The sequence below is a fragment of the Nitrospina gracilis 3/211 genome (assembly GCF_000341545.2).
Classification (GTDB): Bacteria; Nitrospinota; Nitrospinia; order Nitrospinales; family Nitrospinaceae; genus Nitrospina; species Nitrospina gracilis.
Genome location: NZ_HG422173.1, coordinates 323,838 through 381,508 on the forward strand (window position 1 = coordinate 323,838; position 57,671 = coordinate 381,508).

The following is a 57,671-nucleotide window of genomic DNA, read 5'->3' on the forward strand; positions in this document are numbered from 1 at the left end:
AAACCTCTTATTCAGGAGAATGCTTCGGAACCTGGGCCGGGAAAGACCGGGCCAACCCCATAATGCGGGTACACCCCGATTCCGGACGGGTGTTCTTCATGGATTTCCGGCCCTAACCCGGCGGTAATGGAATGGCCCTGCAGGAATGAAGAAGGAGGAAGGAAAGAATCTTAAGCTGCTTCGACGTGGGCGACTTCCACTTTTGGCAGGCGGATGAGAAAACGCGTACCGCGCCCGACTTCGCTTTCGACTTTCAGTTCGCCCTTGTGGCGGTCCACCACCTGGCGGCAGATGGCCAGACCGATGCCCGACCCCTCCACCTTGTCCCTCGAATGCAGACGTTCGAACGGCAGAAAAATCATGTCGATGTTTTCTTTGGGAATACCAATGCCATTGTCCTCGACATAGAACTGGTATTCGTCCTCGTTTTCGTACAAAACACCGATGGAAATTTTCGGCGGCAGGTTCATCCGGCGATACTTGAGTGAGTTCGAAATGAGATTGCGGAACAGCAACTGCATCTGAAACGGGTCGGCATGAAGCACCGGCAGACGGTTGACCTGAATTTCCGCCTGCGTCTCCACGACGCGAACTTCCAGATCCTGCACCACTTCCCGAAGGACGCGGTTGAGGTCGGTTTCCTCCAGCATCTGGCTGCTCTGGGACACCCGGCAAAGCTTCATGAGACCGTCGATCAGGTCCTCCATGCGGGCGACCGCCTTGCGCATGCGCTGCAGGAACGAGTCGATTTCCTGCGCGATCTCCGGTTCCTGTTGCTCGATCATTTCGCTGTAAGCCAAGATCTTGCGCAGGGGTTCTTTCAGGTCATGGGACGCGATCGCGGCGAAGTTTTGCAGGTCCTTGTTGTTCTGTTCCAGTTCGCGGGTGCGATCGGCCACCTTGTCTTCAAGGTGTTGCGTGTATTCGTTCAGGCGCGCGTTGGTGATGTTGAGGAGAATGCGGTCCCTCTGCATGTCTTCACGCAGACGATTGCTTTCCTTCAATTCCTTGCGCAGGTTTTCCGTGAGGGTGCCGATCAGCCACGCCGCCAGGATGAGGAACGACGCCCAGACCGTCATGTTCATGTTGAAGTCGAAACGGCTTTCGATGGTGATGGGCTGGTCCTGGTTGGCGAGAAGGAAATACCAGACCAGCAGGATGGCGAGAAACGCGCCCAGCACCGCAAAGCGCCGGCCGATGTAATACCCGGCCAGCACCGCAAGCAGGTAGAACATGTCGAGGAAAGCGATCTTCGAGTAGATGAAATAATTGATCACCACCACCCCGAGCAGGATGGCCAGGATGATCACCTCGCTGATGTTTTCCTTGATGTAGGCTTTAAGTTTTTGCACCGGAACTCCTCAATCCTGTTTTCCTTTGTTCAGGAAGATCTGGATGAAATGTGCGGTTCCCGAAACCCATTCTGAATTATGGAAGCGTTCCCTTTCCGGTGTGTGCCGGTTGCACCAGCCAACCCGTAAGCCATTCTAATACTTGATTTTGTTTTCTAATAATGCAACCGGTTTCAATTCAAAAAATTTTCCCACGTTTGATGTCAAAACAAAAGCCTTTTCCAGCCCCGTCCACCGCCCCGTGGTTTGCAAGGTTGGGGCGCCACCTTCCGGGCAAGACCCGGCTCCGTTTACATCTTTTTCAATTTTAAGGCGAAATACCACTTTGTCAAAACAAACAGGCGGACAAAATCGGCGCGGGAAACGGTTGCGGAAAATTCAGCTTGAATTACCGCAGTTTTCAGTCAGCAGGAAGGAAATGCGTGATGAAGACAATGGCCACGGCCACGGGACTGACGTACTTCAGAACGAACTCCCAGTAGCGCGCCCAGTGGAAGGTGGTTTCATGCCGTTCGATCTCCCTGTGTGCTTCCTTCGTGCCCCACACCCAACCGACAAAGGCGGCGGTCAGCATGCCCCCCAGCGGCAGCAGGTAATTGGAAGACAGGTTGTCCACCACGTCAAAAAAGGTCATGCCGAAAAAAGTCACGTCCTGCATCACGCCGAAGGACAAGCCGGAGGGGATGCCGAACAGGTAAATGACCACGCCGGTCACGATCACCGCCTTCTGCCGCGGCCAGCCGCGCTGGTCAATAAAGTAGGCGGACACCGATTCCAACAACGAGATGGCGGAGGTGATGGCGGCGATGGTCAACAGCGCAAAGAAAACGATCGACACCAGCGTGCCGAACGGCATGCTCGAAAACACGGCGGGAAGGACGTTGAAAACCAGGCTCGGTCCGCTTTCGGGCTCCAGTCCCATGGCGAACACGGCGGGAAAGATCACCATCCCCACCAGCAGTGCGATCATGGTGTCGAACAGAACGACGTAAAACGTGCAGGAAGTCAGGTTTTCTTTCGGCGACAGGTAACTGCCGTAGGTGATGAGGCAGCCCATGCCGAGGCTGAGCGAAAAGAACGCCTGGCCCATCGCCAGTAAAACCGTCTGCCCTGTAATTTTACTGAAGTCGGGATAAAGATAAAACTTCACCCCCTCTTCCGCGCCGGGCAGGGTGAGAGCGCGGATCATCAGGAGGAACAGCATGATGACGAGCGTCGGCATCAGGATGTCGCAGGCACGCTCGATGCCGCCGTGCACGCCCCGGTACACGATGGCCATGCACAGTGCCATGAACAGTGTGTGGTACACCATGATCTCGCCCGTATTGGCGATGAACTGGCCGAAGAACGCACCCGCCTCCGCCGACGACGCAAAGTGATCCACGACGTGCGTCACGGATTTCACCACGTAGGCCAGCGTCCAGCCGCCGACCACGCCGTAAAAGGAAAGGATCAGGAATCCGGCGAGCACGCCCATGTACCCGACCAGCACCCACGGCGTGCCGGGTTTCAGCATGTTGAAGGCCCCGACCGGATTCAGGTTGGTGCGCCTGCCGATGGTGAACTCGCACAGCATGATGGGAAGGCCGACGATCAGGATGCAGACGAGGTAAATCATCACGAACGCGCCGCCGCCGTTTTCGCCGGTGATGTAGGGAAACTTCCAGATGTTGCCCAGCCCGACGGCCGAACCGGAGGCGGCGAGGATGAATCCCAGACGCGACCCCCAGAATCCGCGCTGTTTGCCTTGTGTCTGCATGGCGTTCAATTATAAAGGTTTAACCGGGTTCCGCAACAAGCCCCCAAGTATATCAGCGTTCCAGAAGCCTTTTTAAAAAAATTCGGGCGCGGTCCGTTGCCGGGGCGGAGAAGAATTGCGCCGGTTCGCCCGCTTCCACCACCTCGCCGCGGTCGAGCATCACCACCCGGTCGGCCACACTGCGTGCGAAATCCATTTCGTGCGTGACGATGAGCATTGTCATCCCCTCGTCGGCGAGTTCGCGCAGAACACGCAACACTTCCCCCACCATTTCCGGATCGAGCGCCGAGGTCGGTTCGTCGATCAACACACAGTTGGGATTCATCGCCAGCGTGCGGGCGATGGCGACGCGCTGCTGTTCGCCGCCGGAGAGGTCGCCGGGATAGCGGTGCGACAGGTTGTGCAGGTGCACCTTGCCGAGCAGAGCACGGGCTTTTTCCTCAGCGGCCGCACGCGGAAGGCCCAGCACCTGCACCGGCGCTTCGATGAGGTTCTGCAGCACCGTCATGTGCGGAAACAGGTTGAACTGCTGGAACACCATGCCGACGCGGATGCGCAGGGCGCGAACGCGTTTCGGATCCGGCGCACGGTGTCCGTCGGTTTCGGTTCCCGCGATTTCCAGATCATCGACGCGAACGCGGCCTTCCTCAAACGGCTCCAGTGCGGCGATGCAACGCAGTAGGCAACTCTTGCCCGCGCCGGAAGGACCGATCACCACGTGCACGCCGCCGGTCGGAACGTCCAGATCGATGCCGCGCAAAATCGTGTGGTCGCCAATGCACTTGGTCAGGCCCTCGACGTGGATCATGCCGTCTGCAACCTCCGCTCAAGACGCGTGGACAGCAACGACAGCGGGTAAGCCATCATCAGATACAGCAGGCCGGTGAGTAAGCCCAGTTCCAGAAAGCGCATGGAGGAAACGGCGAGCATGTTGTAGCTTTTCGTCAGCTCGACGATGGCGATGATGGACACCAGCGACGTGTCCTTGAACAGCGAGATGAAATCGTTGGTGACCGGCGGCAGAACCACGCGCACCGCCTGCGGCAGAAGGATGCGCCGGTAGATCAGGAACGGCGTCATGCCGAGCGACAACGCCGCCTCCCACTGCCCCTTCGCCACGGCCTTCAATCCGCCGCGGTACACCTCGGCTTCATACGCGGCGTAGTTCATGCCCAGCCCGACGACAGCGGCGGTGAACGCGTCGAGGCGGATGCCGATGTTGGGCAGGCCGTAATAGATGATGTAAAGCTGAAGTAACAGCGGCGTGCCGCGCACGATCTCGATATACGCCGCGGCAAAGCCGCGCAACAAGGGGCCGCCCAGTTGCCGCATGCCGGTCAGCACCAGCCCCAGCACCACCGCCAGTGCCATGGCGAGCACGGAAATGACCACCGTCATGCCCGCGCCTTTCATCAGTATCAACAAATATTCCTGCATGGCTTGATCCTCGTCAAAGTCGAACACCCGCCTGGCCGTGTGATCTTCCTCCACCAGCGCGCGCTGGGTGTCGTTCCACAGATTCCATTTCTGGTAAATCGATTGCAGGGTGCCGTCGTCGTACAGTTTGCCGATGGCGGCGTTGACCGCGTTCAAGAACGCGTCGTCTCCCTTTTGCACGGCGATGACGTACAGCCCCTCCCTCACCGGCGGTCCGGCGAAACGGAGTGCCGGGTCCGGCGCGGCGTAATGCAACGCGATCGGCAGGTCCAATAGCACCGCGTCACTGCGGCCCAGTTTCAGATCGCGGTACGGTTCCACCTGCCCTTCGTACACGCGCACGGTGACGCCTTCCATTTTTTTGAGGATGGAGTGGGCGACCGAGTTCACCAGCGTGCCGACGGTCATGCCGTCAAGATCGCTCAGCTTGTCGATGCGCGTGTCGTCCGCGCGCACCACGAGTTGCTGTTCGTAGATGTAGTACGGGCGCGAGAGGTTCACGGCGCGCACGCGCTCTTCGGTCCATTCAAGGCCGTTCATCGCCATGTGGAAGTCGCCACGCTGGAGAGCCGGGATCAGCGAGCTCCAGTCGTTCTGCACCATGCGCGCGGTGACGCCGAGCTCGTGCGCGATGGCCTGGGCGAGATCGACTTCAAACCCGATGAGGCGGGAGGGGTTTTCGGGATCGGGAAAAACGTACGGCGCACCGCCTTCGGCATCGGCGCCCCACAACAGGACGCCCTGTTCGCGCACCGTATCGAGCGTGCCGGTGGCGTGGACCGGGACGCCCCACAGCAGGGCCCAGAGAAGAACAATCCCCCACGTCTTTGAAGGGTTCATGGCGCATCCGCAGGCGGGGGACTGGCGGCAGGTGAAACGCGTGCTATATAATTGAAGAGAGAACGGGACGCACACAACAGCGCGGTCCGAAGCGTTTTTAAAGGAAGGTCGCCTTGCCCCCGAGTGATTCCATAAAAGACATTCTGAAAACCATCCCGAAAGTTCCCGGCATATATATCATGAAAGACAAGGCCGGAGAAATCCTTTATATCGGGAAGGCCAAGTCGCTCTACCCCCGCGTGCGGTCGTACTTCACCGAGTCGCGCGACCACGCGCCGCGCACGCGCATCTTCGTGCGCAAGGTGGCGGACATCAAGTTCCTCACCACCAAGACCGAGCAGGAAGCGCTGATCCTCGAAAGCAACTTCGTCAAAAAGCATCAGCCGCGCTACAACGTGATGCTGAAGGACGACAAGCATTACCCCTACCTGCGGCTGACCACACAGGAGACGTATCCGCGCCTGGAAGTGGTGCGGCGGGTGAAGAAAGACGGCGCAACGTACTTCGGTCCCTACACCATGGTGCGCGAGGTGCGGGAGACCATCCGCCTCATCTACAAGATTTTTCCGCTGAGGCAGAGCAGTGACGAACTCGACGGTACGCCCAAGCGGCGGCCCTGCCTCAACTACCACATGAAACGCTGTCTCGCGCCGTGCGCGTCGCTCGTTTCACCGGAAGACTACGCCAAGGTGGTCAACGACGTCATCCTGTTCCTCAAGGGCAGAAACACGGAACTCATCGACAGCCTGAAAGAAAAAATGAACGCCGCGTCGGAAGGACAACGCTACGAGGAAGCGGCGGTGTTCCGCGACAAGATCGAGGCCGTCAACACGGTGCTCGACAAGCAGCGCATCATCTCCACCGGCATGGAGAACCAGGACGTCCTCGCCTGCTACACGGAATCGAAAGCCACCATGGTGCAGGTGCTGATCGTACGGAACGGCAAGCTCCTCGCAGAAAAACTGTTCAAGATGAACAACCCGAACGAGGAAGACGACGCGGAAACCCTTGCATCCTTCATCAAGCAGTACTACGCCGACGAAACCATCCTGCCCTCGGAGATCCTGGTGTCGCAGGAGATCGAGGACCGCGAACTCTTGGAGGACTGGCTGAGCGAAAAGCGGCAGGCGCGGGTGAAGATCGAAATCCCGCAGCGCGGCAAGAAGCGGTCGCTGGTGCAGATGGCGGAAGAGAACGCGCGTTTCGCCATGCGCGCCGAGATGGATAAGGGCGACGTCGCCACGCGCAGTCTGGAGGAGTTGCGCGAGACGCTCGGCCTCAAAAACTTTCCGAAGACGATCGAGGGTTTCGACATCTCCAACATCGGCGGCACGCACGCGGTGGGATCGATGGTCTATTTCCACAACGCGAAAGCAGAGAAAAGCAAGTACCGGCGGTTCAAGATCAAGACGGTGGAGGGCATCGACGACTACGCCATGCTGACCGAAGTGATGACAAGACGGTACGCGAGGTTGCTCGACGAAGACAAACCGCTCCCCGACCTCATCCTGGTCGACGGCGGCAAGGGTCACCTCAACACCGGTTATAAAGTGCTGGAGAGCCTGGAGCTGGAGGGGCGCATCGATCTCGCCTGCATCGCCAAGGGCAAGTTCCGCACCAACCTCGACACGGACGAAGTGTTCCTGGTGGGGAAAAAGGAGCCGGTGTGGTTCAAGGAAAATTCGCCGTCCAGGTTTTTACTGCAACGCGTGCGCGACGAGGCGCACCGCTTCGCCATCGACTACCACCGCAGTCTGCGCGGCAAGAACGCGCTCAAGTCGCCATTGCAGAACATTCCCGGCATCGGCAAGAAGCGGCATCTCCTCCTGCTCAAAACCTTCGGCAGTCTGGAGAACATCAAGCACGCCTCGCTGGAAGACCTGCAAAAACTCCCCGGCGTCACCGAACCGTTAGCGAAAAAGATCAAGGAAGCGGTGAACGCGTGACCTTGTCACAAATTTCGAAATTCTTCAGAGGTAATATTTGCCTGGCGAAGCAGTTTCTTCAGGAGGCCGATTCCGATTTCTTTGTGCTGGGGAATGGAGAGTGTGTATTCATAATCCGGCTTGACCATCATGACATGCGAGCCTTTTTGACGTTCCACCTTCCAACCCGCCCGTTCTAATTTTTTGACGACATCAGCACCGGAAAAACGCGGCAAGGAAGGACTCACTAAATAAGAACCTCGATCATTTGGGTGGGATCGATCTTGCGCTTGGACTCCATCACTTCCATCCAGCCTTCGATGGCTTCCTTGATGTTGGCGACGGCTTCTTCCTGCGTCGCGCCCTGGGACAGGCATCCCGGCAATGCAGGCACCTCCGCCACATACATGCCGTCTTCATCCTGTTCAATCAGTACATGGAGTTTCATGATCCGCGTCTCCTTAATTGAGGATAGGATTATCTTAACCCGTCCTTGTAGGTTTGCCAATGGAAGGAATCACGCCTCCTCGTTCGCCCACCGGGCATTACCCAGCTTCCTCCGGGTGTGACCCGGTCACTTCTTCTTCGCGATGACGAGGTAGCGGGTGGACCAGCAGGTTTCGTCGGAGGGGTCGAGGGGATGGAGCGTCGCGGCGTCGTACACTTCCACCTGCCCTTGAAAGGCTTCTTCAAACCAGCGGCGCACGCGCGTCACCGACGGCAGGCAACGCAAGTGGCGTCCTTCATCGGTGATCTGCAACGTGCCGTGCAAACGGCTCACGTTCAAGATCGCACTCCGTTGGAAGATGTGGCCTTCCTGCTCGATCAATTCCGGCTGGCGGAGCGAGATGACGTTGCCGCAGTTCGAGCGGATGACGTGCGGATAGACGCGAATGTGGTCCGGAGTGATGAAGTCGCCGACGAAATACCCGCCGGGCCGGGTGATGCGCGCGGCCACGCGAATGGCCTGTTCCATTTCTTTCGGCCGGAGGTACTGGAACACGTTGAGGCCGTTGTAGGTGACGTCCCACGCGTTTTCTTCGTCGATCTCCAGCAGGTCGCCTTCCCACGCATTGATGCGTTCCTTCGCCACCTTCACCATCGCCGGCGACTTGTCGATGCCGTGCATGCGGTCTTTCGGCACGCGACCGCGCCGCACCAGGTGGTTCTCCACCATGCCCGTGCCGCATCCCAGTGACAAAAACCGCCCGCCCTTGTTGAGAAGACGGTACTTGCGGAAAGCAAACTCCAGGTAGCTTTCCATGAAGCTGTCGAGGCACGGCTCGCCCACCACCGCGTCGTACAACTCCGCGTAGGTGTCGAAGGGATCGCCGTTGTCGGCTTCCTCACGCAGTTTTTCCTGAAGTTCGGCGACGGTCTGCACCTCCTGCCGCAGTCTCTGCCAGTAGCCAAGGTCGGTCATGCACCCGGTGCCGGTGTCCACATGAAGAAACAGGTCGTGCTCGAACGCGTCCCAGTGCCTCGCGTCAAACAGGTCGTCCGTAACGCGCTGGTCGCGCGTGTCCAGGAGAGGCGGCAGGGATTGCGTGTCCGACGCGGCGCGCATGCGATCGAGGCGGTGCTTCAATTCAACCTGGTGGCGGAAGTGCGTCATGAAATCCGGCATGGGTCCGGCAATGCGCGCGCTGATGGCGGACTCGGGAAGCGCGAAGAACACGCCGTTGTTGGTGAGGTGTACCTGGTTGGCGTCGAGATCGAACACGCGCGCGTTGGCGGTGATGCCGCCGCGCCGCCCGACGCATCCGTACAGATGAAACGTGAGGAACTGGATTCCCGACGTGTTGCCCATCTGATGCACCCACTCGTGGCCGACGTGCAGAACGTCGCCGGGCTTCAGGCGCGTGCGCGACTGCGTGTGGAGCTCGCCGTTGATCAGCCAGAACGAGGCGTGCTCCGCCGGACCGAACACCTTCACCGCGCCCCACTGCGCGTAACCGTGGTCGTGCAGGGCGGAGACGTCGCCGGGGTTCCACGACATCACCATCATCTCGTAATGCCCGCCGTCGTGCACCAGCTTGCGTCCGTAGCTGTCCTTCGCCGGGTGATCGAAAAACGCCCAGGGCATGAGTTCCTGCTGGGTGATGTCCGCTTCGCGCAAAATCTGGGCGGCGCGCTGGGGGCTCCAGTGCGTTTCCTTTTCGACGGCTCCAATCAGGGCTTTTAAGGATTCAGGAAAGGGCGGGGATTTCGCGTCCATCGGCGCGTCCTTATGCAATAGGATCTTTCAGGGTTCGCAGGAGTTCTTTCAGCGCTTCCGCGTCGCAGGCACCAAACAGCTTTTCCACCTGGCGGGTAAGCTCTTCTTCAGTAGAAAACTTCAATTCGATTTTTACAAGATCCTGCTCGAAATTTTCCGGCAGTTTCAGTTTCGTTTTCGGGTCCAACTGCAACCGCTCTGCGGCTTTCCGCACCCGGCTTTGGAGATCCGACAGGTGTGGATACCGTCTCGCGTGCAGGCGGGAAAAAATCGCGTCGTACTTCTCGTTGGAGGGAAGCGAGGCGTCCTCAAGCGTTTTCAAGATTGCCGCGTGTACCAACACATCAGCGGGCGCAATGGCATCGCGCGTGGCGATCTCATCCACCATTTCCAGCACGGAGCGCCACTTATTGTGTCCCGGCCGCAGTTGGGAGAACAGGTGTTCGGCGGCGGCGCGGTCGGCGTCCCCCCACTTCGTCATCACCACAAACACGCGCAGAGGGATGTTCAGTTCGTGCATGAGGCGTTGGAAGGATTCCGCAAACACATGCACGCTCAAAAGATCGACCGCCCGCCTTCTGGTTTTCGGCTCACCCAAGATCGGCAGGACCTCGGTCACCAGCGCCGTCTCCTCGATACCCGCGGAGCGCAGGCGGTGCAGGATGCGGCCTTTTTCGATGTCGGTGTAACGGCGGTGGGCGCGGTTCTCCTGCAGGTTGCACATCAGGCGGTCGGCTTCGGGCATCGGTTCCACCAGGTGGGCCGGCACCGTGTCCAGTCCCAATAACTCCGCCGCTTCGAGGCGGCGGTGGCCGCACACCACGCAAAATCCGTCCTCATACGGAATCAGCACCAGCGGGTGAGTGATGCCGAGGGCGCGGATCGATTCCACCAACTCGCCGGGAACCGGGCCCATGCCGAATGCCGTGAGCGCGTCTTTCTGGATCGCTTCCCGCGGCACCCGGTCGCTTTGCGTGGTCTGTGATTCTGTCATGGCAGGCTGTCCCCTCCCGCGTTCCTTCATGCGTTCCCTTAAAGGATATAGTAAACTGGTAAGAGATGCCACCTTCCCGCCAAACACGCGAGGCAACCATGAACCTCTGCCGCCAGCACAAACCGGAACCGGTCGGAAAACTCTGGCTGTGCATACTGGTGTTGTGGTCATTCGCCGCCTGCACGCCGCCCGCGCCGGAAGGCATGGTGCTGATCCCCGAGGGCTACTTCAGCATGGGGACGGACGAAGTCGATGAGAAAGGCCATGCGCTTTCGCTTGGACTCAACAAACCGTGGTACGCAGACGAGTCGCCGCAACATCGCGTACACCTGCCCGCATACTACATCGACAAATACGAAGTCACCAACCTTCAGTACTACATCTTCACGCAGGCCACCGACCACCGCACGCCGCCCGACTGGGACGGCCCGAAGTACCCTGAAGGCCGCGACCATTATCCCGTGACGCAGGTGAATTTTTACGACGCCGCGGCTTATGCCAAGTGGGCCGGCAAACGCCTGCCGACGGAGATGGAATGGGAAAAGGCAGCGCGCGGACCGAACGTCATCGACTACCCCTGGGGGAACCAGTTCGATTTCTCCAAGGCCAATGTCAGCAAGTCCGCTCGGAGGAAACGCGGACACGGGCTGGAACCCATCGGCCAGCACCCGGACGGCGCAAGCCCCTACGGGGTTGAGGACATGATAGGCAACGTGTGGGAATGGATCTGGGATTACTACCTGCCCTATTCCGGCAACACCGCCACCAACCTGAAATTCCCGAAGGATGTCGTGGTGGTGCGCGGATTGTCCTACATGGGCGTCGGGCATTTCCCGGAGAAGGAATACAAAAAGGTGGTGGCGCTCAAGTCGCGCGTGTCCTACCGCGAAAACCTGCACCCCATCCTGCGCAAGCCGGACGTCGGCTTCCGTTGCGTGAAGGAAGTGCCCTCCACGATTGAAATGCTGTTCGGCGACTGGTCCGGCGAGCCCGTTTCCGCCAACACGAAAAACAAACCGTGATTTCCTTCGGGTTCATTTCCCGGTGATGCGGTACACCACACCCAGGTAATCGTCGGAGACCAGCAGTTCGCCTTTGGGTGAAACGATCGAGTCCACCGGCCGTCCGGCCTTGGAGCCGTCCTTCTGCAACCAGCCTTCGATGAACACCTCGTCGGACTGAATGTTGCCCTCGGCGTCCAGCTGCAGTCGCCGAACCTGGTAGCCGGCGGGCACCGACCGGTTCCACGATCCGTGAAACGAGACGAACAGGCTGTGGTTGTACCGCGCAGGCAGGGCTCCTTCTTTATAGAACTCGAGGCCCAGCGGGGCCATGTGGGCGGTGAAGGTGTGCGCCGGGGGTTCGGTCAACCTGCAGTCGTACCGGTCGCCGAAATCCGGATCGGACACGCGGTCCTCATAACAGTACGGCCAGCCGTAATGTTTCCCCAGGCGGATGATATTGAGCTCCTCCCGCGGGTGGTCGTCGCCCAGCCAGTCACGGCCGTTGTTGACGCCCCACAACTCGCCGGTGTAGGGCGAAAACTCGATACCGACGGAATTCCTCAGGCCGCGCGCGAACACTTCTCCGTTTTTGCCATCCACGTCGAAACGGATGATGGCCGAACGCCAGGGGTGCTCCTCGATGCACACGTTGCAGGACGAGCCGACCGACAGGTACAGCTTGCCATCCTGGAACTTGATGGTGCGGGTGGAGTGCCCGCCGGTGGGGATTCCGGTGACAATCACCTCCGGCTCGCCGAAGGTGAAGGGTTTGGCGGTGCGTTTCAACCGCACCACCCGGTTCTCTTCCGCAATATAGAGGTAATAACCCGAATCCAATTGCAGAAAGGCCAGGCCGTGGGGTCCGTTCCCGCCCTTCATGATGGGGACCGCCCGGTCCGCCTTGCCGTTCCCATCCGCATCCGGCAGGGCCACCACCTTGCCGGCCTTGGTCTGCGACAGAAACAGCACTCCCTGGTCATCGTAGGCCATGTGGCGCGCCTTCGGAACCTCGGCGAAGATGGTGATTTGCAGGTCCTTCGGGTATTTCAGTTGATTTTCAAGGAGATTGCTGTAGTCCCGGTCCTTGGCCCAGCCACATCCCTCAAGCAAAAGCCAGAGCAGGCCCAGACAGACAATCCCGAAAGTTTTGGGTCGCGTAACGGGTTTTGACATAAGCAGTTAGCCCCTTCTGAAAAAGAGTTGGACCATGTCCGCACCTTGTTCCCTTCCAGCGTATCATATATAGTATGGACTTCACCGATTACATCGACACACCACGCAAAATATTGCAAACTCATTGATTACGGGAGCTTATGAAGTTTGAAGACGCTTTGAAAGACCACGTTCTGGTTCTCGACGGCGCCATGGGCACCATGGTGCAGAACCTGGACGTCACCGACGAGACCTTTGGCGGGTCGCTGTTCCGCATGCTGACCGACCTGTTGACCTTTTCCCGGCCGGAGTGGCTGGAAGACATACACTTCAAATACCTCGATGCAGGCGCGAACCTGATCGAGACCAACACCTTCGGCGCGTCGCCCCTGCGTCTGAAAGAGTTCGACTGGGCGAAGATCAAGCAGGACGTCATGCAGGCCGCCCCCGCCGGGCTGGATTTGAAGCAGGGCGACCTGGAAGCCATCGCCTACCACCTGAACGTGGAGGGATGCAAAATCGCCCGGCAGGCCATCGAGCGCTACAAAGCCTCGGAAGGCTACGACGGGCGGCCGCTGTTCGTGGCCGGGTCCATCGGCCCGTCCAACTACGTCGTCTCCAGCACCGACGCCAACCTGGCCAAGGCCACCTTCGACATGATCGTGGACAACAACCGCATCCAGGTGGAAGGCATGATCGATGGCGGCGCCGACGTCATCCTGTTCGAGACCCAGCAGGACATCCTGGAGACCAAGGCGTCGGTCATCGGCGCGCAACGCGCCTTCCAGAACAAGGGCAAGACCCTGCCCATCATCGCCCAGGTCACGGTGGACGGGTTTTCCAAGATGCAGATCTTCAACACCGACATCCACGCCGCCTACACCGCACTGGCGGGCATGGGCGTCACCGTGTTCGGCATGAACTGCAACGTCGGACCGGAAGACCTGGTGGACACGGTCAAGCGCATCACGCATCTGAGCGCCCTGCCGGTGTCCGTCGTTCCCAACGCGGGCCAGCCGTTCTCCGAGGACGGCGTCACCGTGTACAAGCTGGAGCCGGAGGCCATGGCCGAGATCATGAAACCCTTCGTCTATGAATACGGCGTGAACATCATCGGCGGCTGTTGCGGCACCAACCCGGAACACATCCGCGCCCTGCGCAAAATGGTGGACAACGCCAAACCAGTGGAACGCGAGATCGACCGCCGGACCTACATCTCCGGCCCGCAGGAAGCGGTTCTGCTGGACGGCACCGAAAGCCTGGTGCGCTTCGGCGAACGCCTCAACGCGCGCGGCAGTAAAAAAGTGCGCGAAGCCGTGGAGAACGACGAGGGCGTGCGCATGGAAGAGCTGGAAGACGTGGTGCGCGAGCAATTGGACGACCTCGGCATCGACATCATCGACGTGTGCATGGACTCCAACATCGTCGAGACCGAAACCGTTCTGCCCGAGGTCATTCACAAACTCACCACCGACTTCAAAGGCGCGATGGTGATCGACTCGTTCTCCGTCGAGGCGCTGGAAGCGGGACTGAAGACCTATCCCGGCAGGCCCATCATCAACTCCATTTCGCTGGAAGAATACGCGCCGGGCGTGTCAAAGCTCGACGCGGTGCTGAAAGTGACGGCGGAGCATCATCCGATCTACATCGCGCTGGTGAACGGCGAGTCGGGCCCGGCCATCACCGCCGACGAAAAGTACGATCTGGCGGCGGAGATCGTCAAGCAGTGCGGCGAGAAATACGGCGTCACGCCGGACCAGATCCTGATCGACATCAACGCCTACCCCATCGGCAGTGAATCGCAGGAAGGCATGAACTTTTCGCTGGAAGCGCTGGACAGCCTGCCGCGCATCAAGGCCATCCATCCCGATCTCCGCACCTCCATCGGTGTCGGCAACCTGACGGCAGGTTTGGCGAAGAAACCGTACATGCGCAAGGTGCTGACCAGCGTGTTCCTCGATGAGGGACGGAAACGCGGACTCGACTGCGCCATCCTCAATCCCAACCACTACGTGCCGGTGGAAAGCCTGCCGCCGGAAGACGCGGAACTGGGACGCAAAGTGGTATTGGAACGCGACATGGAAGCGTTCGAGAAACTCGAGGAGATCGCCGAGCAGAAAAAATCGGGCAAAGTCAAAAAGAAATCCAACTACGAAGACCTGTCGCTTGAGGAAAGCATCTGCCAGAAAATCTTCGACGGCTACAAGGACAAGGAAAAAGGCACGGTCGAGGTGCAGGGATTCAAGCACGAGTACACCGACCGCATCGTGCTGGAAGCGGTGCAGACCATTGGCAAGCACGAACCGCTGGTTTTCATCAGCGACTACCTGATGAAGACCATGCGCGAGCTCGGTGACGGATTCGGCCGGGGCGAGATCAGCCTGCCGCACCTGCTCAAAAGCGCCGACGTCATGCGCAGTGTCATGGGGTTTCTCGAAGCCTGGATGCGCCACACGAGCGGCGTCGAGCCGGGGGACGCCATTAACTACAAGGGCACCGTCGTTCTGGGCACCGTCTATCAGGACGTACACAGCATCGGCAAGGACCTAGCCAAGACCCTGCTCGAAAACTACGGCTACCGCGCCATCGACCTGGGCGTGCAGGTGCCGCTGGAGAACTTTGTCGAGACGGCGCGCAAGGAGAAAGCCGACGCCATCGGCATGAGCGCGCTGTTGGTGCAGACGTCGAACCACATGATCACCGTCGCCAAAATGCTGAAGGAGCAGAATTACGAGATACCCATCCTCATCGGCGGCGCACCGGTCAACGACCGGCACGCGGGGTACGTCGCCATGCACGGGCAGGAGGAGCTGGATGACATCCTGTCCTCGGTGTTCTATTGCGAAAGCGGCATGGACGGCGTCAACACCATGAACAAGCTGGTGGAGAAGGAAAAGGATCTGCTGAAAACCTTCATGGAAGAGAACCGCGAAAAACTCATCCGCCAGTACAAGAAGGCCAAGGGCATGGAAGAAGACCGGGCGAACCTGCTGAAGTCACTCGACCGCAGGAAGGTCGATTTCAAAAAGTACCAGCCGGTGAAAGACGGCTACGGCATCCAGAAGGTCGAGTTCAAACTCAAGAAGCTGTCGGACGTCATCGATTCCAAGAGCCTGTTCTCACTCAACTGGAAATACGGCAAGCAGTCGTCGTGGTCAAAGAAGGGCGTGACGATGGAAGACCTCAAGCGCCTGCAGCAGGAATGGATCGACAAGGCCGACGCCAACCAGTGGATCATCCCACGCGCGCGGTTCGCGTTGTTGCCCGCGCAGGGCGACGGCGACGAGCTGATCATCTACGATCCGGAAGACCTCAAAAGCGAACTGGGGCGCATCACCTGGACCGTCAACATCGGCAAGGCCAGAAACGGCAAGCGCGACAAATTTTCTGTCGCGCAGTACTTTCATTCCAAAGATTCCGGTGTTATGGACGTAGTGGGCCTGCAGATCACCACCGCCGGTTCGACCCTGGAGAAGGCGATCAATACCTTCAAGGCCGAAAACGACTCCGAGTCGGCGTTGTATCTGCAGGGCCTGGGCGACCGCATCGCCGAGGACTTCGCCGAGTACGTGCACGGATTGCTCCGCCAGCGCACCGGCACCAAGGACAAGGCGGGCGAGCGTTACAGCCCCGGCTACCCGGCACTGGAGGATTTGATCAATAACAAGCGCATTTACGAGATTCTCGGTTGCGAGGACCTCGGCATCAAGCTGACCGATGCCAACGAGTTCGATCCGCCCAGCACCACCGCCGCTGTGGTGTGCTTTCACCCCGATGCGGGTTACTTTTAACCCACCCCGGAGGTCTCCGCAGGGCGGCGTGCGGGACGGCGCATCCATAAAATTTAGCCCTTTCCGGCATCTTTAAATAGGGCCGGAATGGATCGCGCCCAAATCGCCACATTTACGGAAAAATCTTATAATTGCCCGTAATAAAAGAAGTTGGCGGAACATGCGCGGGGAAAATAATCCTTGTATTATGGCGTTGGTTTGCTAAAATGCTTAATAGAATTACCAGCAGAACCTCACAACTCCTTTTGGATCGAAGGTTTCTGGGTGATTTCACCGCAGACCCGTTTTTCATTCTCTTTTGGAAAGAACCATCATGTTTAAGCGATTCACAGAAAGAGCCAGACGAGTCATCATCTTAGCGCGCGAAGAAGCTGAGTTGTACCGACATGAATATTTGGGTACGGAGCACATTCTTCAGGGCGTGATCAAGGACGGAGGCGGCATTGCTGTGGCGCTTCTTCAGAAATCCGGCGTCGATCTCAGCCAGATCAAGCAGGAGTTGGAGAAGAACCTTCCTCGCAGTTCCAATTCCCTTGTCATCGGCGACATCCCGTTCACATCGCGGGCCAAGAAAGTCCTGGAGTTCGCCGTCGAGGAAGCCCGTTCCCTGAACCACAATTACATTGGTACCGAGCACCTGTTGCTGGGTTTGTTGAAAGAAAAAGAAGGCGTGGCCTGCCGCGTGCTGAACAGTTTCGGCATGTACTTCGACGACGTGAAGGAAAAACTGGTGGAGATGTTCAAAGAACCCGCCGAATCCTCGCGCGAAGCCGGCAAGACGCCGACATTGGATGAATTCAGCCGCGATCTCACGCAGATGGCGCTGGCTGGCAAGCTGGATCCCATTATCGGCCGCTCCAAGGAAATCGAGCGGGTGATCCAGATTCTCAGCCGCCGCACCAAGAACAACCCCGTTCTCATCGGCGAGCCGGGCGTCGGCAAGACGGCCATCGTCGAAGGGCTGGCGCAGTTGATCGTGGAACGCGAAGTTCCCGATTCGTTGTTCGACAAGCGCGTGGTGTCTCTCGACCTGGGTTCGCTGATCGCCGGCACCAAGTACCGCGGTCAGTTCGAAGCCCGGCTGAAGGGCATCATGAAAGAGATCACGCAGAACGACAACATCATCCTGTTCATCGACGAGTTGCACACCCTGGTGGGTGCCGGCGCCGCGGAAGGTTCCGTGGACGCGTCCAACATGCTGAAACCGGCGCTTTCCCGCGGCGAGATTCAGTGCGTGGGTGCCACCACTCTCGAGGAATACAGGAAGTACATCGAAAAGAACGGTGCGTTGGAGCGCCGCTTCCAGCCGATCATCGTCAACCCGCCGTCGGTGGAGGAAACCATCGAGATCATCCGCGGCCTCAAGGTGCCTTACGAAGTGCACCACAAGGCCAAGATCACCGACGACGCCATCGTCACCGCCGTTCGGTTCTCGGACCGGTACATCAACGACCGGTTCCTGCCCGACAAGGCGATCGACGTGATCGACGAGGCCGGTTCGCGCGTGCGCCTGCGCAAGGCCACGCAGTCTCCGGAAATGCGGCAGATCCAGCGCGAGATCGACACCCTGGTGCGCGAGAAGAAAGTGCGCATCGAAAACCAGGAGTTCGAGAAAGCCGTGGACCTGCGCGACAAGGAAGAAGAACTGCGCACCAAGCTGGAACAGGCCCGCAACAGCTGGGAACAGGAAAACCAGCTTCAGGAGCCGAGCATCACGGAGGAAGACATCGCCGCGGTGGTTTCCAGCATGACGGGCATTCCGCTCAACCGCATCGAGGAAAAAGAGTCCACCCGCCTGCTCAACATGGCGGAGGAACTGGGCAACAAGATCGTCGGCCAGAAGGAAGCCGTCGAGGCCATCACCAAGGCCATCCGCCGTTCGCGGTCCGGCCTCAAGGACATGCGCCGCCCGATCGGCACCTTCCTGTTCCTCGGTCCGACGGGTGTCGGCAAGACGGAACTGGCGGGCGCTCTGGCTGAGTTCCTGTTCGGCCAGCGCGACGCACTCATCCGCCTCGACATGTCCGAGTACATGGAGAAGTTCAACGTCTCCCGCCTCACCGGGGCGCCTCCCGGCTACGTGGGTTACGAAGAAGGCGGCCAGCTGACCGAAAAGGTCCGCCGCAAGCCTTACTCCGTGGTGTTGTTCGACGAAATCGAAAAGGCCAATCCGGATGTCTTCCACCTGCTGTTGCAGATCATGGACGACGGCCGGCTGACCGACAGCTATGGACGCAACGTCGATTTCAAGAACACCGTGATCATCCTCACCTCCAATATCAGCTCCAAGATGCTGGACAAGGGATCTCTCGGGTTCCACAAGGATGACGTGGACATGAGCTTCGACAAGATGGAGAAGGACCTGAAACAGGACCTGCGCAAAACGTTCAACCCGGAATTCATCAACCGCCTGAACGACGTCATCGTGTTCCGGCCGTTGACCCTGGAGGACGTCACGCAGATCCTCGACATTCAGATTGGACAGTTGAACGAACAATTGATCCAGCAGGGACTCACCATCGACATGACCGAGGACGCCAAGAAATGGCTGGCCGAAAAAGGCTACGACCGCAACTTCGGCGCCCGGCCGTTGAAGCGCGCCATCCAGAAATACCTGGAAGACGTGCTGTCCGACGAAATGCTTAAAGGCCGCTTCAAATCGGGCGGCGTGGTGGAAATCACTCTCGGAGACGACGAACTCGTCTTCACCGAAAAAACCGGGGCGCTCAACACCGTTTAACGGTGTTGGGTGCCGTTACCCGGCACCCGGATTTCCCAACCCTTGTTTTTGATAGACAAAGTATTAAGCTTTATGGTTATTTATGCCGTAAAGCTTAATACTTTTTTTTGCCCGAAAAACCCACTTCCTGCAAGACATTGGACGGATGCCGAATTGAACACACCCGGTCAGGTCCACCGGCACGGATTTGCCGGATTGCGCTCGTTTATCTCTGCTTGCTGCTGACCACCCTTTTTGCCGCCCCCCTTCACGCCCAGTTCGAGGACTCACCTACCGTCAGCGGCCTGGAAATCCGGGGCAACCAACGCGTGGATTCCTCCACCATTCTTTACTACATTAAAACCGAAGTCGGCAAACCGCTGTCCCGGCCCCTCGTCGGACGCGACATCGAACAGATCTACAGCCTCGGCCAGTTTTCCGATATCCGCGTGGAAACCGAACCGATGGGGGACGGTGTGAAGGTCATCTACATCGTCGAGGAGATTCCCTCCATCGGCGACGTCACGTTCCGTGGCAACTCCAACATCAAAACCGAGGACCTGCGACCGCTCATCGCTCTCAAGCGCGGAGCCACCTTCCGCGACCACCTCATCCAGGACAGCATCACCAAACTCACTCAGCACTATAAGGAGAAAGCTTATTTCCTTGCCAAAATCGACATCCAGCACAAGGTGAACGAGTTCGGTCTCGTTGATGTGGTCATACAAATCCAGGAAGGCGAGAAGGTAAAAATCGAGGAGATCCGTTTCCACGGCAACAAGGCGTTCGACGGCGACGACCTGGAAGACCATATGGAAACCAAATCCGAAACCTGGCTGTCCTGGTTCGACGAATCCGGAATTTATAAAAAAGACACCCTGCGTATCGACGTATTGCGGCTGGAATCGTTTTACCATGACCACGGTTATCTGAAAGTCCGCATCGAAGACCCCACCATCGAGATCAACCGGGAAGAAAAAGAAATCTACGTGGACATCCGCATCCAGGAGGGAGAGCAGTACCGGCTGGGAGGCATCTCCGTGGAAGGGGACGAAACGTACACCCGTGAGGAGTTGCTGAAAGTCGTGGAGTCGAAAAAGGGTGAAATCTACAACGCCACGAAAATGAGGGAGGACGCGCTGCGCGTTTCGGAACTGTATTCGGAAAAAGGCTACGCCTACGCCGACGCCCTGCCCCGAACCAGGCTGGACGACGAAAACAAAACCGTCGATGTCGAAATCGGAGTCACGCCCGGCCGCAAGGTCTATGTGGGTAAAGTGGAAGTTTACGGCAACACACGGACGCAAGACAACGTCATCCGCCGCGAGTTCCGCCTGAAAGAGGGCGAGCTGTTCAACAGCAAGAAACTCAAACGCAGCAAGCAGCGCATCAACAACCTCGGCTTTTTTGAAAACGTGAAGATCGACACCCACCGTGGCGACAGCCCGGAACTGGTGGACCTCACCACCACCGTCACTGAACGCCCCACGGGAGCCGTGACCTTCGGCGCCGGGTTCAGTTCGGTCGAAAAGGTCGTGTTCAACGCCTCCATCTCCCAGAACAACCTGTTCGGCACCGGTCGCAGCCTGAACCTGTCAACCGATCTTTCGGCACGCCGCACCAATTTCAATTTCAACTTCACGGATCCGCGGGTGTTCGACAGCGACATCTCTTTCGGGGTCGACCTGTTCAACCGCCGGTCCAATTTCTTCAGCTTCGATTCCCGTTCCACGGGTGGCGGCCTGCGCCTGGGTAAAAACCTTTCGGAAACCGACTGGCTGGGCATTGGCTACCGTTTTGAGAAAGTGAAGGTTTCGGACGTGGAACCCGCGAACCAGACTGTGTTCCTGAGAAACGGAACACGCACCACCAGCCGCATCGGTCCCACCTTCATCCGCGACACCCGGGATGACTTTTTAAACCCTACACAGGGCACGAGGCATGTGGTACGATTTGAATTCGCCGGCAGCTTTCTGGGCGGCGCGGACTTCTACAAGACCAGCTACGAAGGATCCTACTACACCCCGCTGATCGGCCAACTGGTATTAGCCCTGCACGGTGAAGTCCAGTTCGCCGAGGATTACGGCGGTGAGGGCCTGCCGATTTTCGAACACTATTTCATGGGTGGGTCCAATTCCCTGCGCGGGTTCACAATCCGGCAGGTCGGTCCCAAGGACCGCAACGGCGATCCGCTGGGGGGCGATCAGTCTCTGCTGATCAACGTCGAGTTGCAGTACCCGATCACCAGGGAGTTTCGAATATTCGGTTTTTACGACAGGGGCAACGTGTACGGAACCGGCTTCGATGTCTCGACCACATCGCGAACCATGGATCCGTTCGACATGCGGCAAAGTGTCGGTGGTGGCGTTCGGTTTCTCAGTCCCTTCGGTCCCATATCCCTGGCTTACGGCATAAAACTCGATGCCGTGCCGGGCGACAGCAACGCCGAATTCCACTTCTCCGCGGGAAATGCATTTTAACGTTAACGACGTTTCACAAGAGAGGTTTTCATGAACAGGTCTGGAGACAGATTGGCAATCGTATGGAAATGCGTCCTGGTGCTGGGACTCGCCTGGGCATCACTCCCCCTGTCCGGCACCCATGCCCTTGCGGCGGACGTCAAAATCGGTTTCATCAACATGCAGGAAGCCGTTTCCCGAACGAAGGAATTCAAAAACGCGCTTAACAAATTCAAAGCCGACTTTGAGGAAGAAAAAAAGCGCATTGCCCTCAAGGAAAAACGGGTACAGAAACTGCTTGAAGAAATCAACAAGCAGAGCTTTGTCCTCGACCCCAACCTGAAAAAGAAAAAAGAGGAACGCTTCATCCAGGAGAAAAAGGATCTGGAGCGATACGTTCAGGACAGGAATGACGAGTTCGCCCGCAAGGAACAGGAAATCACCAACCGTATCCTGAAAAAAATGCTGGACGTCATCAAAAAGATCGGGAAGCAGAAGAAACTGACCATGATCCTGGAACAGAAAACGGTGTTTTACAGCGATGACTCGGCAGACCTGACCCAACTCGCCACCGACACCTACAACCGCATGAATAAATAAGGTGCGAGGGCACGCGGACGTCTGTCGCGACCCCGCCCCACCCGTTTCAAACTGAGGAGACCATGCTCGACATCAATGACATCAAGAAAATCATTCCCCACCGTTACCCCTTTCTGCTGGTGGACAAGGTGATTGAATGTGATGACGACAGCCACATTGTCGGCATCAAGAACGTCACGCACAACGAACCGTTTTTCCCCGGCCATTTCCCGGAGTTCCCGGTGATGCCCGGTGTGTTGATCGTCGAAGCCATGGCACAGGTCGCGTGTATCCTGGCACTTCGCGTCCTGAACAAGGAAGGGCACGCATCCGTTCTGTTTACGGGGATCGATGGTGTCAAGTTTCGCAAACCCGTGGTTCCCGGCGACACCCTGCGCATGGAACTGACCAAGATCAAGCAGCGCGGCGAATTATTCCGCTTCCAGGGCAGGGCCACGGTGGGTGACGCCCTCGCCTGTGAGGGACAGTTGCAGGCGGTTCTGGGAAAAGATTGAAAACGTTTTCCACCCGGGTTTAAAATTTATCGGTACCTTGTCTTGTTCCCGGTCAGCCCGAACCCAATCCCGCCGGCCGGTCGACCTCGTTCATAATCCTTCTTTATGGAACCGCTACAGTGAGCATCGCGAATACCGCCATCATCGACCCCAAAGCCCAACTCGGCCCCGGCGTATCGATCGGACACTACAGCATCATCGGGCCCAACGTGGTCATCGGCGAGGGCACCGAGATCGGTCCGCATGTGCTGATCGAGGCCGGCAGCACCATCGGTAAGCACAGCCGCATTTTTCAGGGAGCGCAGATCGGCGGGGAGCCGCAGATCACCGGTTTCAAGAGCGACATGGTGTCGTTCGCCCGCATCGGCGATCACACCACCATTCGCGAATACGTTACCGTTCACCGTTCCGGGTACGAAAACGGCACCACCAGTGTCGGCAACAATTGCATGTTGATGGGTTACGCTCATCTGGCGCACGACTGCCAGGTCGGCAACAACGTGGTTGTAGTCAACTACGCTGGATTGGCGGGGCATATCGTGGTGGAAGATTTCGCCTTCATTTCCGGGCAGGTTGGGATCCACCAGCACGTGCGTGTCGGCACCGGCTCCATGGTGGGCGGCATGTCCGGCGTCAACCAGGACGTCCTGCCCTACACCACGGTGGCGGGAAACCCCGCGAGGCTCGTCGGCCTGAACGCGGTGGGTCTGCGCCGCAGGGAGGTGAAACCGGATGTGCGTTCCGCCATCAAAACCGCCATCAAACTGATCCGCAGTCCGGAGTGGAACACGACACAGGTCATTGAAAAGATTGAGGCGGAAATTGAAATGCACCTCGAAATCCGATATCTTATTGATTTTATGAAGAACTCCAAACGAGGATTTATCGATTGATGGAAGCACTGCGAGCCGGCGTGGCCGGCATTGGAAAAATGGGGCAGTACCATGTCGGCGTCCTGTCTGAAATGCGCGATATCAAACTGACACATATCGCCGACGTCAACGAGGACCGGTGCCGGGAGATCAGCAACCGTTACGGCCTGACTGCCGTCTCCGATTACAAGGAAATGTTCGGCAAGGTGGATGTCGCCGTGGTGGCCGTGCCCACCGCCCTGCACTATCCCGTCACCAAGGACTTCCTGCAGGCGGGCGTCCACGTCCTTCTGGAAAAACCCTGCGCCACCAACCTCGAACATGCCCGCGAGTTGTTTGACCTCGCAGAGAAAAACAAACTCATCCTGCACATCGGCCACGTCGAGCGCTTCAACGGCGCCGTGCAGGAACTGCACAAACTGGTGCACGAACCCATCTTTGTGGAATGCAAACGCATGGGCCCGTTCAACCAGCGTATCAAGGACGACGGCGTGGTTCTGGACATCATGATCCATGATATCGACATCCTTCTCAACCTCATGCAATCCAAAGTGGTCGGCATCAACGTCATGGGCACTTCCGTGTTCACCAACCGGGATGACCTGGTGAACGTACAGATGGAATTTGAAAACGGGTGCATGGCCAACATCATCGCCAGCCGCGCCTCGCAGAATAAGATCCGCACCCTTTCCGTGACACAAAAAGAGTCTTACATCCTGCTCGATTACACCGACCAGGAAATCTATGTCCATCGCCAGACTTCTTCCGAACACCAGTTGACCAAGGACGCTCTGCGTTACAAGCAGGAATCGCTGATCGAACGCATTTTCGTGCACAAGGACAACCCACTCAAGCTGGAGCTCCAGCACTTCCTGGACTGTGTGCAGAACGGCACACCGCGCAACGTGGCCGTGGACAACGAATTGTACTCGCTGGAAATTGCACTCGACATTGTGGGCGCGTTCAAAAAGCAGAGAAACGGGAAGTGAACGGTCTTGCCCGCAACGCTTCCCCCGCGAAATCAACCTTTCAAGAGTCGCGGTCCGGTGAAGGAAACCAACCCTCATGAACCACGACAGGGAACATCCCATCGGCTTGATCGCCGGAGCCGGAGACATCCCGGTGTACTTCGCCCGCAAGGCAAAGGAACGCGGCATTCCACTGATCTCCGTGTCGTTCACCGAAGCCATCGGTGAAACCCTTCAACCCTACGTCGAACAGAATTTCTGCATCAGCCCCGTCAAGGCTGGAAAGATATTCAGCACCCTGGAAGCCACCCATGTCCGCGAGGTGCTCATCCTGGGCAAGGTGGAAAAGGAAATGATTTTCCGCCCGCAGATGTTTGACATGTTTTCCCTGAAGTTCATGATGTCGCTCACCACAAGTCAGGACAAGGACATCCTGACCCGCATCATTGAAGAAGTTGAAAAACGCGGTTACACGGTTCTCGATCAAATGGATTTCATGATGGAACTTTACCCTCCCGCCGGAGTCCTGACTCGCGCCAAACCGTCGAAGAAATCCCTGGCTGACATTGAAGCGGGATTCGCCATCGCCAAGTACATGGCCGACCAGGAAATCGGCCAGACCCTTGTGATGAAAGACGGTACCGTCATCGCTGTCGAGGCGGTGGAAGGCACCGACCGCACACTGGCCCGCGGGTGTGAATTGTCCCAGGGAGAATGCACCGCCATCAAGGTCAGCCGCACCGACCAGGACTACCGGTTCGACAGCCCCGGCATCGGACCCAAAACCGTCGAAACCCTGATCGCAGGCAACGCCGCCGCGCTGGCCATCGAAGCCGGCCGCGTCATGGTGATTGAACGCGAAAAGGTGGTCGACATGGCGGACGCAGCAGGACTCGCCATCGTCTCGGTACAGCCCCCCGTGCCGCCTTCCCATTCCACACCCACTCTGGATGCGGCATGAACGGATCGAGCCAACGCATCCTGATCGTGGCCGGGGAAGCCTCGGGCGACCTACACGGCGGAAACCTGGTGCGCGCCATGCAGGAACGCCATCCCAAAATAGAATTTGAAGGTGTCGGCGGCCACCACATGCAGAACGCCGGTGTGCGCACCCTGTTCGACATCCAGCGCATGGGCGGCATGGGTCTTTTTGAGTTTTTCAGCAACCTGTGGCATCACATCTCCGTCTTCCGCAAACTTTCACGTGAAATCGCCAAAGGACAGTACGCCGGCGCCATCCTCATCAACTACCCGTTCTTCAACCTGCGCCTTGCCCGCGTGTGCAAAAAATACCATTGCCCCGTTTACTATTACATAAGCCCACAGGTCTGGGCCTCGCGCAAGGGACGCATCCACACCATCGCGCAGACCGGCAAGAAGATGTACGTCATTCTCCCCTTCGAAAAGGACATCTACCGCGAAGTGGATGTGGATGTGGAATACCTCGGGCATCCGTTCGTGGACATCGCCAAACCGCATCTGTCGAAGGAAGACGCGTTCCGCGAATTCGGACTCGATCCCAGCAAAACCACCGTCGGCCTCATGCCCGGAAGCCGGATGAGCGAGATCAATTACCTGCTCGACGACATCCTCGGCGCGGCGCGCATTCTGAAAGACAAGCTCGGTGACGTGCAGTTTCTTCTGCCGGTGGCGGACTCCATCGACACCGACCTCCTGCGGGAACGCCTCGGCAACAATCCGCTCGATATCCGTCTGGTCACCGGGCGCAATTACGAAGTCATGGCGGGGAGCGATTTCCTCATCATGGCATCGGGTTCCGCGACCCTGGAGGCGGGACTGCTCGAATGCCCCATGGTCATCATTTACAAAGTGCATCCCCTGACGTATTTCATCGCGCGCTTTTTCACTGACATCCGCCTGTTCGGGCTGGTCAATATCGTTGCCGAAGAACAGGTGGCCACTGAACTTTTGAACGAACAGGTGACCCCGGAAGCCATCGCCGACGAAGCGCTCAAAGTGTTGAACGATCCCAAACGCGCCGCCGAGTTCCGTCAGCGCCTCAAAGACGTGCGCCGCTCGCTGGGCGAACCGGGCGTGGTGGACCGCATCGCGAAGAACATTCTCGACTCGTTGAACCTGCCCTCCAGCACAGCCGATGAAAAAGTTTCTCTTTAACCAAATCCTGCCTCCCCTCATTTTCTTCCTAGTGCACCTGTGGTTCAAAACCCTGCGCATCGAAATTATGAATCCGGAGATCGAGCGGGAAGTATTCCGGCAGGGCCGCCCGCACGTTTTGACCTGCTGGCACCAGCACCTGGGTATGTTCTTTTATCATTTCCGCGGTTGGAAGGAACTGACCATCCTCATCAGCCCCAGTACCGACGGCGACCTGGCGGCGCGCATGTGCAAATGGATGGGCTATCACGTGGTGCGCGGCTCGTCGTACAAGCAACCCACCGCCAGCACCCGCACCCTGATCCGGGCCCTCAAAAAAAATTTGACCGTCGGCATCATGGCCGACGGATCGCGCGGCCCCCGGCACGTTGCGCAGATGGGCACCCTATATCTGAGTCGTCTGACCGGTACACCCTATTCCGCCTGTTCATGGGATGCCCGCTGGAAAATCCAGTTCAAAAGCTGGGACCGGTTCATGTTGCCCCTGCCCTTCAGCCGGTGCCGCATCGCCTACAGCCCGTTCCGGGACCTCCCCCGGAAAGCGGACAACGCCCTCCTGGAAACCCACCGGGGTGAACTGGAAGCCGAACTGAAGCGGCTGGCGCAGGAAGTGAGCTTCCGCTGATTGCCCGAATTTCCATCACCATTTTTGAGTTTGACGCATTAAAAGGCAACCTTGTGGCGAATCACAGGACCCGCCACCGGATGCTTCCGGCTTTGGCACCACAACTCTTTGTTCTGTAACGAGTAACAGACTTTAAGTTTTACACCCAAAATTGGGAAGTTGGCACGAAAATTGGATGTTAAGGGAACCATCTATGGTCCGGGAGGACGGCGGTTTACCAAAATTTGCTAGCTCGGTTGGTGATTTTGGTTTAAGGTTCGAATCCATCGACCCATCCAAACCAGCTTGACCCCAACAGATCCGAACGATCCTCTGGTTTTGGCCTTCGGGCGAAAAACCGCGGAGCGTTCCTTTCGACGCGAGGATATGTTTATGAAAAAAGTGGAGGCAGTGATCAAGCCGTTCAAACTCGACGAGGTCAAGGAAAAGCTCAACGAGATCGGCATCAAAGGCATTACCGTCAGCGAGGTGAAAGGGTTCGGCCGGCAGAAGGGGCATACTGAGCTCTATCGCGGCGCGGAATACGTCGTGGATTTCCTTCCCAAGATCAAACTGGAAATCATCATTCCCGACAACCAGTTGGACGACGTTGTCGACGCTATCATGAAAAGCGCCCAGACGGGCCGGATCGGCGACGGTAAAATTTTCGTCACCGACCTGGTAGACACCATTCGAATTCGCACAGGGGAACGAGGCGAAGAAGCTATCTGACCCATTGCCGGTCCTCCCCGCGATGTCGCCGGGTTTCCACGAGCGTGCACCTGTTCTGAATTGTTTTATCCATACCCAAGCTTGAGGAGAGCATAATGACCCCCAAAGAGGTAATTGATTTTGCAAAAAACAAAAACGCCGAGATGGTGGACCTGAAGTTCATGGACCTTCTTGGCACGTGGCAGCACTTCAGTGTTCCCATGAGCGAATTGGAAGAGCATTTGTTTGAAGAGGGGCTGGGTTTCGACGGATCCAGCATCCGCGGCTGGCAGGCCATCAACGCCAGTGACATGCTGGTCATGCCGGACAGCTCTTCGGCGGTGATGGATCCCTTCATGCAGGTCCCGACCATCAGCATGATCTGCAACATCGTCGATCCCATCACCAAGGAAAAATACACGCGCGACCCGCGCAACATCGCGCAGAAAGCGGAAGCGTACCTGAAATCGACGGGCATCGGCGACACAGCGTTCTTCGGACCGGAGCCGGAGTTTTTCATCTTCGACGACGTGCGGTACGAAGTGGACATCAACCGCTCCGCCTATTACGTGGACTCGCGCGAGGGCAACTGGAACACCGGCCGCGATGAAGGTCCCAACCTGGGTTACAAACCGCGCCACAAGGAAGGATATTTCCCCGTCGGGCCGAGCGACAGCCTGCAGGACATCCGCACCGAGATGCTCCTCATCATGGAGAAGGTCGGCATCGCCATGGAGTGTCACCACCACGAAGTGGCCTCCGGCGGCCAGTGTGAAATCGACATGCGCTTCGCCGATATGGTGAAATGCGCGGACAACCTGATGTGGTTCAAATACATCGTGAAGAACGTCGCCCGCCGCCACAACAAAACCGCGACGTTCATGCCGAAACCGATTTATGGAGACAATGGCTCCGGCATGCACGTGCACCAGAGCATCTGGAAGGACGGCAAACCTCTGTTCGCGGGCAACAGCTACGCGGGCATGAGCGAGATGGGCATGCACTACATCGGCGGCGTGCTGAAGCATGCACGCGCCTTGGCCGCATTCGTTGCACCGACCAACAATTCCTACAAACGGCTGGTACCGGGCTTCGAAGCACCGGTCAACCTGGCGTATTCCAGCCGGAACCGCAGCGCATCCATCCGCATCCCGATGTATTCGCCGAGCCCGAAGGCCAAGCGCATGGAGTGCCGCTTCCCGGACCCGACCGCCAACGGCTATCTGGCGTTCTCGGCGATGCTGATGGCCGGCCTCGACGGCATCGAAAACAAAATCGATCCGGGCGAACCGCTGGACAAGGACATCTACGCCCTCGGCCCGGAAGACCTGGCGAACATCCCCAGCCTGCCGACGTCTCTCGAAGAAGCGTTGGAATGTCTGGAGGAAGATCATGAATTCCTGCTCAAAGGCGACGTCTTCACGCAGGACATCATCGACCGGTGGATCTCCTACAAGCGGGAAAACGAGGTCGCTCCCATCCGCCTGCGCCCGCACCCGTACGAGTTCTACCTTTACTACGACGCGTAATCCGGTCGGAAAAGAGGCAAAGCTTCTACCATTGCAGGTTGCCATTGCAAAACCCCTCCGGATAATTCCGGAGGGGTTTTTATATATGGTAGAGTAATGAACATATTCTTTCTTTCCCAAATGCCGTCATGAATGTTGTCACCCATTTGAGCTCGCTTGTACTGGAAGGCGAAACCTGGTCGGACTCGTGGACCCAACCGCTTTCGGGGGTCGGTTTCGACGACCCCAAAAAAGCCTGGCATAATTTGATGATGCTCAAGGAGCAGGCCAATTTTCACGAGCTTTATCCCGCATTTTTCCCAAGCCTGCTCGAATGCCTGGAACAATGCTACGATCCGGATCTCGCACTCAACAACTTCGAGAGGCTTTCCTCGAAGTTGCCTGACAAGGAGCACTTGTATTCGTTCCTCACGCGCACGCCGGATTTTCTCAATGCGCTCATGATCCTTTTTTCCGGAAGTCAGGTCCTCACGGATTCGTTGCTGCGCCATCCGGAATTTTTCGACTGGCTGGTGGACCCGGAAACGCTGAATACTTCCCGCACCAAAGACCAGTTGTACCGGGATTATTACACGATGATGGACCGGGCTGCGTCCGGCGTCACCACGACCTCCCTGCTCCGCAAATTCAAAAAGCGGGAATACATACGCATTGGCTTGCGGGACCTCATGGGTCGAGCCGACACGCTGGAGACTTTGGAAGACCTGTCGAACCTGGCCGACGTCTGCCTGCAGGTCGCCTATGAATATGCCCAAAGGGAACTGGTAAACAAACACGGTTCGCCCATGTTCCGCGACCACGACGGCAGGGAAAAGGAATCGGAGTTCACCATTCTTGCCATGGGCAAGCTGGGTGGACGCGAATTGAACTACAGCTCAGACATCGACCTCATCTACATTTACACCAGCGCTGAAGGCGAAACAAAGGCGCACAGCCTGGTCAGCCCCACTTCCGGAACAATCACCTGTTATGAATTCCATACCAAGCTGGGACAACGCATCACCCGTCTCATCAACGAAATCACAAGCGACGGAAACGTGTTCCGGGTGGACCTCAACCTGAGGCCGGAAGGACAGAATGGAGAGATCGCACACTCTCTGTCTTTCTGTGAAACGTATTACGAATCGGTGGGGCGCACCTGGGAACGGCAGGCGCTCATCAAGGCGCGGGTTTCCGCAGGCAGTGAAAAACTCGGGCAACAGTTCTTTTCCATGATCCGCCCCTTCGTTTACCGGAAAACTCTGGACTTCAACGCCATCGAGGAAGTCAAAGCGCTGAAGCGCAAGGTCGACGCCAACCTCAAGCAGAAAAAGCAGGAAAAGGGCAACATCAAACTCGGCTTCGGAGGTATCCGGGAAATCGAATTCATCATCCAGTCTTACCAACTGCTGTTTGGAGGACGCGACTCCAGTCTGCGCGACACGAGCACCCTCTCCACGCTGTCCAAACTCAAGGAACGGGAATTTGTCAGCACCGACGAATACAACAAACTTTTCGACGCCTATATTTTTCTCCGCAATCTCGAGAACCGGGTGCAGTTGACCTTTGGCCTGCAAACCTACAGCATCCCCAGGGAAACACGAAGCCAGGCGGTGCTGGCACGCAAGATGGGGTACCAGGCCGAAAACATTTCAAGCCTTGCGGACAACCTGCAAAAGGAATTCGAACGCCATACCAGTTTTGTCGGCGCCATGTTCGACCAGTTGTTTGCGGAGGACAAGGATCAGAAGGCCGCACACGACACATCGCAGAAATGGGATGCCAGGCAGGACATCGAGAGCCGCTTTTCCGAAGAGTATCTCTCTTCGTATCCATTCAACGATTCCAAGCGGGCATTTCAGTTTCTGTGTTCCCTGCGCGACGGGCCTTCCTCCAAACCCGCAACGGAACGGGGCATTCAAATCTTCTACAAGGTACTTCCCCAAATTTTGAATTTGTGCCGCAAGGTACCCAACGCCAACTTCGCCGTGGAAAACCTGTTGAAGTTTGTCGAGGCCAGCAAGGCTCGCGAAACGTACCTGGACCTGTTCCATGACAACGAAAAGTTCCTGGAACTCCTGCTGATCCTTTTCGGCTCCAGTGAAACGCTTTCCACGTTCCTGATCAAGCAACCCAATTTCATTGACGTTCTTTCCAACGTGGAATCGCTGTACCGGTTCAAAACCCCGGAAAAAATGAAACGCGGGCTGGACGATTTCCTGTCCACCTGTGAAACGCCGGAACAGCGCAACCTTTCCCTGCGCTGGTTCAAGCAGGCGGAGGAGTTGCGTATCGGCATCCGTTACCTCATTCATGAAGCGGACTTGCCCGGCACCCTGCTGGACCTGTCCAACCTGGCGGACCTGTACCTGCGATCGGTCCTGGAGTTGGCATGGAACCGCATTCAGGAAGGGCCCTCTTCGGTCCCGCGCGAAGGATTCGCCATCATTGGTTTGGGCAAACTGGGTGGACGCGAATTGAATTTCGGCTCCGACCTCGACATTGTTTTTGTCTACGAAAATAAAGAAGAAGATCCGGAAAGCGACCTCACCGCCATGACGCTTTATTCTCAACTCGCGCAGGGGATTATTCAATTGTCGTCGGAGAGTTCCGCCGTGGGCCCGGCCTACAAGATCGATACCGACCTGCGTCCGGAAGGAAGCCGCGGAGCGCTGGTGCTGTCGCTCAAAGGCTATAAGGACTACTTCGAATCGCGAGGCCGGATATGGGAACAACAGGCGATGACGCGCGCACGTTTCATTGCGGGGGACAGGGAACTGGGGGACCGGTTTCTCGACATCACGCACAAGTTCACCTACCGGTCCAAACTGGAGTACGGGTCGTTGATCGAAATTGCGCGTCTGCGGGAACGCATGGAAAAAGAACTGGCTGAGGAAAGCAAAAAAGGCAAAAACGTGAAGCTCGGTCACGGCGGACTGGCGGACATCGAGTTCACCGTCCAGATTCTCCAACTCATGCACGGACGGCGCAACCCCAAACTGCGCGCCACCAACACGCTGGAAGTCATCAACACCCTTTCAGCCTACGGCATCCTGCAATACGAACAGGCGGAGGCCTTGCAGAAACATTATGAATTCCTGCGCAACGTTGAGTGCAGCCTCCGGCTCATCAACCCGCAGTTCAGCAACCACCTCCCGAAAGATCCGGCGGTCCTGCAAACGCTGGCGCGCATTCTTGGATACAAAGGGGAAAACGGGGGAGCGGCGGAAGAGTTGATGGCAAACTACGAGGAAACCACCCAAAGCGTCCGCACGTTTTACACCAACAACGTGGACACGTTTTACGCACGGCGCTGTGACGCCGGTCAAATTTTCAGGTGAAACCGGGAGCCCCGGCGCTCCAGCTTGGGCTGGGGTTTGGACTCGGCTTTCTCCTTGGCGTGGCGGGGGGCCACGCCCAGCTTGTAGATGATGGCATCGATCAGGGCCTGCCAGCTGGCTTCAATGATGTCTTCGGACACACCGACGGTGCCCCACTTCGCATTCTGGTCTCCGGACTCCAGAAGCACCCGGATTTTCGCGCTCGTCCCCTTGCTTTCATCGAGGATGCGCACCTTGTAGTCGTACAGGCTCATCTCCTCCAGTTCCGGGTAGAAACGCGTGAGCGCTTTTCGCAACGCCTTGTCCAGCGCGTTCACCGGACCGTCGCCTTCCGCCGCGGTGACTTCCTGCACCCCGTTGACCATCACCTTGACCGTCGCTTCGGCGATGGGCGCCTCGTCCTCTTTGCGTTTTTCGACGATCACACGGAAACCGACGAACTCAAAATGTTCCTCGCGCTGGCCCAACGCCTCGCGCATGATGAGCTCGAACGATCCTTCCGCGCCTTCATATTGAAAGCCAAGCCGCTCGGCCCGCTTGAGTTCTTCAAGAAGTTCCTGCACCTTCGGATCCGCGGAATCGATATCCAGTCCGAACTCCTGCGCCTTGTAAACGATATTGCTCTTGCCGGAAAGATCTGAAACCAGAATCCGTGTCTGGTTTCCCACCAGTTCGGGTTCGATGTGCTCGTACGTTTCCCTGTTTTTGCGGATCGCGGAGACGTGCACGCCCCCCTTGTGAGCGAAGGCGCTCTTGCCCACGTAGGGCTGATGGTTCCAGTGAGAGCGGTTGGCCAGTTCATCCACAAACGCCGACAGTTCCTTCAGCTTCTTCATCTGTTTGGCATCGAGACAATCCATCCCCATCTTCAATTTCAGATTGGGAACCACGGAGATGAGGTTGCAGTTGCCACACCGCTCGCCGATACCATTGACTGTGCCCTGCACCTGACGTGCGCCCGCCTTCACCGCGGCCAGTGCGTTGGCAACCCCCAGCTCCGAGTCGTTGTGCGTGTGGATGCCGAGCTTGACCTTCAACTCTCCCGCCACGGTTTCAAAAATCGAGTGCACTTCCCATGGCATGGAACCCCCGTTGGTGTCGCAAAGCACGATCCAGTCGGCTCCGGCGTTCTCCGCCGCTTTCAACACCTTGAGCGCATATTCGGGGTTGTGCTTGTAGCCGTCGAAAAAATGTTCCGCGTCGAACATCACTTCCTCGGTATTCTTTTTGAGGTACTGGATGCTTTCCGCAACCATGCGCAGGTTTTCATCGAGGTCGGTTTCCAACGCCTGCTGGACGTGCATGTCCCAGCTTTTGCCGAAGATGGTGATCACTTCCGTACCCGCTTTCAGCAACTGGTTCAGGTTCGGGTCCTGATCCGCCCGCTTGCGTGGCGACCGCGTGCTGCCGAAAGCGACGATTTGGGCCTGCTCGAACTTGAGGTGCTTCACCTTTTCGAAGAAATCCACGTCTTTGGGATTGGACCCCGGCCACCCGCCTTCAATGTAATTGAAACCGTTTTCGTCGAGCTTGTGGGCGATGCGGATTTTGTCTTCGACGGTGAAGGTGATGTCTTCCGCCTGGGAGCCGTCGCGCAATGTGGTGTCGTAGATTTTGATTACGGGCATGGCCGGTTATTCCGGTTCACCGGGTTCGACGGAGGAAGCAGGTTCCGGCTCGGTGACGCGTTCGGGTTCGTGTTCCAGATCAAAGGCGTCGTGCAGGGCACGCACCGCCAGTTCCGTGTATTTTCTTTCAATGACGCAGGAGACACGAATCTCCGACGTGCTGATCATGATGACGTTGATGCCCTCGTCGGACAATGCCTGGAAGATGCGTGCCGCCACGCCGAAATGGCTGCGCATGCCCGCACCGACGACGGAGATTTTCGAAATAAGCGAATCCGATTCCACACTTTTGGCGTGAATGGCGTCGGCCACCTGCTGGACAATGGGCTCGGCTTCCTTGAGATGCGCGGTGGGCAGGGTGAACGAAATGTCCGTGTGCCCTTCGGCGCTGACGTTCTGGATGATCATGTCCACGGAAAGCGACTCCGCCGCCAGCGCGCTGAACAGTTTCGCCGCGACGCCCGGCTGGTCCGGAACCCCTTTCACCGTGATCTTCGATTGATCCTTGTCATACATGACACCCGAGACGACGGGATCTTCCATATCCGGACTCTCCTTGCAGATATACGTGCCTTCATCCTCCTCGTCGAAGGTGGACCTCACGACCAGGGGAATGTTGAAATTCTTGGCGAACTCGACACAGCGCAGTTGCAGGACCTTCGCGCCGAGGCTGGCCATCTCCAGCATTTCATCAAAGGATACCACATGCAGTTTGCGCGCGTTGGGCACGACCCGCGGGTCGGCCGTATAAACGCCTTTGACGTCGGTATAAATCTCGCACCGGTCGGCCTTCACCGCCACCGCCAGCGCCACCGCCGAGGTATCCGATCCGCCCCTTCCGAGGGTGGTGACGTCGCCCAGTTCGTTGATGCCCTGGAACCCGGCGCACACCACCACGTGATTGCGCGCCAGCACCTCCTGCGCGCGGTCCGCCGAAATCTGCTTGATCCGCGCCCGGGTGTGCGAGTTGTCGGTGAGCAGGCCCATCTGCCGGCCCGTGAGCGCCACCGCCGGGCAACCGATGTTGTGGAGCGCGATCGAAAGCAATGCGCTCGACACCCGCTCGCCGGACGACAGCAGGAGATCGATCTCCCGCCTCTCCGGGCGTTCCGATAATTCATGCGCCATGCCGAGCAGCTTGTCGGTCTCCCCGGCCATGGCCGAAACCACGACGAGGATGTTCTGCCCCGCTTCCCATGCGGCTTTCACCCGGCGCGCCACACCGCGTATCCGGTCCAGCGACCCCACCGAGGTGCCGCCGTATTTCTGTACGATCAATGGACGGCTCACAGGGCTCCTTTCAACAGGGCCTCGATCAACGCCGGGCCATCTTTGAAATGCTCGGAGCCGTTCTGCACGAGGTCTTCGTCAAACCGTTGAATGGAATCCCCGCCCTTGCCGGAGGAATACACGGCAAAGGGAACCGGCGCTTCGTCGTAACGCATGCGGTCCACACTGCTCATGTGGTTTTCCGTGACCAGCAGGGTGACGTCCTTGTGCGTCTCCAGGTAATCGAGGACCGGTCCCAGCACCTGCTGATCCATGTCCTCCATGGCGGCGATCTTGTCGTCGATGTTGCCCTGCAGGGACACGATCTCCGCCCCGGTCATGTGAAGGTACACCACATCGTGCGATTCAAGCGCAGTGATGGCCGCTTCGACTTTTCCTTTATAGTTGGTATCGGCGAAACCCGTTGCGCCCTCAACCTCGACCACCGTCATTCCCACCTGCCGCGCCACACCCTGCAGAAGGAGAGAGGCGGTGATCACCGCCCCCTTCTTTTCAAACCGGCTGAAAAACGCAGGCATGGTTTCTTTGCCGCGGCCGTTGGTATTGCCCCAAAACCACACACTGTTGACAGCATCCGTGCCATCCGCCATGCGCTTTCTGTTGAACGGATGGTTGTGCAGGATGATCTGCGCCTGGTTCATGATGTTAACCAGATCGCGGTAAGGCGCGTCCTGCGGGATATGCTGGCGGATGCCCTCGCCGATCAACCCGTTCGGCGGCATGAGCCGGTTCGGCAACGGATCGCTCTCCATCACCATCAGGTTGTGGTACCCGCGCCCGGCATGGAACGTCACTGCTGTGTCCGCCATCACCTGCTGCTGCAACGCCTCGATCAACGTGCGCGCGTCGGCATCGGCCAGTTGCCCGGCGGTGAAATCCTTCACGATCATGTCGTTGTGGCTGGTCTGCAGGATGATGAAGTCACAGCACAACGGCACCTCGTTGGCCTTCACCTCCACGCCCAAAGCCTGCGCCACGTAATGGCCCGCCCCGGCGCCGTGTTTCTGCGGATCGTAACCGAGGAGCGACAGTGCCGTCACCTCGCCACCGGCAGGCAGGCCCTCCGGCACCGTGCGCACGGAGCCCGTGCGGCCTTCGGCGGCGATGCGGTCGAGATTCGGCATGTCCGCCAGGGTCAGCGGCGTTTTATTGTCACGTTCGGCAATGGGGTGATCGCTCAGCCCATTGGCGAGAACTATTAAATATTTCATTAACTTACGCGTTATTCGGGGTTTTCGATAGAAAATTATAGCTTGGAATTAGGATGAAATCCACGCCCAAAGGCTTTGAAATCATACAATTCTACAGGATTTTTCCGGATAATGCCCGAGACGCCGCAGGGGACCCCATTGCCATCACATCATCGAGAGAGGAGAGGGTACGCGCATGAAAGGATTATGGATCGTGTTCACCACTGTTTTTTTGGCCGAATTGGGCGACAAGACCCAGCTGGCGACGCTGCTGTTCGCCACCGACGACAAGCTGGACCGCGTCGGCGTGTTCCTCACCGCGTCGCTGGCGCTGGTGCTGGCGTGCCTGATCGGCGTCATCGTCGGCTCGCAACTGCCGAAACTAATCCACCCGGCCACGCTGAAAGTCGTCGCCGGCATCGGCTTCATCCTCGTCGGCGCCTGGACCATTTATGATGGCGGGTTCAATGGAAATTAACCGGACTGCACCCGGCGGCAGATGGGTAGTGCATGGAGGGCGAACGATGGCCGGTGGGGCCGGGTGACACTTGGTGGTAGATGGGACCACAAATCGCTTCCTCCTCTTTTCAAGAGGCACCCACAGGGTGACGGATTGAGGAGGGGTTACCAATGCCCCTACTTTCTTCCTCTGCTTTACTATGAGAGGGAAAAAGGAAGAGCCATGAATCCCCCTCATCCTGACCTTCTCCCACCAAGGGGAGAAGGAACCTTTAATACCCCCTCTCCCTGGATGGGAGAGGGCTAGGGTGAGGGTGCTCCAATAACCTTACCGCCTTTCACCTACGAATGTGCCATTCAGGCCAAATTTCGATATAATCCCTCTATCGGCATACCTGAGGATGGTTTTTTATGAACGATGAAACTCCAGAAGATCAAACCACCGATTTTGCTCAATCAGAGCAAGAATACAAGAGCATCACACAGGAAGAGTTTGATCGCCTGTATGAAAAACACCATAACTGGCTTGAAGCGAGTAAGCAAATTAAAGACACACAACTTGAAAGTGCAAATAATGTTTTAAAACCCGACTTTAGTTATCATGATTTAAGGGATATCGACCTCAAAGATAAAAATCTCCAAAAAGCCAACCTGAAAAATTGCAATTTCGAAGGCTCAACTTTAAAGGAAACAAACTTAAGCGAGGCTCTCCTTCATAATTCCAATTTCACTAACACTAAGTTCCAAAACACAGATTTATTTCAAGCCCAATTTCATGATGCTATTTTAACCAACGCAGATTTTAGCGGGGAAACTATTCCAAACGCTCTTTTTTTTCGAGCAAACCTTAAACATTCTAACTTCACAAATTCTTATTTGGAAGATTGTCAATTTGATGATGCGGACTTAACTAATGCAGTATTAACCAATGCGATTCTCACAAGAACTATCGAGAATTTATCTTCCCCTGGCAAAGCAAAATTTGAAAATGCAAATTTTAAAAACTCAAACCTCAACAACGCCACCCTTTCCAGTTCCGACTTAACCAACGCAAACTTTCAAAACTCAACAATGGTTAGGGTAAAACTGGAAAATACAAACACCGCTGGCACTCACTTTGGTGGCGCTGATATTACCAACGCCCTCTTTCCAAGAGCTGATTATTTTGATGATCGGCTCAAAACACTGGAAGAGGCTTCAAAAAATGCTCGAACAATCTTCATTACACTTCTAACGGTGATCGCCTACTCCGGCTTGGCAGTTCTATCCACAAAAGATTTTGACCTATTAATCGAGTCTTCCAACTTTAAACTACCTCTTATTCCAAGCTCGATTTCCGTAGACTTATTTTACTTTTTGGCTCCCACATTAATTTTTGGTTTATTTTTTATTTGTTTATATACCTCCTGCATATTTTTCGCTTATCTTCGCAAGTACCAGCAATTTTTGAAGACGGCATGCCATTTGGAGAAAAGGTATACCCATGGATGCTAACCGTTTACCTTGAAACTTTTTTGAAAAACTAAAATCCAAGTATGATGAGAATCCTTTATTTTTTAAAATTCGCAATGGATTTTTAATACTAATTGGATGGTGCTTTGCTCCCCTCATCCTTCTCCTTTTTTGGGTCCGCTATTTAAGTAACCACGACCCATATCTCTCTGGTTACCATATCTTACTAATCTTGGTAGCTATTCTTGGCTCAAGGTACTTATATTTCTCAATGAAAAAGGTTATGTCCTTCGAGCCTCTACCAAGGTTTTTGCCTTTGAATTGGCTTTCAAATTTTAAATTTCTGATAGCATTCATACCTATTTTATTTTTTGTTGTTGTCTGCACTGGGCTGGCAATTTGGGGCAATGCAACGCATATTCCCGGGTATCGAAATTTTTTAACGCTAAATTTAAACAAACAAGAATCCCCAGAGAAACCAAGCAACTGGAATTCCTATAATAAAGAACAAAAATAAACTTTTTGAAGGACATAAAAGGGCTCGACCTAAAAGAAAGAAATTTACGATCAACATATGCATTTGAATCATATTTCCCAAATGGTGAATTCCACGAGGCAAACCTTCAATATGCGAACCTTTCTAATTCTGATTTTCAAGGAGCAGATTTCATTGAAACCGACCTTCGTGAGGCAAACTTTTCGAACACCAATCTAATGTGGGCAAATTTTTCTTCTGCAAATCTTTACAAGTCCGACTTTTCTCAAGCTAATTTAAAAGGCGCGGTTTTTTGGGGGGCTAATCTCAATGGAGCTATGTTTGGCTCAAAACCCTCCACCAATCAGAAACTTAACTTTCCATCCAGTCTAAAAAAGTCACCTGATATAAAAAAATTTCCAAATGGTTTTTATGAAGAAACACAAAAGTTTGGGATTGGGTGGACTAGTCTCAATAAAGCTACGTTACTATTGGCAGATTTTAGGAATGCAAAAGGGCTAAGTAAGGAACAAATTCAGCAGGGAATCGGTTGGGAAAATGCCCTCTACGATAATGCTTTTAGAAAACAATTAGGGATTTCAGACAACCATATTAAAAAGGTCATTTTAAATTTTGTAACTTTTCATTTCCTTGGCTCTCCAAAAGAAAAACAGCAAGAGGAGATCAATAGGTTGATGGACTATTACGGATTGAACAATCGAGAAAACCCCTCCCCAACCCTCTCCTTGAAAAGGGGAGGGGAATAGTTTCCCTCCCGGCGGGGCCGGGCTAGAGGTACGCGCGGTAGTCGACGAAGGGGAAGGCGTTGTCGCGGAGTTCCAGGTCCTCCAGCCATGCGGCGTCGATGTGGTGGCGGTTGATGTCTTCGTACAGCCTGTTGAAGCGCACGAGGTGATCCTTGGTGCGTTTCACCGCGTACTCGACCATCGTTCCGGCGAACATGATGAACGCCCAGTCGCTCGACTGCGCCAGCAGCAACTCCCGCGCCGCCTGGTTGAGCGCGCGCTCCATGGTGCCGTGGGCGTTCGGGTGTTTCTCCGCCAGTTCCACCATGCGCTCGGCGGCCTTGTGCAGGTGGCGGTAAATCCAGTCGTTCTCGCCGCTCATCCAGTGTTCGTGGTAGCCCTTGTAGCCCCAGCTCGACATGCACGGTTGCACCACCTGGTTTTTGGGAAACTGACCGAGGTGCCGGCCCGGCGTAGTGAGTTCGACAATCTCGCTGTCGTGAACGACCTTGCGGATGAGGTAGTTTAAAAAGTCCGGCCCTTCGAACCACCAGTGACCGAACAACTCCGCATCGTACGGCGCGACGACGATCGGCGGCTGGCCCATGAGTCCGTTCAGGTGCTCCACCTGCCGCTCGCGGTTGAACATGAAGTTGCCCGCGTGCTCCGCCGCCTTGTCCATGGCGCGGAACGGATGGTACGGCTCTTTGTGGTCGGTCTTGCCGGTGATGCGGTAATACTTGATGCCCGTCATTTTGCGGTCGCCGGTGGAGGCGATGTACGGCTTGATGTAGTCGTAGTCGAGATCGAACCCCACGTCGCGGTAGAAGTCGCGGTAATCAAAATCGCCGGGGTACCCCTCCTTCGAACTCCACACCTGTTTCGACGATTCCACATCGCGGGCGAAGGCGGCGACGCCGTTGGGGCAGAACACCGGCGCATAGACGCCGTACTTCGGTTTCGGGTCGGCGTACAGGATGCCGTGCGTGTCCACGAAGAAATAGCCGATGCCCTCGGACTTCAGAATCTCTTCGACCCCCGGCGTGTAGGCGCATTCCGGTAACCAGATGCCCGGCGGCTTGCGTCCGAGGTACACCTCGTGCGTGCGCACGGCGGTGCGGACCTGCGCCCGGATGGCGTTCATGTTGCCGTTCATGAGCGGAAAATAACCGTGGGTCGCGCCGCAGGTGATGAGTTCCAGGTGGCCCCGGTCCTGGAATTCGACGAACGCGTTGACCAGGTTTTCCAGGTACTGGTCGCAGAACAGGTCGCGCGTCTCCTCCAGCCGTTCCTTGTACATGAGGGCAACGGTGTAGAAATCCGGTTCGTGGCGCGTGCGGTCCAATTCTTTATTCGCCAACTCCAGCGTGCGGTCGAGGTAGCGTACGTAACGGGTTTGCAGGAGCGGATCGCTCAGCATGGAGATCAACGTCGGCGTGAGCGACATGGTGAGGTGGAACGGCACCTTGTCGTGCACCAGCCCGCGGAACATGCGGATGAGCGGAATGTAGGTTTCCGTGATGGCCTGGTACAGCCAGTCTTCTTCCAGAAACTCGTCGTATTCCGGGTGACGGACGAACGGCAGGTGGGCGTGCAAAACAAGCGCGAGGTATCCTTTGGCCATGGGCGGTCCTTTGGCGAAAAATTATTTGTTGGAAGAAGACGGCGGCCGGTACTCGCTGGCTCCCCCCGGCTGAACGGGTCGGCCGGACTGCCCCTCATCAAACACGGAACCTTTGCCCGTGGGCTTCATGCCTTCGGCGTGAGGGAAATCCATGCCCGCGTAGTGATGGTGCAGTTCCTCGTCGCTCAACATCCACTGTTCGTCCATGTTGCTCGACGGACGGTCCATGGGCAGGGTCACGCTGTTGGACCGCGCCACGGCGGCGTAACGTCCGTCGCTGTCACGGATCCCGATCTCGGCGGTGAACGTCGCGCCCGGCGGAGCGAGGTGGATGTACCAGCTGCGCGCGCGGGTGTCGATTTCCGTATCGAAATGATCGGTCCCGGCCTGCCCGCCCTGCGAGTGGATGCGGATGACCCAGCGCACCTCGTGCGCCTGGCGGCCCAGCCGCGAAAGCGCCTCTTCGATGTATTGCGGTTGCAGCTCCCAGTAACAGTAAACCCAGTAGGGGTCGCGCACCATCATCACCAGCCGGTGATCGCCGTATCCCGCGGGGAGGTCCATGCGCGCTTCCTGCCCGGACTCGTCCTGCATGGTGGCGGAACCGAGAACGAATTTCGCCGTCAACTCCTCGTCCACCTCGCGCGGCGGCCGAATACGTACGGAAGAAGCCGGTCGCTTTTTGGCCTTACCGGGGGTCGGTGTTCTGCGTGCCGGGGTTTTGACCGCGGGCTTTTTGGCTTTTGCTTTCACCCCTTTGGCGGTCGGCTTCGTTTGGACTTTGGCCCGCGCCTTGGCCTTACTGGTTGTTGTCGCGGTTTTTTCTTATTGACGGTAGGTTTGGCAGCGGTTTGCTTTTTGGCTTTGACCTTCGTGCCGGCTTTGGGCTTCCCCGTTGCGGCCTTCTTCGCGGTGGCCCGAGCCCCGGACGACTTGGAGCTTGCCGCCTTCTTTTTAGCTTTTGTGGCGCCGGGATAACGCGAGCCACCTGCTTTTTTCGCAGCCGGTTTTACGGCGGCCGCCTTTTTGGTGGCGGTTTTTTGGTGGCGGTTTTTCTGGAACCGGTCTTCTTTTTGCTGAGGTTTTTCCGGCCGGTCCCTTTCCTCCTGCAGCCTTCTGTTTTTCCTGCTTGCGCAGTTCGCGCCCGATCTTAGACACCATCTCATTTTTCAACAGGTTGGAGGAGACGGATATCTTTTTTCGACGGGCCAGGTTCTGCAGTTGCTGACGGGTCATTTTAGACAGGTCGGATGGCTTCATGGCCTCTCAATGCCTCCCCAATAGAACCAAAATATATAGCAGATCCTAAATCTGGAATAAGATTTGCATATTAATCGACAAGATGAAGGCGCCGCCCCGGTTGTAAGCTAACGAAACCTTGACGGAACCTTTTGATTTTTATTGATTTTGGCCTGATTGCAATATCCGAAAAGCGTCAAGAAATTGATTTAAATTTTCTCTGTATAATATTACAATAAACGGGATCTTGTCAGAATAATCACGGATTCCATACAGATTATCTAAAAACCGGACCTTCTGCCATGTATAAATTAACCGATACTTTTGACCAGAAAAACCCATTGCCTCTGACCACAGACGGTGAACTGCGCATTGTTTTCGTGGGAGTGGGTTCGGCATTCGCAAAAAGAAATCGACAATCCAATATTCTGATTATTCAGGGCGATCATCATTTGCTGATGGACTGCGGCACCCAGGGTCCGCTGGCGCTCAATGACGTGGGGCTGGACGTGAAAAAGGTACGCACCTACCTGCCCACCCACAGTCACGCCGACCACATCGGCGGCTTCGAAGAGATCATGCTGACCAACCGCTACTTCGGCAAACCCACCCCGCCCGAACTGATCATCCTGCGGGATTACCAGGAAATTCTATGGACCAAAAGCCTCTCCGGCGGCGCGGAGTACTGCGAGGCCAACCAGGGGCGCCCCCTGCAACTGAACGACTTTTTCGAAATTCTACGCCCCAAGGCGACGCAGGTCCTCGGCCGCAAATGCTGGGTGTACCAGCATGGTCCCATCGAAGTGGTGCTGGTGCGCACGCGGCACTTTCCGGACTCGGCCGACAGCGTGGACGAATCGCAGTGGTGTTGCGGCCTCTACATCAACCGCCGCGTCTGGATTTCCGGCGACACCATGTTCGATCGGGAGTACCCGGAGCGATTCGCGCAGGAAGCGGAATTGATGTTCCACGACTGCCAGTTGTTCACCGGGGGCGTGCACGCCTCTTATGAAGAACTGATGACCCTGAGCCCGGAAATCCGCGCCAAATGCTATCTCTACCACTTCGGCGACAACTGGGATCAGCCGGAGACCTGGGTGCGGGAATCGGACAAGTTCACCGGGGTACCGGAGGAAGACGGCTTTCTCGGCTGGGCCGAACCCCGGGTCGCTTATGATTTCTTATAACCTTCCCGAACGGGTTTTCATATCTTCAAGGCATCCATTTCCCTTGTGGCAAAGGGGGGCTGGTTTTCTGCTGACCTGCTTGCTGGCCCTCACCAGCACGTCCTGCGGCAAGGACGAAAAACAGGTTGCGCTCGATGACCTGAAAGCCGGCATGGCCGTCGTCGAGTACCTGACCCGCCACGACATCCTGATGATCTCCAATTTCCCCCACCGGTACCCGCGCCAGCGCGCAAAAGATTTTGTAAAATGGGTGTTTTCGCCGAGAGCACAACGGGTCTGGCCCGTCACCGAGGCCATGATTGAAGCCAATCCCGATCTCGAAGGCTGGCGGAACCTGCCCGGCCATCCCCTGCTTCCCAAAACCGTTCAACTGGTGCCCAACGAACCCGATCCGCAGTATGAACGGCAGGTGGTGGTGAAAGCCGGGGAGGGGCCGGACAGCATCATCGCCGAAGCCTATTTGAGTCCCGACACCCCGCCCGTGTTCCAGAGGGAATTTTCCCTGCCCGAACTGCAGATCTGATCCCCTCCCCCCGGGTCCGCGATGCACGCAATACCAGTCTCCCGTCTCTTTTTGTTTATTTTTACTTTGCTTTTCCCGGCGAATCGTTGATACTAGTAAGATCAAACATTCCAACCATTTAACAAATAAAACCAACCCGTGAGGAAACCCATGAGCCATTACATTTTATTGAACGGTTGGATGGGCGCCGACCAGGATGAAGCCACCGATAAAATGGCCCGCGTATTTCGCCTGAGCAACGAAGAGGCCGGTCCCATTGTGGATCTTTTGGCAAACGGCAACCCGTGGCAGTTCGAATATCAGGTATCCGATCAACAAACGGAAGTCGCAAAGAATTTTCTGACCGATCTGGGATTTGAAGTCGAAACCATTCCCGCCATCGTCAAGGGAGGGGCTCCGGAACCCATGCCGCAGGAAATGGCGGCTCCGGCCAAAAAGGCCAAAGGCGGAATGCTGGGTGGACTCATGGCAAAACTTTCAGGCCTGTTCTCGCGCAAAAAGAAAAAAGCCGAACCGGAAATGGAAGCCGCGGCCATGGATCATTCCATGGATATGGATGCTGAAATGAATCAGGACATGGAAGCCGGCATGGATGAGGATTTCGGTTTCGAAGAACAACCCAAACGGGACGACTGAGCTGCATTCTTCTTAAAAGGGTGAGGGGAACCATGAATCATTACATCAGCCTCAATGCCTGGAGTGGAACCGACGTCAACCAGGCCGCCTTTCGTCTGGCCACGATGTTTGCCCTGACGCAGAAAGAAGCGGGACAGGTTGTCAAGCAGGTCAAAAAAGGCATTCCGTGGAGGTTTGCCAATCCGCTCGACAACAAGAACGCCCAGAACGTGAACCACTATCTGTCCAACCAGGGTTTTTCCGTGGAATTGATCCCGATCGACGGTCAGGAATCGAATTCCATGGTCGAAACGGCAAACTCCGTTTATGGTGACGACCATCCGGCGGACGACACCGGCATGGGTGCGACCGGCTCCGGCAACGACCTCGACGATGAGTTCGACGGTGTGCCTCCCACCGACACCGCGGTGGACCAGGCCATGGTGGCGGAAGGTCCGCACAAAACGTACAAAGTCGAATTCCACGGCGTCGGCGGAGAGTTGTTCCGCATCATGTTCGTCAACAGCATCCTCACCATCCTCACACTCGGCATATATTCCTTCTGGGCCAAAACCAAAGTCCGCAAGTACACGCTGGACCACACTTCCTTCAATAAAGACTATTTTACCTATCACGGCACCGGGGCGGAACTGTTCCGCGGGGCTGCATTTTTTTCCCTCATCCTGATTCTTGTCGGTGTCGGGAGTGCGGGTTTGCAGATGTACCTCGGCCCCGGTTCGAGGGAAATCGTCGAACCTGTCGTGGGTCTGGTGGTCCTGCTGTTGATTCCGGCGCTCATGGTCGGGGCGTACCGTTACCGCCTGACCCGCACCTCACTCCGAAACATCCGTTTCTCGTTTCGCGGCAAACGCGGACAGGCCATGCTGAACTACTTTGTCGGCTACCTTCTGACCCTGTTCACCGTCGGGCTGTATTACCCGTTTTTCCTCGCCAAGATCAAAAAGTTCTGGGTTGAAAATTCCAACTTCGGCAACCAGGCGTTTCATTACACCGGGCAGGGCAAGGACCTCTTCGGCAAATTCCTGTTGTTTGTCCTGTTGTTTCCGCTGACAGCGGGACTCAACATTCCATGGTGGCAGGCGTATCTGTCCCGTTACAACTGGAGCCACACGCACTTCGGGAGCGGTTCGTTCAAATTCACCGCAAGCGGCTGGGAGATGTTCAAGCTTCAGTTCGGCAACCTGTTGATCCTGATCTTCACACTGGGCATCGGCTTTGCCTGGGTGGTCTGCCGACGCCAGCAGTTCCTGGCCAAACACCTCTCCTTCGAAGGAGCCATCGACATGAACCGGGTGATTCAGGACATGCAGAAAAGCGGCGCGTTCAGCGAAGGCGGTCTCGACGCACTGGACATTCCGCTCGATTTCGGTTGATTCCCGCACCTCGATAAACAGGAGCGCAGCATGGCGGCCAACCTGGGGGTTTTCCGCGCCTGGTACTTTGACGGCCGGACGGCCAACAAACACCCCGTGCTCATCTGCGCCACCGCACAGTCGCTGACTCTGCGGTTAAAAAGCGGCGAGGCAATCGAGTGGCCCTACCCGCAGATCCGCCTTTCTCCTTCCGGCAAGGGCAAAAGTGGCGTCCACCTGGAACGCACCACCGGAGACCCGGTCCAATCGGTCACCGAACAATTGCTGGTGGAAGACCCCACCTTCCTCGATCGGGTGGAAGCCATCGCTCCGGACGCGCTGGGCAGTTTCTGGTCGCGGCCCAAACACGCCTCCAGCCGCCGCATCCTGTTGTGGCTGGCGGTGGTGGCCATCCCCTTTTTGCTATATGGCGTGTGGACGCTGTTCATTCCCGCCATGGCGGACCGGGTGGCCGAGAACGTGCCGGTGGAATGGGAGGTGAAGCTGGGCGACACGGTCCACGAGTCCCTTTTCCGTGGATCCCCGCCGACCGCCGTGGGCGTACAGAAAAAGATGCTGGACGCCATCACCCAGCGTTTGCTGGCCACGGTTCCGGACCAGCCTTACGATTTCCGCGTATCGATCCATCCCTCCAACCAGATCAACGCGCTGGCCCTGCCCGGCGGCATCGTGGTCGTGTTCCAGGGACTGGTCAACCAGACGGAATCGCCGGAAGAACTGGCCGGCGTTCTGGCGCACGAGTTCCAACACGTGTTGCGCCGCCACTCGACACGCGGTATCATCCGCCAACTGGCTTCCGGCATGTTTCTTTCCATGATGGTGGGCGACGCCAACGGCGTCATGAGCGGCGTCCTGCAGACGGCGGGCGAGCTCGACAGCCTGCGCTTCAGCCGCAGCATGGAAACGGAAGCGGACCGTGAAGGAATGAAAATGATGGTCGCCGCGCGCATCGACCCCCAGGGCATGGTGCGCGTGTTCGAGAAACTGGAAAAGGAAGAAAAGAAACTGCTTGCCGTGGTTCAGAGCGAGGAAGGTGAGGTTCCCGAGTGGATGCAGTACCTCTCCACCCATCCCGCCGCGGGCAACCGGGTGAAGATGCTGGAAAAAATGTCCGGCAACGCCGACGTCTCTCCGGAACCGATCCGGCTTGAGGCGGACTGGAACACCCTGCACAAAAAATCAACAACCACCCCTCAACGGGAAACCAGAAACTCAAAACCATGATCATAGTCACAGGAGGAGCGGGATTCATCGGCAGTGCGATCGTGCACAGCCTCAACCAGCGCGGGCACGACGACATCTGGATTGTCGATGTGGACGATCATCAGGAAAAAAGAAAAATCTGGAAGGCCTGACCCACACCCGCTTTCTCGACCGCGACGAATTCATCAATGCGGTGCGCGGGGGAGACGTGCCGAAGGTGGAGGCCATCTTCCACATGGGTGCGTGTTCCTCCACCACGGAAACCGACGAAGACTTCCTGCGCATCAACAACCTCGAATACACGCAGACCCTGGCGCGCTTCGCCCTCGACCGGGACGCGCGATACATCTATGCCTCCAGTGCGGCCTCCTACGGCAACGGGGAACAGGGTTACAGCGACGACGAAAGTCGGCTGGACGAACTGAAGCCGTTGAACCCGTACGGCCACAGCAAGCACCGCTTCGACTTGTGGGCGCGCGATGAAGGATTGCTGAAACACATCGTGGGATTGAAATACTTCAACGTGTTCGGTCCCAATGAATACCACAAAGAAGACATGAGGAGCATGGTGCTGAAAGGCCACGAACAGGTGCGCGACACGGGACGCATCCGCCTTTTCAAATCCTACCGCCCCGAATACGCCGACGGCGGACAGGAGCGAGACTTCGTCTACATTAAAGACGCCGTGGCCATGACGCTTTTTTTCTTCGATCACCCGGAGGTGAACGGCATCTTCAATATCGGCTCCGGGAGCGCGCGCAACTGGAACGATCTCGCACGCGCTATCTTCAACGCCATGGGTGAAAAGCCGTTTATCGAATACATCGAAATGCCCGCCTCCATCCGGGACCAGTACCAGTACCACACCTGCGCCGACATACGGAAAATCCGGGAGGCCGGGTTCAACAGGAGTTTGTCTTCATTGGAGGAAGGCGTTCGCGACTACATTTGCGAATACCTCATCCCCGGCAGGCGGCTCGGCAGCAACCCCTGAGACGCCGCAGGGACCCCTGCCTCGTTCGCTTTGGTTTTTCAATTCCCACCTCCTTTTGGGTTTTTTCCCAGACCATTTCGGTCTATGATTGGGTTTCAACACCCTAATTCAATCATTCATCAGTTCACCATATATAAAAGCAAAGGCAATTCAATGAGACATCTTTCAGAAGAAGAACTGCTCCAGTTGTGGGAGCAATACCGAGAAGGCAAGGACGCCTCCGAGGTCGAAAAGAAAGGTGAAATTCTGAATGCCCTGTGGAAAAACCGCCTGAGCATTCCCACCCTGGCCAACCTGCACATGCCCAAAGTGGACCTGTGCGGCATGGACCTCACCTATGCCGACCTGTGCGGAACCAATTTGCAGAACGCTGTTCTCATCGGTACCATTTTCGTTTCCGCGGACATGATTGGTGTGGATTGCCGGGAGGCCAACCTGGGGGGATCCAACTTTTTCGACGCTGAGATCAACGAGGGCAATTTCACCAAAGCCAACCTCGCGAAAGTGGATTTCACCGAGGCGCGCGCGGTCGGAGCGGTATTTGCCGGGGCGGACATGGGGCACGGCTCCATCCTCATGGATTCAGATCTTACCAAAGCCGATCTGACCGGCGCCAGCCTGCAGGGAGCCAAGTTTCGCGGCACCAACCTGTCCGGCGCCATCCTCAAAGGAGCGGACCTGCGCGGCGCGGAGGAGTTGACCGCGGAACAGCTGCATTCGGCCATCATCGACCGCGAAACCAAACTCCCCATGTACATGAAGGTCAACTGGATCTCCGACAGCGAATACGAATGCCGCGTAGAATACATGGAGTGACCCCTCCTGCCCCGGCTTCCAGAAAACGGTGGTGCCCCCGCCCGGGTCACCCTATAATTTAGGGGATTTCACCATTCAGGGGCAACGGGATGAAGGCCTTCCGCAGTAACCGGATTCAGCACAGCCTGGGGCTCAACCTGCTGACCGCGCTGTTATATTTTCTTTGCGGGTTCGGCATGGTGCACCTGGCCAATGTGTACGGCTATTCCATTCCCCTGTTCGCTCCCGCCGGATTTGCACTGGGAGCCTACCTGCGCTGGGGAGCGCGGATCCTGCCCGGGATCTGGCTCGGGTCCCTGACCTTCACCGTGTTCCTGTGGAGTTCCATGGCCTCGGTGCGGGAATTCACCCTCCTCGAGTTCTTTCCTGTCGCCACCTTCATCGCGCTGGGGGCCGTCATCCAGACCGCCACAGGGGCCCTTCTTCTCAAGTACGGCGTCGGTTCGATCAATCCCCTGACCCGCATCAGGGATGTCCTGATTTTCATCTTCGGCGTCGGCGCCCTGAACTCAACCATCCATTCCACTCTCGCTCAAACCAGCCTCCTGCTGGGTGGATTTCTGGAACGGGATCAATTCGCCTCGGCGTGGATCACCTGGTGGCTTGGCGACACAATGGGGGTGTTGACCGTGGCGCCGTTGTTCATGGTTTACCTTTCATCCGGTGCCTTGAGACTGAGGCGCAGTCAGGCTCTGGAGGCGACCGCGCTCGCCTTTTTCTTTTATTTCACGACGCAGATGGCGTTCGGCGACTGGCTGATCTACTGGCACTACCCGCTGGTGTATCTCCTGTTCCCGGTACTCGTGTGGTCGGCGTTCCGCTTCCGGCAGGCAGGCGCGGTGATCGCCATCCTGTTCGTTTCACTGGCAGCCATCTGGGGTACGGCGCAGGGGCGCGGTCCCATGGCACTCCAGACCATCGAAAGTTCGCTTCGCCTCCTTCAGTTTTACCTGCTGGTGCTCACCATCATGACCCTCATCCTCACCGCGGCCATCAGCGAAACCGAAGCGGCGGAACAGCGCACCTCCTCGCTCGGTCGAATCCTTGAAAATTCATCCAACGAAATTTTCGTGTTTGACGCGCAAAGCCTGAAGTTTCTCCAGGTGAACCTGGGCGCGCGGCAGAACCTGGGTTATTCCATGCGGGAACTTGAGGAATTGACGCCCCTCCACCTGAAACCGCATTTCACCCTGGAAAAGTTCACCAAAATGCTGGAACCCCTTCAGGGAGAACTGCAGCAGATCGTGTTCGAAACCAAACACCGCAGAAAAGACGGGTCGACCTACCCCGTCGAAATGCGTATCCAATATTCGGAGATGGCTCTGCGCCCGGTCTACTTTGCCATTGTGCAGGACATCACCGAAAAGAAAAAAGCGGAAGAAGAGTTATTCAAGTACCGGCATAAACTGGAGGAACTGGTGGAACAGCGCACCGCCGATCTGGAAAGTGCGCACCGCCAGTTGATGCACGCGGAAAAACTCTCGGCCACCGGCAAACTCGCCGCCTCCATGGCTCATGAGTTCAACAACCCCATTTTCGGCATTCGCAGTGTTCTGGAAAAGATATTCCGCCGTGGCAACCTCCAGGAAAAAGATCGTGATTTCGTCTCACTCGCCATCAAGGAATGCGACCGCATCTCCAACCTCATTAAAAAACTTCTCAATTTTCACAGCCCGTCGTCGGACAAAAAAGAAGTATTCAACTTTCATGAGGCGGTGGAGGACATGGTGCTTCTGACCAAAAAGAAACTGAAGGAAAAAACATCGACCTCATACGCAACTATTCACCTGAAGTCAAAAACATCGAGGCCGTACCCGACCAGATACGCCAGGTCATTTTGAATATGCTGCAAAACGCCGAAGAAGCCATCACGGAGCCGCAGGGCAATATCTCCATACGCACCGACCTCGAAAAGAACAACATCCATCTTGAAATCAGGGACACCGGGCAGGGCATTCCTCCGGATAGCATGAAAAATATCTTTGATCCTTTTTTCACCACCAAACCCTCGGTCAAGGGCACCGGGCTCGGACTTTCCGTAAGCTACGGAATCGTCAAGATGCACGGCGGCGACATCCGGGTAGAAAGCCAGTCGGGCGAAGGCACGCGGTTCACCATCATCCTTCCGGTCAAGGCCCGAAACCTCCATACCGACGTTTTGCAGGATCCGGCGCTTCAGTCATTCAATCAGAATCCGCCGGACTCCGACCCGCCGCACATCTGATTGCAGGAATTGGCCATTTGTGGAAACTGCTTTATAATGGGTTTTTTGTGTCTGCCGTGATGGAAATGCCGTTTGCGGGCAGCACGGACCCCCCAATTCACGAATTCGAAGATGTCCATTTTAAACATACGCAATTGTCTCGACCCGGTGCTTCGCAAAAAATGCGAGCCGGTGAAGAATATCGACGGAAACCTGGTGGCGCTTTCCAATGACATGATCGAAACCATGTTCGATTCGGTGGGCGTCGGCCTCGCCGCAAACCAGGTGGGCATTCCGCAACGCCTGATCGTGGTCGATTTCGGTTTCGATGCCGAAAAAAAGGAAGACCACAACCCCATCATCATCGTCAACCCGGTCATCACTGCCGCGGAAGAAGAGCAGGACGGACAGGAAGGCTGCCTCAGTATCCCGGAGATCGTCGCAGACGTGCCCCGCTTCAAGCGAGTCGAAGTGAAGGGAGTCGATCTCGATGGCAATGACGTGCGTTACGAAGTGGAAGATTATCTCGCCCGCGCGTTCCAGCACGAGCTCGATCACCTGGAAGGCAAGCTGTTCTGGGACATGCTGGGCCGCACCAAACGCGATATTCTGAAGCGGAAGTTCAAGAAACTGCTCAAAGAGCAAGGGGCAGAATGAACCTCGTCTTTCTCGGCACACCGGATTTCGCTGTTCCCACATTGAAGGCCCTGCACGCATCGCGCCACACCGTGCAGGCGGTGGTCACCCAGCCCGACCGGCCGAAAGGACGCGGACGTGCCGCCCAACCGCCGCCCGTGAAGGAATTCGCGCTGGCCCACGGACTCGATGTCCTGCAACCCACAAAAGCCAGCGCACCGGATTTCGTCGAACAGTTACGGCCGATGAAACCCGACCTCATCGTCGTCATCGCTTACGGCCAACTACTGAAACCCAATTTTCTGGAACTGCCGAAACACTTCTGCATGAACATCCACGCGTCCATTCTGCCGAAGTACCGCGGCGCCGCCCCCATCAACTGGGCCATCATCAACGGAGAAACGGAAACCGGGGTGACCACGATGAAAATCGACCCCGGGCTCGACAGCGGCGACATGCTGCTCATCCGCAAGGTGCCCATCGGGCCCGACGACACCGCACAGGACCTGCACGATGCGCTGGCCGACGCCGGCGCGAAGCTGGCTCTGGAGAGCATCGATCAACTCGAGGCGGGAACGCTTCCCATCGCACCGCAGGATCATGACGAAGCCACCTTCGCCCGCAAACTGAAAAAAGAAGACGGCTTCATTTGCTGGACTCAGTCCGCGCAACGCCTGCACGACCTGGTGCGCGGCCTCAACCCGTGGCCCGGTGCGTACACGTTCCTGAACGGCCACCGCCTCAAACTGTATAAAACGGAAACCGCACCGAGGCAGCAAAAAGACGAAGCGGGCAGGGTGATGCGCGTCACCAAGCACGGCATCGAAGTCGCCACCTCCGACGACCGGCTGATCCTCACCGAACTGCAACCCGAGGGCAAAAAGAAAATGAACGCGCAGGATTTCCTCGCCGGACATGACGTGCAGATCGGTGACCGGTTCGAATCCGCGCCGCAACCCATTCAATCCGACTAGAGGAATTCCATGCCAACCACCCTGGTGACCGGCGGCGCCGGATTTGTAGGATCGCACTTCTGCGACCTTCTTCTGGAAAAGGGACACGATGTGGTGTGCCTCGACAACTTCATCACCGGCTCGCGCGACAACATCGCGCACATCACCGGCTCCCGGTTCCGGTTCATCGAGCAGGACGTCACCGAACCGTTTTCGTACGACGGGCCGCTCGACTACGTGGCGCACATGGCATCGCCGGCCAGTCCGCCGGACTACTACGCGCACCCCATCGTGACGCTCAAATGCGGCTCCTACGGCACGCACCACACGCTGGAACTCGCGCGGGAGAAGAACGCCGTGTTCCTCACCACCTCCACGTCGGAGGTGTACGGCGATCCGCACGAACACCCGCAACCGGAAACCTACTGGGGCAACGTGAACCCCATCGGTCCGCGCAGTGTGTACGACGAAGCCAAGCGTTACGCCGAGGCGCTGATCACCGCTTACCACCGCACGCATGGCATGGAAGTGCGCATCGTGCGCATCTTCAACACCTACGGTCCCCGCATGCGATTGAATGACGGCCGCGCCATCCCCAATTTCATGCACCAGGCGCTGAACGGATTGGACCTCACCGTGTACGGGGACGGCACCCAGACGCGCAGTTTCTGTTTCGTGTCCGACCTGGTGGACGGCATTTACCGCCTGATGACCTCCAGCGTGAACGAGCCCGTCAACATCGGCAACCCCAAGGAAATGACGCTTTTGGAGATGGCCCAGAAAATTTTGCAAGTCACCGGGAGCCAGAGTAAAATCTTCCACAAACCATTACCGGAGGACGACCCCAAACTGCGGCGGCCCAACATCAACAAGGCCCGCCGGCTCCTGAACTGGGAACCCAGGGTCGATCTGGAAACGGGACTCCGGGCCACCCTGGATTATTTCAAGCAGCAGATGGAACCCCCGAAGTCATGATGGCGCTCCTATGGCAGACAACTCCACGTCCTCGTCCTCAATCAAGCATTGGCCCGAGGATGAACGTCCCCGCGAACGGCTTGTCCGTTACGGCGGTGACAAACTGTCCGATGCGCAACTTCTGGGCATCCTGATCGGGTCGGGAGACCATCGGTCGCAGAAAAACGCGGTGGACATCAGCCGCGACCTCCTGCACGAATTCGGGAATTTCCAAAGCATCGACCGCGCCTCGGTGAACGAATTGTGTTCCGTTCCGGGCATCGGTGTGGCCAAGGCGGCGCAGATCAAGGCCGCCCTGGAAATCGGCAAGCGCCTGGCCGCGCACAGCGTCGGCCAGCGGCAGAAGATGAATTCCTGCCAGTCGTTTGTGGACCTGTACGCACCCTTCCTGAAAAATCTCAGAAAGGAAATCGTCAAAGTCGTCCTGCTCAACCAGAAGCTGAACATCATCCGCGACCTCACCATCTCGGAGGGCAGCGTGGACGCCAGCATCGTCCACCCGCGGGAAGTGATGATCCCGGCAATCAAGGAATCCGCCGCGCGTATCGTGCTCATCCACAACCATCCCAGTGGCGACCCGACACCCAGCCAGGCCGACATCGAGATCACACATCGCATCTCGAAAGCGGGCGAGATCATCGGCATCCAGTTGATCGACCACATCATCATCGGCGACTCGGAGTATTACAGTTTTTCTGAAGAAGGTTTTTTGTAAGCGAGAACTCAAAGGGACCCCATGGACCGGATCAAGGAATTTTTAAACGAAAGCGCGGATCTGAAACGCGAAGTCGCCAACACACTGGCGCCGCAAATCCTGGACGCCATCAACCACGTCCGCACCAGTTTCGAGAACGGCGGCAAGCTGTTGCTCATGGGCAACGGCGGCAGTGCGGCGGACGCCCAGCATTTGGCGGCGGAATTCATCGGCCGCTACAAACGGGAACGCAGCCCCATCCCGGCCATCGCGCTCACCGTCGACTCGTCCATCCTCACCTGCGTCGGCAACGACTACAGTTTCGACGACGTGTTTGTGCGGCAGGTGAAAGGCCTCGCCCGCAAGGAAGACGCAGTGATCGCCATCAGCACCAGTGGAAACTCCGGCAACGTGATCAAGGCGGTGGAAGCGGCGAAACAAATCGGCGCGGTCACCATCGGGTTTCTCGGCAAGGGCGGCGGCAAACTGAAAGACATGGTGGACCTGCCCATCGTCGTGCCGTCCACCGACACCGCGCGCATCCAGGAAGTGCACATCACCATCGGTCACATCCTCTGCGAAATCCTCGACCAGGAGTTCTAGGATGAAAACCAAATTCCAGCATCTGTTTGACGAAAAGAAGCGGGTCAAGATCCTCGTGGTGGGCGACCTCATTCTGGATGAATACATCTGGGGCTCGGTCAGCCGCATCTCGCCGGAGGCGCCGGTGCCCATCCTGGAGAGCAAATCGGAAAACCTGGCGCTCGGCGGCGCGGCGAACGTGGCCAACAACCTCGTGGCGCTGGGTTGCGATGTGTACCTCGTCGGCGGCGTCGGCAAGGACGAAAAAGGCGACAAGCTGCTGGAGCTCATCGGCAACCGCAACATCCACACCGACGGCATCTTCCGTTTCGTGCACCGGCCGACGACTTCCAAAATCCGCGTCATCGCACACAACCAGCAGGTCCTGCGCATCGACAAGGAAGACAACCGTCCCATCCTGCCCGAGACGGAAAAGAAGATCATCAATTACATCAACGAAACCGTGCCGCAGATGGACGGCGTGATCTGCTCAGACTACAACAAGGGCATCCTCACCGAAAAGGTGACGCACACCATCATGCACCGCGCCAAGAATGTGAAGAAGCACGTGGTGGTCGATCCCAAGGGCACCGACTTCAGCAAATACAAGGGATGCACGGTGATCACGCCGAACCAACTGGAAGTGGAGCGCGTCGCGCCGATCAAGATCGCCACGCAGGAAGACCTCGACCGCGCCGCCGAATACCTGATCTCGCTGGCGAAGGCGGAATCGATCCTGGTCACGCGCGGCAAGGAGGGCATGATCCTTTACCGCAAGAAAAAGAAGCCGGTGGACATCCCCACCGTCGCGCGCGAGGTATTCGACGTCACCGGTGCGGGCGACACGGTGATCAGCGTGTTCGGCATGTCGCTGTTCAGCGGCTTCACGTTCGAGGAAGCGGCGCGTCTGTCCAACATGGCGGCGGGAATCGTCGTCGGCAAGATCGGCACCGCCGTCGTCACGTTGAACGAGCTCAACCAGTTCCTGCAGGAAGACATGCTGCGGACGTCGCCGACCATCCTCGAAGTCGAGGAGGCGAAGAAGATCGTCAGCCTTGCCAAGAACATCGGCAAGAAGGTGGTGTTCACCAACGGCTGTTACGACCTCATCCACGGCGGGCACATCGAGTTCCTTCAAAAATCCCGGCGCATGGGCGATATCCTCATACTTGGTCTCAACAGCGACGACTCCGTGCGCGCCATCAAGGGTCCCAACCGCCCCATCAAGAACCAGCAGGAACGCGCAAATATTCTCTCCGCCCTGCAGGACGTGGACTACATCGTCATCTTCAACGAACAGACGCCGGAGAACCTGATCCGCGAACTGCGTCCGGACATCCTTGTGAAAGGCGACGACTACAAGATCGACCAGGTGGTGGGGCGCGAGATCGTGGAAAGCTACGGCGGCAAGGTGGCGCTGGTGCCCATCGTCAAGGGCCTGTCCACCACCAACACCCTCGACCAAATCCTGCAACACCACAAAAGCTGACGCGCAATACGAGAGCACGAAAAAAGGGTCCGGCATTTCCGCCGGACCCTTTTTAATTTGTGCGCAGACGAAGCGGCGCGTCGTCAGATCATCTTGATCAATTCCTTCACCGTCTTTTCGATGCCTTCGGCCACCTCCGAAATGCTCTTGCCCAGCATGTATGCGGGACTGGTGACGATTTTTGCCGCCTGGTCGATGACGATGTCTTCCACCGCGCAGTCCTGGTGCTTGCTTCCCATCGCCACAATCTTGCCGCTCGTGCCCTTGTCGTTACCGATGGTGAGCGTCGGGTGCATGTCGGTGTCCTTGTAAATTCCTGCCATCACCGCCGGGGCGATGCACACCGCGCCCTGCGGTTTCTGCTTGTCCTTGAACTCGCGCACCAGCCGCTGGACTTCCGGGTGCACCTTGCAGTTCTCG

At 57.0% G+C, this 57,671-nt stretch carries 49 protein-coding genes (1 of these 49 only partly in view); 34 read left to right on the forward strand and 15 right to left on the reverse strand.

All coding sequences use genetic code 11. The annotated features are described in order from the left end of the window. Nucleotides 1–170: 170 nt before the first annotated feature. The 4 genes from TX82_RS14900 to TX82_RS01550 all read right to left on the reverse strand — a co-directional run bounded on the left by TX82_RS14900 (nucleotide 171) and on the right by TX82_RS01550 (nucleotide 5,388). The gene (locus TX82_RS14900) at nucleotides 171–1,352 is read right to left on the reverse strand and encodes a sensor histidine kinase (protein ID WP_005006082.1); all 1,182 of its coding nucleotides are present in this window, start codon (nucleotides 1,350–1,352) and stop codon (nucleotides 171–173) included. A gap of 400 nt (nucleotides 1,353–1,752) precedes the next feature. After that, on the reverse strand, nucleotides 1,753–3,111 hold the full coding sequence (locus TX82_RS01540) for a sodium-dependent transporter (RefSeq protein WP_005006086.1): 1,359 nt from the start codon (nucleotides 3,109–3,111) through the stop codon (nucleotides 1,753–1,755). Nucleotides 3,112–3,163: 52 nt separating this feature from the next. Then, on the reverse strand, nucleotides 3,164–3,919 hold the full coding sequence (locus TX82_RS01545) for an amino acid ABC transporter ATP-binding protein (RefSeq protein WP_005006088.1): 756 nt from the start codon (nucleotides 3,917–3,919) through the stop codon (nucleotides 3,164–3,166). Continuing rightward, entirely contained in the window at nucleotides 3,916–5,388 is a 1,473-nt protein-coding gene (locus TX82_RS01550; RefSeq protein ID WP_005006089.1) for an ABC transporter substrate-binding protein/permease, read from the reverse strand. The genes TX82_RS01545 and TX82_RS01550 overlap by 4 nt, the downstream gene beginning before the upstream one ends. 113 nt (nucleotides 5,389–5,501) lie before the next feature. Between TX82_RS01550 and uvrC the strand changes: the two genes are divergently transcribed. Beyond that, nucleotides 5,502–7,334 (forward strand): excinuclease ABC subunit UvrC, encoded by a 1,833-nt coding sequence (gene uvrC, locus TX82_RS01555; protein ID WP_005006090.1) that lies wholly within the window; start codon nucleotides 5,502–5,504, stop codon nucleotides 7,332–7,334. 5 nt (nucleotides 7,335–7,339) lie between these two features. On the opposite strand, the gene TX82_RS01560 is transcribed toward uvrC, so the two are convergent. The 4 genes from TX82_RS01560 to TX82_RS01575 form a co-directional block, all read right to left on the reverse strand. Next, on the reverse strand, nucleotides 7,340–7,561 hold the full coding sequence (locus TX82_RS01560; protein ID WP_005006091.1) for a type II toxin-antitoxin system HicA family toxin: 222 nt from the start codon (nucleotides 7,559–7,561) through the stop codon (nucleotides 7,340–7,342). After that, nucleotides 7,561–7,761 carry a type II toxin-antitoxin system HicB family antitoxin gene (locus tag TX82_RS01565; protein ID WP_005006092.1) on the reverse strand — a complete coding sequence of 67 codons (201 nt, stop codon included), beginning with the start codon at nucleotides 7,759–7,761 and terminating at the stop codon, nucleotides 7,561–7,563. The genes TX82_RS01560 and TX82_RS01565 overlap by 1 nt, the downstream gene beginning before the upstream one ends. Before the next feature lie 126 nt (nucleotides 7,762–7,887). Beyond that, nucleotides 7,888–9,531: a methyltransferase domain-containing protein gene (locus TX82_RS14905; protein WP_005006094.1), complete on the reverse strand. Its 1,644-nt coding sequence runs from the start codon at nucleotides 9,529–9,531 to the stop codon at nucleotides 7,888–7,890. 10 nt (nucleotides 9,532–9,541) lie between these two features. Continuing rightward, on the reverse strand, nucleotides 9,542–10,525 hold the full coding sequence (locus tag TX82_RS01575) for a ParB/RepB/Spo0J family partition protein (RefSeq protein ID WP_042250292.1): 984 nt from the start codon (nucleotides 10,523–10,525) through the stop codon (nucleotides 9,542–9,544). A gap of 98 nt (nucleotides 10,526–10,623) precedes the next feature. On the opposite strand from TX82_RS01575, the gene TX82_RS01580 reads away from it, so the two are divergent. Next, a complete protein-coding gene (locus tag TX82_RS01580; protein ID WP_005006097.1) occupies nucleotides 10,624–11,547 on the forward strand; it encodes a formylglycine-generating enzyme family protein in 924 nt (307 codons plus the stop codon). Nucleotides 11,548–11,559: 12 nt separating this feature from the next. On the opposite strand, the gene TX82_RS01585 is transcribed toward TX82_RS01580, so the two are convergent. Beyond that, entirely contained in the window at nucleotides 11,560–12,702 is a 1,143-nt protein-coding gene (locus TX82_RS01585) for a PQQ-dependent sugar dehydrogenase (protein WP_005006099.1), read from the reverse strand. Nucleotides 12,703–12,842: 140 nt separating this feature from the next. Between TX82_RS01585 and TX82_RS01590 the strand changes: the two genes are divergently transcribed. The 13 genes from TX82_RS01590 (at nucleotide 12,843) to glnE (ending at nucleotide 32,884) form a co-directional block, all read left to right on the forward strand. Further along, nucleotides 12,843–16,472, forward strand: coding sequence for a homocysteine S-methyltransferase family protein (locus tag TX82_RS01590; RefSeq protein WP_005006101.1), 3,630 nt, complete (start codon nucleotides 12,843–12,845; stop codon nucleotides 16,470–16,472). A gap of 313 nt (nucleotides 16,473–16,785) precedes the next feature. Next, nucleotides 16,786–19,212: an ATP-dependent Clp protease ATP-binding subunit gene (locus TX82_RS01595; RefSeq protein WP_005006103.1), complete on the forward strand. Its 2,427-nt coding sequence runs from the start codon at nucleotides 16,786–16,788 to the stop codon at nucleotides 19,210–19,212. A gap of 215 nt (nucleotides 19,213–19,427) precedes the next feature. Beyond that, entirely contained in the window at nucleotides 19,428–21,671 is a 2,244-nt protein-coding gene (gene bamA / locus TX82_RS01600) for an outer membrane protein assembly factor BamA (protein ID WP_005006106.1), read from the forward strand. Between the two features lie 51 nt (nucleotides 21,672–21,722). Beyond that, nucleotides 21,723–22,250 (forward strand): OmpH/Skp family outer membrane protein, encoded by a 528-nt coding sequence (locus TX82_RS01605; protein ID WP_187291889.1) that lies wholly within the window; start codon nucleotides 21,723–21,725, stop codon nucleotides 22,248–22,250. 62 nt (nucleotides 22,251–22,312) lie between these two features. Next, complete coding sequence (gene fabZ / locus TX82_RS01610) at nucleotides 22,313–22,744, forward strand: 3-hydroxyacyl-ACP dehydratase FabZ (protein WP_005006109.1); 432 nt, start codon at nucleotides 22,313–22,315, stop codon at nucleotides 22,742–22,744. A 119-nt stretch (nucleotides 22,745–22,863) separates the two neighbouring features. Next, nucleotides 22,864–23,637 (forward strand): acyl-ACP--UDP-N-acetylglucosamine O-acyltransferase, encoded by a 774-nt coding sequence (lpxA, locus tag TX82_RS01615; protein WP_005006111.1) that lies wholly within the window; start codon nucleotides 22,864–22,866, stop codon nucleotides 23,635–23,637. Then, a complete protein-coding gene (locus TX82_RS01620) occupies nucleotides 23,637–24,605 on the forward strand; it encodes a Gfo/Idh/MocA family oxidoreductase (RefSeq protein WP_005006113.1) in 969 nt (322 codons plus the stop codon). Before lpxA ends, TX82_RS01620 begins: the two co-directional genes overlap by 1 nt. A 76-nt stretch (nucleotides 24,606–24,681) precedes the next feature. Beyond that, the gene (locus TX82_RS01625) at nucleotides 24,682–25,545 is read left to right on the forward strand and encodes an LpxI family protein (protein ID WP_005006114.1); all 864 of its coding nucleotides are present in this window, start codon (nucleotides 24,682–24,684) and stop codon (nucleotides 25,543–25,545) included. Further along, nucleotides 25,542–26,720, forward strand: a complete 1,179-nt coding sequence (gene lpxB, locus TX82_RS01630; RefSeq protein ID WP_005006116.1) for a lipid-A-disaccharide synthase — start codon at nucleotides 25,542–25,544, stop codon at nucleotides 26,718–26,720. Before TX82_RS01625 ends, lpxB begins: the two co-directional genes overlap by 4 nt. Further along, nucleotides 26,701–27,345 carry a lysophospholipid acyltransferase family protein gene (locus tag TX82_RS01635; protein ID WP_005006118.1) on the forward strand — a complete coding sequence of 215 codons (645 nt, stop codon included), beginning with the start codon at nucleotides 26,701–26,703 and terminating at the stop codon, nucleotides 27,343–27,345. Before lpxB ends, TX82_RS01635 begins: the two co-directional genes overlap by 20 nt. A gap of 372 nt (nucleotides 27,346–27,717) precedes the next feature. Continuing rightward, a complete protein-coding gene (locus tag TX82_RS01640) occupies nucleotides 27,718–28,056 on the forward strand; it encodes a P-II family nitrogen regulator (protein ID WP_005006120.1) in 339 nt (112 codons plus the stop codon). 95 nt (nucleotides 28,057–28,151) lie between these two features. Beyond that, the gene (gene glnA, locus TX82_RS01645; RefSeq protein ID WP_005006122.1) at nucleotides 28,152–29,564 is read left to right on the forward strand and encodes a type I glutamate--ammonia ligase; all 1,413 of its coding nucleotides are present in this window, start codon (nucleotides 28,152–28,154) and stop codon (nucleotides 29,562–29,564) included. A gap of 128 nt (nucleotides 29,565–29,692) precedes the next feature. Further along, entirely contained in the window at nucleotides 29,693–32,884 is a 3,192-nt protein-coding gene (gene glnE, locus TX82_RS01650; RefSeq protein WP_005006123.1) for a bifunctional [glutamate--ammonia ligase]-adenylyl-L-tyrosine phosphorylase/[glutamate--ammonia-ligase] adenylyltransferase, read from the forward strand. Here the strand turns inward: glnE and cimA are convergent. From cimA to apgM, 3 genes are read right to left on the reverse strand one after another with little or no spacing between them, the layout of a single operon-like run. Continuing rightward, nucleotides 32,869–34,512: a citramalate synthase gene (gene cimA / locus TX82_RS01655; protein WP_005006126.1), complete on the reverse strand. Its 1,644-nt coding sequence runs from the start codon at nucleotides 34,510–34,512 to the stop codon at nucleotides 32,869–32,871. The genes glnE and cimA overlap by 16 nt on opposite strands. A gap of 6 nt (nucleotides 34,513–34,518) precedes the next feature. After that, nucleotides 34,519–35,802, reverse strand: coding sequence for an aspartate kinase (locus TX82_RS01660; protein WP_005006128.1), 1,284 nt, complete (start codon nucleotides 35,800–35,802; stop codon nucleotides 34,519–34,521). Further along, nucleotides 35,799–37,013 carry a 2,3-bisphosphoglycerate-independent phosphoglycerate mutase gene (gene apgM, locus TX82_RS01665; RefSeq protein WP_005006129.1) on the reverse strand — a complete coding sequence of 405 codons (1,215 nt, stop codon included), beginning with the start codon at nucleotides 37,011–37,013 and terminating at the stop codon, nucleotides 35,799–35,801. Before apgM ends, TX82_RS01660 begins: the two co-directional genes overlap by 4 nt. A 175-nt stretch (nucleotides 37,014–37,188) precedes the next feature. On the opposite strand from apgM, the gene TX82_RS01670 reads away from it, so the two are divergent. The 3 genes from TX82_RS01670 (at nucleotide 37,189) to TX82_RS14910 (ending at nucleotide 40,145) form a co-directional block, all read left to right on the forward strand. Continuing rightward, nucleotides 37,189–37,470, forward strand: coding sequence for a TMEM165/GDT1 family protein (locus TX82_RS01670; protein ID WP_005006130.1), 282 nt, complete (start codon nucleotides 37,189–37,191; stop codon nucleotides 37,468–37,470). Nucleotides 37,471–37,862: 392 nt separating this feature from the next. Beyond that, the gene (locus tag TX82_RS01675; protein ID WP_005006132.1) at nucleotides 37,863–38,945 is read left to right on the forward strand and encodes a pentapeptide repeat-containing protein; all 1,083 of its coding nucleotides are present in this window, start codon (nucleotides 37,863–37,865) and stop codon (nucleotides 38,943–38,945) included. A gap of 480 nt (nucleotides 38,946–39,425) precedes the next feature. Further along, nucleotides 39,426–40,145 (forward strand): pentapeptide repeat-containing protein, encoded by a 720-nt coding sequence (locus TX82_RS14910; protein ID WP_005006135.1) that lies wholly within the window; start codon nucleotides 39,426–39,428, stop codon nucleotides 40,143–40,145. 22 nt (nucleotides 40,146–40,167) lie between these two features. On the opposite strand, the gene TX82_RS01690 is transcribed toward TX82_RS14910, so the two are convergent. Both TX82_RS01690 and TX82_RS01695 read right to left on the reverse strand, forming a co-directional pair. After that, a complete protein-coding gene (locus TX82_RS01690) occupies nucleotides 40,168–41,748 on the reverse strand; it encodes a glycoside hydrolase family 57 protein (protein WP_005006137.1) in 1,581 nt (526 codons plus the stop codon). 21 nt (nucleotides 41,749–41,769) lie between these two features. Continuing rightward, on the reverse strand, nucleotides 41,770–42,501 hold the full coding sequence (locus tag TX82_RS01695; RefSeq protein ID WP_005006138.1) for a DUF4912 domain-containing protein: 732 nt from the start codon (nucleotides 42,499–42,501) through the stop codon (nucleotides 41,770–41,772). 788 nt (nucleotides 42,502–43,289) lie between these two features. Between TX82_RS01695 and TX82_RS01705 the strand changes: the two genes are divergently transcribed. The 16 genes from TX82_RS01705 to rfaE1 all read left to right on the forward strand — a co-directional run bounded on the left by TX82_RS01705 (nucleotide 43,290) and on the right by rfaE1 (nucleotide 57,251). Further along, on the forward strand, nucleotides 43,290–44,174 hold the full coding sequence (locus tag TX82_RS01705) for an MBL fold metallo-hydrolase (protein ID WP_005006144.1): 885 nt from the start codon (nucleotides 43,290–43,292) through the stop codon (nucleotides 44,172–44,174). Nucleotides 44,175–44,253: 79 nt separating this feature from the next. Continuing rightward, the gene (locus TX82_RS01710) at nucleotides 44,254–44,697 is read left to right on the forward strand and encodes a hypothetical protein (protein ID WP_042250301.1); all 444 of its coding nucleotides are present in this window, start codon (nucleotides 44,254–44,256) and stop codon (nucleotides 44,695–44,697) included. 150 nt (nucleotides 44,698–44,847) lie between these two features. After that, a complete protein-coding gene (locus TX82_RS01715) occupies nucleotides 44,848–45,333 on the forward strand; it encodes a hypothetical protein (protein ID WP_005006149.1) in 486 nt (161 codons plus the stop codon). A gap of 32 nt (nucleotides 45,334–45,365) precedes the next feature. Then, nucleotides 45,366–46,706 (forward strand): YjgN family protein, encoded by a 1,341-nt coding sequence (locus TX82_RS01720; RefSeq protein WP_005006151.1) that lies wholly within the window; start codon nucleotides 45,366–45,368, stop codon nucleotides 46,704–46,706. A 30-nt stretch (nucleotides 46,707–46,736) separates the two neighbouring features. Then, complete coding sequence (locus TX82_RS01725; RefSeq protein WP_005006152.1) at nucleotides 46,737–47,930, forward strand: M48 family metallopeptidase; 1,194 nt, start codon at nucleotides 46,737–46,739, stop codon at nucleotides 47,928–47,930. Continuing rightward, the gene (locus tag TX82_RS16945) at nucleotides 47,927–48,061 is read left to right on the forward strand and encodes an NAD-dependent epimerase/dehydratase family protein (protein WP_275450594.1); all 135 of its coding nucleotides are present in this window, start codon (nucleotides 47,927–47,929) and stop codon (nucleotides 48,059–48,061) included. The genes TX82_RS01725 and TX82_RS16945 overlap by 4 nt, the downstream gene beginning before the upstream one ends. Continuing rightward, on the forward strand, nucleotides 48,058–48,903 hold the full coding sequence (gene rfaD, locus TX82_RS01730; protein WP_275450595.1) for an ADP-glyceromanno-heptose 6-epimerase: 846 nt from the start codon (nucleotides 48,058–48,060) through the stop codon (nucleotides 48,901–48,903). The genes TX82_RS16945 and rfaD overlap by 4 nt, the downstream gene beginning before the upstream one ends. 153 nt (nucleotides 48,904–49,056) lie before the next feature. Continuing rightward, on the forward strand, nucleotides 49,057–49,719 hold the full coding sequence (locus tag TX82_RS14915; protein WP_005006154.1) for a pentapeptide repeat-containing protein: 663 nt from the start codon (nucleotides 49,057–49,059) through the stop codon (nucleotides 49,717–49,719). 89 nt (nucleotides 49,720–49,808) lie between these two features. Next, a complete protein-coding gene (locus tag TX82_RS01740; RefSeq protein ID WP_042250304.1) occupies nucleotides 49,809–51,560 on the forward strand; it encodes an MASE1 domain-containing protein in 1,752 nt (583 codons plus the stop codon). A 2-nt stretch (nucleotides 51,561–51,562) separates the two neighbouring features. Continuing rightward, nucleotides 51,563–51,943 carry a sensor histidine kinase gene (locus TX82_RS01745; protein ID WP_042250309.1) on the forward strand — a complete coding sequence of 127 codons (381 nt, stop codon included), beginning with the start codon at nucleotides 51,563–51,565 and terminating at the stop codon, nucleotides 51,941–51,943. A gap of 111 nt (nucleotides 51,944–52,054) precedes the next feature. Then, nucleotides 52,055–52,579: a peptide deformylase gene (gene def, locus TX82_RS01750; RefSeq protein WP_005006159.1), complete on the forward strand. Its 525-nt coding sequence runs from the start codon at nucleotides 52,055–52,057 to the stop codon at nucleotides 52,577–52,579. Beyond that, the gene (gene fmt / locus TX82_RS01755; RefSeq protein ID WP_005006166.1) at nucleotides 52,576–53,532 is read left to right on the forward strand and encodes a methionyl-tRNA formyltransferase; all 957 of its coding nucleotides are present in this window, start codon (nucleotides 52,576–52,578) and stop codon (nucleotides 53,530–53,532) included. Before def ends, fmt begins: the two co-directional genes overlap by 4 nt. A 9-nt stretch (nucleotides 53,533–53,541) precedes the next feature. After that, nucleotides 53,542–54,486 carry a UDP-glucuronic acid decarboxylase family protein gene (locus TX82_RS01760; protein ID WP_005006167.1) on the forward strand — a complete coding sequence of 315 codons (945 nt, stop codon included), beginning with the start codon at nucleotides 53,542–53,544 and terminating at the stop codon, nucleotides 54,484–54,486. Between the two features lie 10 nt (nucleotides 54,487–54,496). Beyond that, entirely contained in the window at nucleotides 54,497–55,201 is a 705-nt protein-coding gene (gene radC, locus TX82_RS01765) for a RadC family protein (RefSeq protein WP_005006169.1), read from the forward strand. Nucleotides 55,202–55,222: 21 nt separating this feature from the next. Continuing rightward, entirely contained in the window at nucleotides 55,223–55,783 is a 561-nt protein-coding gene (locus tag TX82_RS01770) for a D-sedoheptulose-7-phosphate isomerase (RefSeq protein WP_005006172.1), read from the forward strand. Between the two features lies 1 nt (nucleotide 55,784). Then, nucleotides 55,785–57,251 (forward strand): D-glycero-beta-D-manno-heptose-7-phosphate kinase, encoded by a 1,467-nt coding sequence (gene rfaE1 / locus TX82_RS01775; protein ID WP_005006175.1) that lies wholly within the window; start codon nucleotides 55,785–55,787, stop codon nucleotides 57,249–57,251. A gap of 83 nt (nucleotides 57,252–57,334) precedes the next feature. Here rfaE1 and elbB read toward each other — a convergent pair whose 3' ends face one another. Further along, nucleotides 57,335–57,671: the 3' portion of an isoprenoid biosynthesis glyoxalase ElbB gene (elbB, locus tag TX82_RS01780; RefSeq protein WP_005006179.1), read on the reverse strand. The gene runs 329 nt beyond the window's last position; the window shows 337 of its 666 coding nt (coding positions 330–666); its start codon lies beyond the right edge, outside the window — the gene reads right to left on this strand; the stop codon is at nucleotides 57,335–57,337.

Excerpts from the sequence above, each read along its gene's own strand:
- TX82_RS01540 (WP_005006086.1), bottom strand. The coding sequence starts at position 3,111 with ATGCAGACACAAGGCAAACAGCGCGGATTCTGGGGGTCGCGTCTGGGA.
- TX82_RS01545 (WP_005006088.1), bottom strand. The coding sequence starts at position 3,919 with ATGATCCACGTCGAGGGCCTGACCAAGTGCATTGGCGACCACACGATT.
- TX82_RS01550 (WP_005006089.1), bottom strand. The coding sequence starts at position 5,388 with ATGAACCCTTCAAAGACGTGGGGGATTGTTCTTCTCTGGGCCCTGCTG.
- TX82_RS01565 (WP_005006092.1), bottom strand. The coding sequence starts at position 7,761 with ATGAAACTCCATGTACTGATTGAACAGGATGAAGACGGCATGTATGTG.
- TX82_RS14905 (WP_005006094.1), bottom strand. The coding sequence starts at position 9,531 with ATGGACGCGAAATCCCCGCCCTTTCCTGAATCCTTAAAAGCCCTGATT.
- TX82_RS01575 (WP_042250292.1), bottom strand. The coding sequence starts at position 10,525 with ATGACAGAATCACAGACCACGCAAAGCGACCGGGTGCCGCGGGAAGCG.
- TX82_RS01580 (WP_005006097.1), top strand. The coding sequence starts at position 10,624 with ATGAACCTCTGCCGCCAGCACAAACCGGAACCGGTCGGAAAACTCTGG.
- TX82_RS01585 (WP_005006099.1), bottom strand. The coding sequence starts at position 12,702 with ATGTCAAAACCCGTTACGCGACCCAAAACTTTCGGGATTGTCTGTCTG.
- TX82_RS01590 (WP_005006101.1), top strand. The coding sequence starts at position 12,843 with ATGAAGTTTGAAGACGCTTTGAAAGACCACGTTCTGGTTCTCGACGGC.
- TX82_RS01595 (WP_005006103.1), top strand. The coding sequence starts at position 16,786 with ATGTTTAAGCGATTCACAGAAAGAGCCAGACGAGTCATCATCTTAGCG.
- fabZ (WP_005006109.1), top strand. The coding sequence starts at position 22,313 with ATGCTCGACATCAATGACATCAAGAAAATCATTCCCCACCGTTACCCC.
- TX82_RS01620 (WP_005006113.1), top strand. The coding sequence starts at position 23,637 with ATGGAAGCACTGCGAGCCGGCGTGGCCGGCATTGGAAAAATGGGGCAG.
- TX82_RS01625 (WP_005006114.1), top strand. The coding sequence starts at position 24,682 with ATGAACCACGACAGGGAACATCCCATCGGCTTGATCGCCGGAGCCGGA.
- lpxB (WP_005006116.1), top strand. The coding sequence starts at position 25,542 with ATGAACGGATCGAGCCAACGCATCCTGATCGTGGCCGGGGAAGCCTCG.
- TX82_RS01635 (WP_005006118.1), top strand. The coding sequence starts at position 26,701 with ATGAAAAAGTTTCTCTTTAACCAAATCCTGCCTCCCCTCATTTTCTTC.
- TX82_RS01640 (WP_005006120.1), top strand. The coding sequence starts at position 27,718 with ATGAAAAAAGTGGAGGCAGTGATCAAGCCGTTCAAACTCGACGAGGTC.
- glnA (WP_005006122.1), top strand. The coding sequence starts at position 28,152 with ATGACCCCCAAAGAGGTAATTGATTTTGCAAAAAACAAAAACGCCGAG.
- glnE (WP_005006123.1), top strand. The coding sequence starts at position 29,693 with ATGAATGTTGTCACCCATTTGAGCTCGCTTGTACTGGAAGGCGAAACC.
- cimA (WP_005006126.1), bottom strand. The coding sequence starts at position 34,512 with ATGCCCGTAATCAAAATCTACGACACCACATTGCGCGACGGCTCCCAG.
- apgM (WP_005006129.1), bottom strand. The coding sequence starts at position 37,013 with ATGAAATATTTAATAGTTCTCGCCAATGGGCTGAGCGATCACCCCATT.
- TX82_RS01670 (WP_005006130.1), top strand. The coding sequence starts at position 37,189 with ATGAAAGGATTATGGATCGTGTTCACCACTGTTTTTTTGGCCGAATTG.
- TX82_RS01675 (WP_005006132.1), top strand. The coding sequence starts at position 37,863 with ATGAACGATGAAACTCCAGAAGATCAAACCACCGATTTTGCTCAATCA.
- TX82_RS01690 (WP_005006137.1), bottom strand. The coding sequence starts at position 41,748 with ATGGCCAAAGGATACCTCGCGCTTGTTTTGCACGCCCACCTGCCGTTC.
- TX82_RS01705 (WP_005006144.1), top strand. The coding sequence starts at position 43,290 with ATGTATAAATTAACCGATACTTTTGACCAGAAAAACCCATTGCCTCTG.
- TX82_RS01715 (WP_005006149.1), top strand. The coding sequence starts at position 44,848 with ATGAGCCATTACATTTTATTGAACGGTTGGATGGGCGCCGACCAGGAT.
- TX82_RS01720 (WP_005006151.1), top strand. The coding sequence starts at position 45,366 with ATGAATCATTACATCAGCCTCAATGCCTGGAGTGGAACCGACGTCAAC.
- TX82_RS01725 (WP_005006152.1), top strand. The coding sequence starts at position 46,737 with ATGGCGGCCAACCTGGGGGTTTTCCGCGCCTGGTACTTTGACGGCCGG.
- TX82_RS16945 (WP_275450594.1), top strand. The coding sequence starts at position 47,927 with ATGATCATAGTCACAGGAGGAGCGGGATTCATCGGCAGTGCGATCGTG.
- TX82_RS14915 (WP_005006154.1), top strand. The coding sequence starts at position 49,057 with ATGAGACATCTTTCAGAAGAAGAACTGCTCCAGTTGTGGGAGCAATAC.
- TX82_RS01740 (WP_042250304.1), top strand. The coding sequence starts at position 49,809 with ATGAAGGCCTTCCGCAGTAACCGGATTCAGCACAGCCTGGGGCTCAAC.
- TX82_RS01745 (WP_042250309.1), top strand. The coding sequence starts at position 51,563 with ATGCTGCAAAACGCCGAAGAAGCCATCACGGAGCCGCAGGGCAATATC.
- def (WP_005006159.1), top strand. The coding sequence starts at position 52,055 with ATGTCCATTTTAAACATACGCAATTGTCTCGACCCGGTGCTTCGCAAA.
- fmt (WP_005006166.1), top strand. The coding sequence starts at position 52,576 with ATGAACCTCGTCTTTCTCGGCACACCGGATTTCGCTGTTCCCACATTG.
- TX82_RS01760 (WP_005006167.1), top strand. The coding sequence starts at position 53,542 with ATGCCAACCACCCTGGTGACCGGCGGCGCCGGATTTGTAGGATCGCAC.
- radC (WP_005006169.1), top strand. The coding sequence starts at position 54,497 with ATGGCAGACAACTCCACGTCCTCGTCCTCAATCAAGCATTGGCCCGAG.
- TX82_RS01770 (WP_005006172.1), top strand. The coding sequence starts at position 55,223 with ATGGACCGGATCAAGGAATTTTTAAACGAAAGCGCGGATCTGAAACGC.
- rfaE1 (WP_005006175.1), top strand. The coding sequence starts at position 55,785 with ATGAAAACCAAATTCCAGCATCTGTTTGACGAAAAGAAGCGGGTCAAG.